47 protein-coding genes and 2 tRNA genes (2 of these 49 running past the window's edge) are annotated in these 57,671 nt (G+C 37.8%); 17 read left to right on the top strand and 32 right to left on the bottom strand.

Annotation, left to right across the window (positions count from 1 at the left end):
* Both RM539_RS12335 and RM539_RS12330 read right to left on the bottom strand, forming a co-directional pair.
* A protein-coding gene (locus RM539_RS12335; protein ID WP_311503706.1) for a PAS domain-containing sensor histidine kinase crosses the window boundary here: on the bottom strand, positions 1-369 show its start. It extends 1,182 nt beyond the left edge of the window; only the first 369 of its 1,551 coding nucleotides appear in the window; its start codon is at positions 367-369; the stop codon falls past the left edge of the window.
* A gap of 87 nt (positions 370-456) precedes the next feature.
* Complete coding sequence (locus RM539_RS12330) at positions 457-3,375, bottom strand: FAD-binding and (Fe-S)-binding domain-containing protein (RefSeq protein ID WP_311503705.1); 2,919 nt, start codon at positions 3,373-3,375, stop codon at positions 457-459.
* A gap of 142 nt (positions 3,376-3,517) precedes the next feature.
* Here RM539_RS12330 and RM539_RS12325 point away from each other — a divergent pair, with 142 nt between their 5' ends.
* Complete coding sequence (locus RM539_RS12325; RefSeq protein ID WP_311503704.1) at positions 3,518-4,024, top strand: hypothetical protein; 507 nt, start codon at positions 3,518-3,520, stop codon at positions 4,022-4,024.
* Between the two features lie 116 nt (positions 4,025-4,140).
* On the opposite strand, the gene bshA is transcribed toward RM539_RS12325, so the two are convergent.
* The 7 genes from bshA to RM539_RS12290 form a co-directional block, all read right to left on the bottom strand.
* On the bottom strand, positions 4,141-5,271 hold the full coding sequence (bshA, locus tag RM539_RS12320; protein ID WP_311503703.1) for an N-acetyl-alpha-D-glucosaminyl L-malate synthase BshA: 1,131 nt from the start codon (positions 5,269-5,271) through the stop codon (positions 4,141-4,143).
* A gap of 51 nt (positions 5,272-5,322) precedes the next feature.
* Positions 5,323-8,256: a serine hydrolase domain-containing protein gene (locus RM539_RS12315; protein WP_311503702.1), complete on the bottom strand. Its 2,934-nt coding sequence runs from the start codon at positions 8,254-8,256 to the stop codon at positions 5,323-5,325.
* Positions 8,257-8,742: an ABC transporter ATPase gene (locus RM539_RS12310; RefSeq protein WP_311503701.1), complete on the bottom strand. Its 486-nt coding sequence runs from the start codon at positions 8,740-8,742 to the stop codon at positions 8,257-8,259. It abuts the gene before it with no gap.
* Between the two features lie 161 nt (positions 8,743-8,903).
* On the bottom strand, positions 8,904-9,695 hold the full coding sequence (locus RM539_RS12305) for a (Fe-S)-binding protein (RefSeq protein WP_311503700.1): 792 nt from the start codon (positions 9,693-9,695) through the stop codon (positions 8,904-8,906).
* A gap of 25 nt (positions 9,696-9,720) precedes the next feature.
* The gene (locus RM539_RS12300; protein WP_311503699.1) at positions 9,721-11,064 is read right to left on the bottom strand and encodes a (Fe-S)-binding protein; all 1,344 of its coding nucleotides are present in this window, start codon (positions 11,062-11,064) and stop codon (positions 9,721-9,723) included.
* Positions 11,065-11,069: 5 nt separating this feature from the next.
* The gene (locus RM539_RS12295) at positions 11,070-12,020 is read right to left on the bottom strand and encodes an MlaD family protein (RefSeq protein WP_311503698.1); all 951 of its coding nucleotides are present in this window, start codon (positions 12,018-12,020) and stop codon (positions 11,070-11,072) included.
* A 54-nt stretch (positions 12,021-12,074) separates the two neighbouring features.
* Positions 12,075-13,184: an N-acetylmuramoyl-L-alanine amidase family protein gene (locus RM539_RS12290; protein WP_311503697.1), complete on the bottom strand. Its 1,110-nt coding sequence runs from the start codon at positions 13,182-13,184 to the stop codon at positions 12,075-12,077.
* Between the two features lie 232 nt (positions 13,185-13,416).
* Here RM539_RS12290 and RM539_RS12285 point away from each other — a divergent pair, with 232 nt between their 5' ends.
* Entirely contained in the window at positions 13,417-16,032 is a 2,616-nt protein-coding gene (locus tag RM539_RS12285) for a putative LPS assembly protein LptD (RefSeq protein ID WP_311503696.1), read from the top strand.
* Between the two features lie 106 nt (positions 16,033-16,138).
* Positions 16,139-16,528: a RidA family protein gene (locus tag RM539_RS12280; RefSeq protein WP_311503695.1), complete on the top strand. Its 390-nt coding sequence runs from the start codon at positions 16,139-16,141 to the stop codon at positions 16,526-16,528.
* A gap of 33 nt (positions 16,529-16,561) precedes the next feature.
* On the opposite strand, the gene RM539_RS12275 is transcribed toward RM539_RS12280, so the two are convergent.
* Positions 16,562-16,927, bottom strand: coding sequence for a methylglyoxal synthase (locus RM539_RS12275; RefSeq protein ID WP_311503694.1), 366 nt, complete (start codon positions 16,925-16,927; stop codon positions 16,562-16,564).
* A 3-nt stretch (positions 16,928-16,930) separates the two neighbouring features.
* A complete protein-coding gene (pfkA, locus tag RM539_RS12270; RefSeq protein WP_311503693.1) occupies positions 16,931-17,917 on the bottom strand; it encodes a 6-phosphofructokinase in 987 nt (328 codons plus the stop codon).
* Positions 17,918-18,267: 350 nt separating this feature from the next.
* Here pfkA and RM539_RS12265 point away from each other — a divergent pair, with 350 nt between their 5' ends.
* Positions 18,268-18,597 (top strand): hypothetical protein, encoded by a 330-nt coding sequence (locus RM539_RS12265; RefSeq protein WP_311503692.1) that lies wholly within the window; start codon positions 18,268-18,270, stop codon positions 18,595-18,597.
* A gap of 122 nt (positions 18,598-18,719) precedes the next feature.
* On the opposite strand, the gene RM539_RS12260 is transcribed toward RM539_RS12265, so the two are convergent.
* Positions 18,720-23,123, bottom strand: a complete 4,404-nt coding sequence (locus RM539_RS12260; RefSeq protein WP_311503691.1) for a translocation/assembly module TamB domain-containing protein — start codon at positions 23,121-23,123, stop codon at positions 18,720-18,722.
* A 94-nt stretch (positions 23,124-23,217) separates the two neighbouring features.
* Between RM539_RS12260 and tsaD the strand changes: the two genes are divergently transcribed.
* From tsaD to RM539_RS12230, 6 genes are read left to right on the top strand one after another with little or no spacing between them, the layout of a single operon-like run.
* Entirely contained in the window at positions 23,218-24,240 is a 1,023-nt protein-coding gene (gene tsaD / locus RM539_RS12255) for a tRNA (adenosine(37)-N6)-threonylcarbamoyltransferase complex transferase subunit TsaD (protein WP_311503690.1), read from the top strand.
* A 3-nt stretch (positions 24,241-24,243) separates the two neighbouring features.
* Entirely contained in the window at positions 24,244-24,951 is a 708-nt protein-coding gene (locus RM539_RS12250; RefSeq protein ID WP_311503689.1) for a 16S rRNA (uracil(1498)-N(3))-methyltransferase, read from the top strand.
* Between the two features lie 48 nt (positions 24,952-24,999).
* Positions 25,000-25,644, top strand: coding sequence for a DUF4159 domain-containing protein (locus RM539_RS12245; protein WP_311503688.1), 645 nt, complete (start codon positions 25,000-25,002; stop codon positions 25,642-25,644).
* Entirely contained in the window at positions 25,641-26,165 is a 525-nt protein-coding gene (locus RM539_RS12240) for a TrmH family RNA methyltransferase (RefSeq protein WP_311503687.1), read from the top strand. The genes RM539_RS12245 and RM539_RS12240 overlap by 4 nt, the downstream gene beginning before the upstream one ends.
* 12 nt (positions 26,166-26,177) lie before the next feature.
* Positions 26,178-27,266, top strand: coding sequence for an AI-2E family transporter (locus RM539_RS12235; protein WP_311503686.1), 1,089 nt, complete (start codon positions 26,178-26,180; stop codon positions 27,264-27,266).
* Positions 27,267-27,276: 10 nt separating this feature from the next.
* Positions 27,277-28,455: a class I SAM-dependent methyltransferase gene (locus tag RM539_RS12230; protein WP_311503685.1), complete on the top strand. Its 1,179-nt coding sequence runs from the start codon at positions 27,277-27,279 to the stop codon at positions 28,453-28,455.
* 215 nt (positions 28,456-28,670) lie between these two features.
* Here RM539_RS12230 and flxY read toward each other — a convergent pair whose 3' ends face one another.
* The 17 genes from flxY to flxA all read right to left on the bottom strand — a co-directional run bounded on the left by flxY (position 28,671) and on the right by flxA (position 46,020).
* The gene (flxY, locus tag RM539_RS12225) at positions 28,671-29,951 is read right to left on the bottom strand and encodes a flexirubin biosynthesis putative acyl-CoA ligase FlxY (protein ID WP_311503684.1); all 1,281 of its coding nucleotides are present in this window, start codon (positions 29,949-29,951) and stop codon (positions 28,671-28,673) included.
* 1 nt (position 29,952) lies between these two features.
* Positions 29,953-31,620, bottom strand: a complete 1,668-nt coding sequence (locus tag RM539_RS12220) for a C45 family autoproteolytic acyltransferase/hydrolase (protein ID WP_311503683.1) — start codon at positions 31,618-31,620, stop codon at positions 29,953-29,955.
* A gap of 3 nt (positions 31,621-31,623) precedes the next feature.
* On the bottom strand, positions 31,624-34,620 hold the full coding sequence (locus tag RM539_RS12215; RefSeq protein WP_311503682.1) for an MMPL family transporter: 2,997 nt from the start codon (positions 34,618-34,620) through the stop codon (positions 31,624-31,626).
* Positions 34,621-35,823: a DUF2062 domain-containing protein gene (locus RM539_RS12210; RefSeq protein WP_311503681.1), complete on the bottom strand. Its 1,203-nt coding sequence runs from the start codon at positions 35,821-35,823 to the stop codon at positions 34,621-34,623. It lies immediately after the preceding gene.
* Positions 35,824-35,901: 78 nt separating this feature from the next.
* Positions 35,902-36,261, bottom strand: a complete 360-nt coding sequence (locus RM539_RS12205) for an ApeI family dehydratase (RefSeq protein WP_311503680.1) — start codon at positions 36,259-36,261, stop codon at positions 35,902-35,904.
* An 88-nt stretch (positions 36,262-36,349) separates the two neighbouring features.
* Complete coding sequence (gene lolA2 / locus RM539_RS12200) at positions 36,350-36,973, bottom strand: flexirubin biosynthesis/transport protein LolA2 (protein WP_311503679.1); 624 nt, start codon at positions 36,971-36,973, stop codon at positions 36,350-36,352.
* Positions 36,960-37,730 (bottom strand): polysaccharide deacetylase family protein, encoded by a 771-nt coding sequence (locus RM539_RS12195; protein ID WP_311503678.1) that lies wholly within the window; start codon positions 37,728-37,730, stop codon positions 36,960-36,962. Before RM539_RS12195 ends, lolA2 begins: the two co-directional genes overlap by 14 nt.
* Positions 37,727-38,791 carry a beta-ketoacyl synthase chain length factor gene (locus tag RM539_RS12190; protein WP_311503677.1) on the bottom strand — a complete coding sequence of 355 codons (1,065 nt, stop codon included), beginning with the start codon at positions 38,789-38,791 and terminating at the stop codon, positions 37,727-37,729. Before RM539_RS12190 ends, RM539_RS12195 begins: the two co-directional genes overlap by 4 nt.
* On the bottom strand, positions 38,781-39,971 hold the full coding sequence (locus RM539_RS12185) for a beta-ketoacyl-[acyl-carrier-protein] synthase family protein (RefSeq protein ID WP_311503676.1): 1,191 nt from the start codon (positions 39,969-39,971) through the stop codon (positions 38,781-38,783). Before RM539_RS12185 ends, RM539_RS12190 begins: the two co-directional genes overlap by 11 nt.
* A 3-nt stretch (positions 39,972-39,974) precedes the next feature.
* Positions 39,975-40,232: a phosphopantetheine-binding protein gene (locus RM539_RS12180; RefSeq protein WP_311503675.1), complete on the bottom strand. Its 258-nt coding sequence runs from the start codon at positions 40,230-40,232 to the stop codon at positions 39,975-39,977.
* Positions 40,225-40,848 (bottom strand): hypothetical protein, encoded by a 624-nt coding sequence (locus RM539_RS12175; RefSeq protein ID WP_311503674.1) that lies wholly within the window; start codon positions 40,846-40,848, stop codon positions 40,225-40,227. Before RM539_RS12175 ends, RM539_RS12180 begins: the two co-directional genes overlap by 8 nt.
* Positions 40,823-41,968 carry a beta-ketoacyl synthase N-terminal-like domain-containing protein gene (locus tag RM539_RS12170; protein WP_311503673.1) on the bottom strand — a complete coding sequence of 382 codons (1,146 nt, stop codon included), beginning with the start codon at positions 41,966-41,968 and terminating at the stop codon, positions 40,823-40,825. Before RM539_RS12170 ends, RM539_RS12175 begins: the two co-directional genes overlap by 26 nt.
* Positions 41,969-42,385: an acyl-CoA thioesterase gene (locus RM539_RS12165; protein WP_311503672.1), complete on the bottom strand. Its 417-nt coding sequence runs from the start codon at positions 42,383-42,385 to the stop codon at positions 41,969-41,971.
* 1 nt (position 42,386) lies between these two features.
* Positions 42,387-42,836 (bottom strand): hotdog family protein, encoded by a 450-nt coding sequence (locus RM539_RS12160; protein ID WP_311503671.1) that lies wholly within the window; start codon positions 42,834-42,836, stop codon positions 42,387-42,389.
* A gap of 9 nt (positions 42,837-42,845) precedes the next feature.
* A complete protein-coding gene (locus tag RM539_RS12155; RefSeq protein ID WP_311503670.1) occupies positions 42,846-43,724 on the bottom strand; it encodes a lysophospholipid acyltransferase family protein in 879 nt (292 codons plus the stop codon).
* A 3-nt stretch (positions 43,725-43,727) separates the two neighbouring features.
* Positions 43,728-44,459, bottom strand: a complete 732-nt coding sequence (gene flxB / locus RM539_RS12150) for a flexirubin biosynthesis SDR family reductase FlxB (protein WP_311503730.1) — start codon at positions 44,457-44,459, stop codon at positions 43,728-43,730.
* Between the two features lie 28 nt (positions 44,460-44,487).
* Positions 44,488-46,020: a flexirubin biosynthesis tyrosine ammonia-lyase FlxA gene (gene flxA, locus RM539_RS12145; RefSeq protein WP_311503669.1), complete on the bottom strand. Its 1,533-nt coding sequence runs from the start codon at positions 46,018-46,020 to the stop codon at positions 44,488-44,490.
* Positions 46,021-46,165: 145 nt separating this feature from the next.
* On the opposite strand from flxA, the gene RM539_RS12140 reads away from it, so the two are divergent.
* The 4 genes from RM539_RS12140 (at position 46,166) to RM539_RS12125 (ending at position 49,226) form a co-directional block, all read left to right on the top strand.
* Positions 46,166-47,404 carry an NAD(P)/FAD-dependent oxidoreductase gene (locus tag RM539_RS12140; RefSeq protein WP_311503668.1) on the top strand — a complete coding sequence of 413 codons (1,239 nt, stop codon included), beginning with the start codon at positions 46,166-46,168 and terminating at the stop codon, positions 47,402-47,404.
* A gap of 166 nt (positions 47,405-47,570) precedes the next feature.
* A tRNA-Ser gene (locus RM539_RS12135) sits at positions 47,571-47,652 on the top strand.
* Between the two features lie 35 nt (positions 47,653-47,687).
* A tRNA-Pro gene (locus RM539_RS12130) sits at positions 47,688-47,762 on the top strand.
* A 216-nt stretch (positions 47,763-47,978) separates the two neighbouring features.
* Positions 47,979-49,226: a site-specific integrase gene (locus tag RM539_RS12125; protein WP_311503667.1), complete on the top strand. Its 1,248-nt coding sequence runs from the start codon at positions 47,979-47,981 to the stop codon at positions 49,224-49,226.
* 573 nt (positions 49,227-49,799) lie between these two features.
* Here the strand turns inward: RM539_RS12125 and RM539_RS12120 are convergent.
* From RM539_RS12120 to RM539_RS12110, 3 genes are all read right to left on the bottom strand, one after another.
* Positions 49,800-50,303 carry a hypothetical protein gene (locus RM539_RS12120; protein ID WP_311503666.1) on the bottom strand — a complete coding sequence of 168 codons (504 nt, stop codon included), beginning with the start codon at positions 50,301-50,303 and terminating at the stop codon, positions 49,800-49,802.
* Positions 50,304-50,325: 22 nt separating this feature from the next.
* Positions 50,326-51,468, bottom strand: a complete 1,143-nt coding sequence (locus RM539_RS12115; protein WP_311503665.1) for a DUF4221 family protein — start codon at positions 51,466-51,468, stop codon at positions 50,326-50,328.
* 155 nt (positions 51,469-51,623) lie between these two features.
* Positions 51,624-52,853: a hypothetical protein gene (locus RM539_RS12110; protein ID WP_311503664.1), complete on the bottom strand. Its 1,230-nt coding sequence runs from the start codon at positions 52,851-52,853 to the stop codon at positions 51,624-51,626.
* Between the two features lie 959 nt (positions 52,854-53,812).
* Between RM539_RS12110 and RM539_RS12105 the strand changes: the two genes are divergently transcribed.
* The 3 genes from RM539_RS12105 to RM539_RS12095 form a co-directional block, all read left to right on the top strand.
* Positions 53,813-55,564, top strand: coding sequence for a restriction endonuclease (locus tag RM539_RS12105; RefSeq protein ID WP_311503663.1), 1,752 nt, complete (start codon positions 53,813-53,815; stop codon positions 55,562-55,564).
* A gap of 853 nt (positions 55,565-56,417) precedes the next feature.
* The gene (locus RM539_RS12100) at positions 56,418-57,488 is read left to right on the top strand and encodes a ComEC/Rec2 family competence protein (RefSeq protein WP_311503662.1); all 1,071 of its coding nucleotides are present in this window, start codon (positions 56,418-56,420) and stop codon (positions 57,486-57,488) included.
* Positions 57,485-57,671 carry the 5' portion of an ABC-three component system protein gene (locus RM539_RS12095; RefSeq protein WP_289021629.1) on the top strand. The gene runs 1,208 nt beyond the window's last position, so only the first 187 of its 1,395 coding nucleotides appear in the window; the start codon lies at positions 57,485-57,487; the stop codon falls past the right edge of the window. The genes RM539_RS12100 and RM539_RS12095 overlap by 4 nt, the downstream gene beginning before the upstream one ends.

The raw sequence follows: 57,671 nt of genomic DNA, 5'->3' as shown, positions 1-57,671 counted from the left end.
TTTCTTTACTCCATTTACTAAATGGGTTCCCGGCATTTCATAAGCCTGTACCACTTCTCCTGTATGATACACCTTCATTAATAATTCATAAAACCCCTGTCCTTCAAGTTCCGGAATAGCTTTCATTAATGGTTTCCCAATTATAGCATCCCCTTTTCCCCAATTATCCAATATGGCTTTATTTGCTATATCAATAACTAGTTCTTCCCCTTTAAGAAAAGCTATTAAAGATGGGGAAGAATGCACAATATCTTTATACCGGTTATTTACTTCCTTTTCATGATCAAGAAGAGAGTGCAGCCTTTTTATTTCAGCCTTTAGATTTTCTGTAGTATCACTTTTATGATCTGTCCTGGAATCGTTTTCCATATAAAGGGGATTACGCTCCAAATATAAAAATAAAATTGTGCCCGTTTTTTTAATGAAGCTAACAATGTTTTGTTAATCTTCGGCTTATTATCTTAAAGCATTTCTTAAGATACTTACAGGGTGCATAGCCTCTCTTTTGGTACCATCTTTTATCTGATGCCTGCAACTGGTACCATTAGCGGCTATAATGGTATCTTCAGGCGCTTTTCTAACGGCAGGAAACAAAGTTTGTTCTCCAATGCTCATGCTCACTTCATAATGCTCTTTTTCATAACCAAAAGAACCTGCCATACCACAACATCCCGAAGGAATAATAGTAACCTTAAAGTTTTCCGGAAAATTAAGAACGGTAAAAGTATATGAGGTATTTGAAAGTGCTTTTTGATGACAATGCCCGTGTATCTTGATTTCTTTTGCTTCTGAAGTGAAAGAAGATGCTTTTATATTTCCCAGCGAAATTTCCTGTTTTAAAAATTCTTCAATGAGAAAACAATTTTTTGCAAGTGCTTCTGCATCTTCTTTATTTTCTGCTAAACGGTGATACTCATCCCGGAAACTTAAAATAGCAGATGGCTCAATTCCAATAAGCGGAGTTTCTAAAGAGATCAGTTTTTTGAAAACATTTATATTATTATTTGCCAAAATTTTAGCCTCTTTCAGAAAGCCTTTGGAAAGATGGCTGCGGCCACTTTCGCCATGTTCCACCAACTCAACCTGGTAACGCAGTTTTGAGAGTAGCTCTAGGGCATCAATCCCAATTGGGGCATCAAGATAATTTGTAAATTCATCATTGAAGAGATAAACGGTCTTTATTGGTTTTTCGACCTTCAGGCGATTCCTGTTATTTTTAAAGTAATTCCATACCGTCTCTTTTGCCAACTGGGGAAGACTCCGCTCACTTGCTATTCCTAAAGTCTTTTTTGCCACTCCGGAAGTAATTTTATTCCGGAAGAAAAAGTTGGTTACACCAGGTGCTTTGGAACCAAGGCGGTTCATTTTGGCATTATTAACGAACATTTTATTTCTACGGGTAAAGCCGTTTTCCTTCTGGTACTGGTATTGAAATTCAGCTTTTAGGGCGGCAACATCTACACTTGAAGGGCATTCACTTTTACAGCCTTTACAACTTATACATAAATCAAAAACTTCTTTTAATTCGTCGTTATTAAAGCGGTTCTTTTTTTCTGAATTGGTCAGAAATTCTCTTAAAGCATTTGCCCTGGCACGGGTGGTGTCTTTTTCATTTTTAGTAGCCCTGTAACTTGGGCACATAGTTCCCCCGGATTCTGAAGATTTTCGGCAATCTCCACTACCATTACATTGTTCAGATAAACGTAAAATACCCTGAGATTCGGAAAAATCCATTAAGGTTTCAATTTCAGGTTCTTTCCTATCTACTTCATATCTAAAAGAAGTATCCATTGGTGCGGCATCTATAATTTTACCGGGATTAAAAATATTTTGCGGATCAAATGTTAACTTCAGCTCCTTCAAAATCTGATAATTTTTTGAGCCAATCATATATTCAATAAACTCAGCCCTTACTCTGCCGTCACCATGCTCTCCACTCATGGAGCCATTGTACTTTTTAACCAGTTTTGCCACATCTTCAGTAATACTGCGAAACAGTTTTACATCTTCAGATTTCTTTAAATCCAGGATGGGCCTTAGATGTAGTTCTCCTGCCCCGGCATGTGCATAATATACCGCATCCTGCTTATACTTACTCATTACCTCTGTAAAATCATTTATATAAGAAGACAGGTAAGGAAGTGCCACAGCCGTATCTTCTATACAGGCTACAGCTTTGCGATCTCCGGCTATATTACCCAAGAGTCCCAATCCTGCTTTACGCAGCTCCAGCGCCAGCTCAATCTGCTCTCCAAAAAGAACAGGGAAAGCATAACCAAGGCCGGAAGATTCCATTGTATTGAGAAGTTCTTTAGTTTGCTTCTGTAATTCTTCTTCACTATTCGCCCTTAGTTCAAGCATTAGAATAGCTTTAGGATCTCCCTCTATAAAAAACCTGTTTTCCTTATATTTCAAATTCTGCTTGGTACAGTCCAGAATGGTCTTATCCATCATTTCACAGGTGAATAAAGGATGTTGCATCGCCGGGACAACAGCCTGCAGGCAAGCTTCAACGGAAGTATAATGTGCAGCAACCATAGAAGCTTTGGGAGGCGGTAAGGTGTCCAGTTGCAAAGTTATTTCTGTTGTAAAGGCCAAGGTACCCTCACTCCCGGCAAGAAATTTCGCCATGTTGAATTCCTCTTCATTATTCACATCAAAAACCTGGGTGTATAAGAGATCATCTATAGCGTATCCGGTATTCCTGCGGTGCATTTCCCGTGGAGGAAACTTTTCTTTTATTTCCTTCTGGTTTTCTTCTGAAGACAGTTTATCTTTTATCTCCCTGTAAATTTTTCCTTCCAGGTTTTGCTGCTGAAGTTTTTCACCAAAGGCCAAATTGGAAATATAATTGAATTCTGCATTGCTGCCATCACTCAGAATAGTTTTCAAGGAGATAACTTTTTCCCGGGTAGTTCCATATTTAATCGAAGTGGTTCCGCTGGAGTTATTTCCAACCATTCCACCAATCATACAGCGATTGGATGTAGAGGTATTAGGACCAAAAAACAAACCGTGCTCCTTTAATATCCTGTTTAAATCATCCCGGATTACTCCCGGCTGTAGCCTTACAGTTTTATTTTCAGTATTTATTTCCAAAATCTTTGTGAAATACCTGGAAACATCTACCACTATCCCAGTTCCCACACATTGCCCGGCCAGTGAAGTGCCGGCGGTTCTGGGTATAAGCGAAGTGCCTTGCTGAGCAGCATAATTGATAAGGATTTTCAGATCCTTTTCATTTTTAGGATAACATACTGCAAGGGGCAATTCACGATAAACAGATGCATCTGTGGCATAAATAGAACGCCACAAATTATCATAAAAAAGTTCTCCTTCTAGGTTCTGGGCCAGGGCCTCTAAATCTTTCATCATAATAAAATTCTAAAATTAAGGATTTCATCTGAATCTGCTTAACACATTTTTAATCATTATTAACAATAGATTGGCGCATATGCACGTTTGCCTTATAATTGATCATTTAAATTTGTCAAACAAACAAGAAAAATTACAGAGAATGAAAAAGTTATTTTTACTCGCAGCCCTAAGTATTGGTGCAGCATTTTTCACTGGAGCAAAAGCACAGGAAATATCAGATAACGCTATTGGTTTGCGCCTTGGAGGCGGTGGCGGATTTGGTGCTGAAGTTTCATACCAGAGAGCATTGGGAATGGAAAATAACCGCCTGGAGGTAGACCTGGGTTGGAGAAACGACAGCGACCAGTTTAGTGCCTTTAAAGTAGTGGGACTTTACCAGTGGGTTTGGAATATTGAAGGTGATTTTAACTGGTATGCCGGAGCAGGTGCAGGTATTGGCGGAGTTTCTGATGAAAGAGATTATGAAGGAGTTGAAGCTGACGAAGGAGCTTTTTTTGCAATAGCCGGTGATGTGGGAATTGAATATAATTTTGATATTCCACTTATGGTTTCCCTGGACCTTCGTCCTGAAATTAGCCTGAGCAGTTATGATTATTTTGATGATTTCACACCGGATATCGCTGTAAGTGTGAGATATCAGTTTTAAGTAAAATAATCAAAAACTTCGGTCAACCCCGAAGAATTAAAACTTAATGAGAGTTGAAAATCAATAAAAAAGTGGGAGTTTTTGCTCCCACTTTTTTATTGTTGAAATATCTGATTTTAAACTTTTTCCAATAGGTTTTGGTATAATGCTTCATATTGTGGAACAACCACACTGATATCAAATTTTTCGGCTTCCTGACGTGCATTATTCTTAAATTGCTGAAGCCGTTCTTTATCTTCAAGTATAAAAATTGCATTTTCAGCCATTTGTTTTACATCACCAACATTATTCAAAAATCCGGAAACTCCATCAATATTAACTTCAGGAAGGCCACCGGTATTGGTGGAAATAACAGGAACTCTGTTAACCATAGCCTCTAGCGCTGCCAAACCAAAACTTTCCTTTTCCGAAGGTAAAAGAAACAAATCTGAAAAACATAGGATTTTATCAATCTCATGGCTTTCTCCAAGGAACAGAACCTTATCCTGAATTTCCAGATCCTTTACCATTTCTTCTGCCATTTCTTTTTCAGGACCTTCCCCCACCATCATTAATCTGGATTTAATTTTCTTCTGAATTTCATAGAAAATCCTCACCACATCATCAATTCGCTTTACTTTCCTGAAATTACTCACATGGGTTATAATCTTTTCATCTTCAGCAGCCATCATTTCACGCTGGCAATCAGTAAAAGATTTTCGCTTGTACTTGCTTACATCTATAAAATTAGGCACCACCTGGATCTCTTTGGTAATATTGAAAGAATCAAGGGTGTCTTCTTTAAGACTTTGTGACACTGATGTTACCACATCACTGCTGTTTATACTGAATTTTACTGCAGGTTTATAAAAAGGATGGCGGCCAACAAGAGTAATATCTGTACCGTGTAAAGTAGTAACCATTGGAATAAAAATGCCTTCTTCTTCCAGCATTTTCTTAGCCATATAACCGGCATAGGCATGAGGAATGGCATAGTGCACATGCAAAAGTTCTATTCCATGCAGCTTTACCATGTTTACCAGTTTACTGCTAAGCGCCAATTCATAAGGCTGATAATGAAAAAGAGGATATTCCGGCACATGCACTTCATGAAAACGTACATTACTGGAGAGCTGATCCAACCTTACCGGTTGTTTATAGGTTATAAAGTGGATTTCATGGCCTCTTCTGGAGAGCGCCAGCCCAAGTTCAGTGGCTACCACCCCACTTCCACCAAAGGTGGGGTAACAAACAATAGCAATTTTCATTTATTCATTTCTTTAAAAGGACCTGAGACCAAAAACTCACTTTTAAGTCATCTAGAAATCTATGGCTTCGTAAATTACTTTCTGTATTTTAGACCTGATGTCTTTCCTTATCAATTCCCTGTTGTTGGAATCGGGATATGTCCTGTTAGACAAAAATACATATATAATTTCTTCCGCCGGGTCAGCCCAGGCAAAAGTTCCCGTAAACCCGCTATGTCCAAAACTGGCAGGGGACGCGCAACCACAGGTAGGCCCCGCATTATGTAATTGGGGTTTGTCGAAACCAACTCCGCGCCTTACATCCTGATCGCAATAATAGCAGGTATTAAATTTTGAGATTGTTTCCGGCTTCAGAAATTCTTCACCACCGTAATTGCCACCATTAAGGTACATCTGCATAATTTTGGCAACATCATTTGAGTTACTAAATAAACCGGCATGACCGCCAATTCCCCCCTGCATGGCAGCTCCCTGATCATGTACATAACCATGAACGGTTTGTGACCTCCAAAGCTTATCTTCTTCAGTAGGAGCTATTTGCTCAATGCTGAAGCGGCTTAAAGGCAGGTAACCGGTATAATTGGCACCCAGGGGGCGATAAAATTTTTCCTGGGTAAGGGCATGCATATTTGTTTTATAGAAATCTTCCAGGTAATACTTCAGAATATAAAAAGGCAAATCACTGTACTTGTATTCTTTCTTCCTTTCCAGGCTACTGTCACGTATAACCGAAAGAATAGTATCCTGGGCATCATCTCTTATATACATATGGTCTGCCACCTGGGTATGAAAAGCTTCAGCAGGAATTTTATTGTAGAAAACGTCTGAAGGTTTCCTGGTCTTTTTATCAAGAGTTGAAACGTAAAAAGGAATCCACACCTTTAGCCGGGCGTAATGCATCAGCATATCCTGCAGCCTGATATTTTCTTTATTGGACCCCCTGAAAATTGGCATCAACTCCCCCAGAGTAGTATCAAAACTTATAATGTCCTTTTCCTCCTGTTCCATTATAAAAGGTAAGGTTGCCAGAATCTTAGTGAGTGATGCCAGGTCATAAACAGTAGTGTCAGTTACCGGTAAATTCTCTTCATATTTTTGATACCCAAAATTGCGCTGATAAATTACTTTTCCTTTACGCGCAACCAGAATCTGGGCACCCGGAGTCATTTTTTCCGCTATTGCATAATTAATAATAGAGTCAATTTTTTCCAGTTTCGCCGAATTCATCCCTACGGTTTCAGGAATACCGTAGCTAAGCCTGTTTAAGTTTCTTGTGCGAAGACCGGTACCTTCGGGAAATTCTTTACCGATACTAACCGGCAATTTTCCTTTTGCCTCCGTAGCTCCAAAAAGCACCTGGGCTACTTTTTGCTGCGCTGTTTCATTATTCTGATATCCCAGCACCACAGCTTCAATATCAGTAAAAGACGGGATGTCAAGTAAGGCATAGGGTCTTGCAAAAATGCTTAATGTGATTTTATTATGCCTTGCTATCTGATAAAGCCATACGATCTCTTTTTCAGAAAATCTATAAGTGGCCCAGGGATTTGGATCTGCTTTGTGGAATCCCACGATTACCTGATCGTAGGCAGCTAATTTCTCCTGTAAATCAGAAAGAGTATTTGCCCTTACCCAATCAATTTTAGTATATTTTTTAAGCTGCTCCAAAAAAGCGCTCCCGTCTCCATCTCCAAAATTCACATAGGCAATTTTCTTTTCTGCAAGCTTCTTTACAGGTAAAATTCCAGTATTATTCTTTAGAACGGTAATAGAATTTTCTGTCAGTTTATCAAATAAGGCCTTATCACGAATATTGTTTAATTCTTCAAATAAATAAGTAGTATCTACCGGCTCATAATTGTTTAAGCCGGACTTGTACTTGGCGTAGAGTATTTTCTTAACCGAATGGCTAAGGCGTTGTTCTGTAATTGTTCCCTCTTTATATGCATCAATAATTTTTCGGGAAGCTTCAGGGACATCTTCAGAAATTAACAGCACATCATTACCCGCCAAAAAAGCGGCAAGATCTATATCTCCCGGTTCGCTATAATTAGAAGCGCCTTTCATGTTCAGGGCATCGGTAAAAATAAGTCCATGGAAGTCAAGTTCATTTTTAAGCAAATCTGTAACAATAGCTTTACTTAGGGACGAAGGAACTCCTTTCTCTTTTTCAAGGGAGGGAACATTTAAATGGGCTACCATTACACTGGATAATCCTTCTTGAATCATCTTTCGGTAAGGATATACCTCCACACTATCTATCCTCCTTTTTGAGAAAGAAATAGTGGGTAAGGTTTTATGGGAATCTGAACTGGTATCCCCGTGGCCCGGAAAATGTTTTGCACTGGAAAGAATCCCTTCCCGCTGCATTCCTTTCATAAAAGCAAGGGCTTTATTAGCAACTTTCTTCTTATTCTCCCCAAAGGAGCGGTTACCAATAATGGGATTCTCTGGATTGGTATTAATATCCACCACCGGGGCAAAGTTGATATGCACTCCAAGCCTTTTGGCATTTCGGGAGATTGCTGCACCTGCCTCTTCAATAAGATCATTATTTTGTACGGCGCCCAATGTCATATTCCATGGAAGTGCAAAAGTGGAATCCAGTCTCATTGCCAGGCCCCATTCCGCATCCATACCAATGAGCAGCGGTACTTCAGTATTTTGCTGAAATTCATTTGTTAATCTCGCCTGTCTCAACGGACCACCTTTAGAAAAGATGACACCACCTATCTTTTCTTCTTCAATCAGTTTCCTCGTTTTATCAATTTCAGCATCAGTTCCACTGGAAAAAACATCAACCATAAACAGCTGCCCTACTTTTTCCTTTAAGGTTAATGTATTATAAAGGCTGTCCACCCACTTTTTCTGAGCGGTAAAATCTTTACTTATTAACGGACTGGTTTGCTGAGCTGTTAGGTTAAAGAATGATAGGAAAAAAAGTACACTGAAAAACAGGATTTTCGGAGCTGCTTTCAAAGTCATTTATTTCAAAAATCGGTTATGCCAGCTTTCAGATGCAGGGACTTCCCAATCTGAAAGATATTCGGCTTTATTGTTTACAAGATTATTAAATACGATGGTTTTAGAAGAAACAGCCTTCTCTTTAGCCATTTTTCTGAAATCAGAAAGATTTTTATATGCAATAAATTCACCCTGCTTATAAGTTACATTCATTTTATCCAGAAGGTCTACCTCATATTGTTTTTCAAGTTGCTGGATAAAATGTACGGAAGCATCTATAGAACAACCTGAAGCAGCATTAGTTTGCTGATCCAAACCTAAAATAATAAAACGCCTGTATTTTATTTCAAATGAAGCCTTAAGTTCGGCACCGTGAGCAGTCCACTGCTGAATAAAATTTTCTAATGTAGGGGTGATTTCCTGAATCTCTTCTTCTGTAAAAGGCCTGTTGGATTGATATATCCAAACCCGGGCGCTATCAGGTAAAGTATTAAAAGGTACTAACATTGTTAAGTTAAAATAGATTTATACAAAGCTAATTGTTTAGGCTGTAGCTTCAAATATAGTACCGATATTTAACTTTTGAACAAAAAGGCTGAATTACCAGATGTAAATAGAATTATAGAAGTTGTTAAGAAGATTTGGGGTGGTATGTTTAAAAAATAAGTTTAGAGGTCATCAGCATTTGCAATCATCTCTGCAACATCCATAACCTCAATATTATCTTCTTTCTCTTTATTTTTAACGCCATCGGTTAGCATGGTGTTGCAAAAAGGACAGCCTGCAGCAACAACATCTGGTTTCACTTCCATAGCCTCTTCAGTACGTTTAATATTTACGTCTTTTGTTCCAGGCTCGGGTTCCTTAAACATTTGGGCCCCGCCTGCACCACAACATAATCCGTTACGCTTGCAATTTCGCATTTCAACCAGTTCCACTTCCAGCTTACGAAGTAAATCCCGTGGAGCCTCATATTCTCCATTACCACGCCCGAGATAACAGGGATCATGAAAAGTAATTCTTTTGCCCTTAAATTTACCTCCTTCTACTTTAAGTCTGCCCTCATTAAGTAGAGCCTTTAGAAACTGGGTGTGGTGCATTACTTCATAATTTCCACCAAGTGCGGGATATTCGTTTTTTATGGTATTGAAGCAGTGCGGGCATGCAGTGACTATTTTCTTAATCTCATAGCCATTCAAAACTTCAATATTTGTAACAGCCTGCATCTGGAATAAAAATTCATTCCCGGCACGTTTGGCCGGATCTCCGGTACAGCTTTCCTCGGTTCCTAAAACTGCAAAATCCACTCCCGCCCTGTTCAAAAGTTTTACAAAAGCCTTGGTGATTTTTTTCGCCCGGTCGTCAAAACTTCCGGAACATCCCACCCAGAACAAAACTTCAGGCTTTTTGCCTTCTGCCATGTATTCGGCCATTGTTGGAACCTTTAATGCTTCTGCCATATCGCTGTTAATCTTTTTTTAAATTTTAAGAATTTTCTTTGGCCCAGTTTAATCTGTCCATTTGGTTGTAAGGCCAGGGAGCACCATTATTTTCAATATTGGTCATAGAAATAGCCAGTTCATTAGGGGCTGCGCTTTGCTCCATTACAAGATATCTCCTCATATCCATAATTATAGACATAGGGTCTATTCCCACAGGGCAGGCTTCCACACAGGCATTACAGGTAGTACAGGCCCAGAGTTCTTCACGAAGAATATAATCATCCAGCAATTGTTTACCGTCTTCTTTAAATTCTCGGTTTTTGCTAATGTTTTCCCCCACTTCCTCCAAACGGTCCCTGGTATCCATCATAATTTTTCGTGGAGAAAGTTTTTTTCCGGTTTGGTTTGCAGGACACTCTGCTGTGCACCTTCCACATTCTGTACAGGTATAGGCATTTAAAAGCTGAACCTGGTTAAGATCCATAACATCTGATGCCCCAAATTTTTCGGGCTCTTCTGTTTCTTCTCCTTCGGCAGGTGCTGCAAAAGGATCCGCATCGGGATCCATCATTAATTTTACTTCATCAGTAACCGACTGTAAATTATCAAATTCACCCTTCGGCCTGAGTTTTGAAAAATAAACATTTGGAAAAGCAAGTAAAATATGAAGGTGTTTGGAATAGTATAAATAATTCAGAAAAAATAAAATTCCTAAAATGTGCAGCCACCACGCTGTTCTTTCAATAATAATTAAGGTACTATTGCTTAATTCATCAAAAAGTGGCAGCATAAACTGACTCACCGGAAAGGAGCCCATAATTCCCGCTTCATTGGCATAATGCGTGACGCCATTTACCTGTAACTGATAATCTGCAGCGTTCATGGAAAGAAAGAGCAGCATTAATACCATCTCGAAATATAAAATGTAGTTGGCATCATTTTTTGGCCAGCCCTTTAGCTCCCTACCTAGAAACCGATAGATATTAGTTAAATTTCTTCTGGTCCAGAAAATAATTACCCCAAGCAATACCAGGAGCGCTATAATTTCAAAAGCTGCAATAAGAAAGTTATAAAAACCTCCCATAAAAGAAAAGATACGATGTGTTCCAAAAACACCGTCTATAATAATTTCAAGAACTTCGATATTAATAATAATAAAGCCCAGATAAACAATTATATGCAGGATACCGGAAACTGGTCTCCGTACCATTTTGCTTTGCCCAAAAGCCACTCTCGCCATTTTGGAAAAGCGCTCTCCTGCCCTATCATTTCTGTAGATTTCCTTACCTAACTTTATATTCCTGAGAAGGAGCCGGATGTTTTTAACAAAAAAACCTATCCCTGCAACAAGGGCTATCAGGAATAATATCTGAGAGATAATTTGCATGAATGTTATCTTAAACTGTCTTCAGGCTCTGTATAACCCTTAGATCTTTTTCCGAATACAGAAAAATGAACATATCGCTTCGGGTTAAGTTTAATATCCTGAAGTAATTCCTCCAATTGTTTTGTAGCACGATCAAGGTTATTATATACAGCATCATCATTAATCAACTTACCGGCTGTCCCCTCTCCATCTGCCAGGCTACTTGAAATTCCTTCAAAATCTGCTATAACATCTTCAAGATTGTTAGTCATCTGGCTCAGGTTAACATTTGCCAGTGTATCAGAAAAGCGATTGAAATTGGTAGACATTTCATCCAGATTCGTTAAAGTGCGGTCAATTTTACCTGCATTTCCCTGAACTATTCCTTCCAAAGACTGTGCAGTACTGCTAAAGGCTCTTGAAGTCTCATTTATATTTTGAAATGTATTTTGAATATTATTTGTGGTACTGTCATTTAATACATTATTAATTGCATTAAGCAGGGAATCTGCACTTACAATTGCATTTTCCACTTTGGCCTGAAGAGGCGTAAGTTTATCATTCACCAACTCCATAATACCTTCTTCTATTTCTCCCCGGAGTGTATCTCCAGATTTGGCAAGATTCCCTTTTTCATAATTAGGAACTATCGCAAGTGACTTACCACCTATTATATTACCACCATAAATATTGGCAACACTGGATTTGGAAAATGGAAAATCATTATCCACAGTAAATTCCACCACCAGCAAACCTGTATTATTTAAAAAGGTGATACTGGAAACCTGGCCTATCTTTAAACCGTTGATGGTAACAGCTGACGAGGGGGACAATCCTTCTACATCATCATACACCGCGTAAAAAATTCTGCTGTCGTCAAGGAGATTTTTGCCTTTGAGGAAACTATAACCAAAGATAAGAATGAGTATAGCAATTATGGCCAGTATGGCGGTTTTTACCTCTTTAGAATACTTCAAAAGCTATTAGTTTAAGATCCGTACAAATTTAGAAATAAAATTAGGAAACTACACCTAATTGAGCTTAGATTTTAACGCCTCATTAACTGTAATCTTTTTATCGTCCCTAAAAGCTACGATATAACTTGATGAGTATCCATTTTTTATGGCTGTCTGATGTAATTGCTGAATTTTAAGATAATCTGAAGTAGCCCCTAGATAGTACTTATACAAAGGCCCTTCTTTGGCACGGGATACATTTTGCAGTCCTTTAAAATTATAAGGTTTCGTTTCAAGTTTTCTAGAACCGGCGGCTAGTTGCACCTTAAATGTGATTCCCTCGTAAAAACTGGAATTTACAGTAGTTGACCCTATGTTTCCTGCTGTGTCCGGAATACTTTCCAGAGTAGAAAGATTTATACTCTGACTATAATTAATAACAGCCTGGGAAATTGCCTGTGCCATTTTATCCTGCCCCCTGTTACTATTAAGATACGCTCCTTCTTCATTATTGGTAAGAAAACCGGTTTCAATAAGAACACTGGGCATTACGGCCTCCCTAAGTACAAGAAATACATCCTGTTTCACTCCACGATTTTTTCGTTTAAGTTCATGGGTAAATTTCTTCTGAATAAAATCTGCCAGCAGAATACTCTGGTTTAAATATTCTTCCTGCATAAGAGCAAGGCCTATATAAGATTCGGGAGAATTCGGATCAAACCCGTTATAGGTAACCTCATAATCTTCCTCCAGATAAATTACAGAGTTTTCACGCTTGGCAATTTCAAGGTTATCATCGCTTCTTCTAAGTCCTAAAACAAAAGTTTCAGTCCCGCTGGCTTGTGAGCTATGGGAATTACAATGTACCGAAACAAACAGATCTGCCCTCGCATCATTTGCAATTTGAGTACGTTTCTGCAATGGAATAAAAACATCGCTCTCGCGTGTATAAATCACTTCTATCCCGTTTTTTTTCAATTCTTTTCCAATTTTCAGAATAATACTAAGGGCAATATTTTTCTCTTTATACCCGTTGCCCATATTTCCGGGATCCTTGCCGCCATGGCCGGCATCCAGCACCACTACAAAGCGGTCTTTTTCGGGCACTTCATTGGCTAGAGCATCAAGCCCAAATGTAAAAACACAAAAAAATAATACGAAAAGTTTAATTAGGTTCGTTCTCATAAACAGTTAACGCTAAAATCAGGGTGATTATTTTAATTACTATTTTTCACTCTTTCACAAAAGTCAGGTGGAAAAATATATGTAATTTTGAATCGCAAAAAGCAAGCCACTCTATACAAAAATAGTACTTAAAGCATTGCAAACAAATATACCTTATATACTTTTTTGCTGTATTTTTATACTGTCATTCCCTTCATTTATAACGGCGCAAGAGATAGACACCTTAAGTGGCATGAAAATAGAAGCGGCACGTGACAGTGTTGTTTCGGTAGGAGAAGGCATTCCCCTTGCCCAGACTATACGTATGCAGGATAGTATCCTGGGTGATACCATTAGGCCACAGGGAAATCAATTACTTACAGATAAGGTACAATATAAAGCTACCGATTATCTTCGCCTTAGCCAGAGAGAGAGCCGAATGTATCTTTATAATGAGGCAGAGGTTATTTATGGAGATCTCACAATTAACGCAGGTCGTATTATAATAGATAATGAAAAAAATGAGGTTTATGCTTACGGAATTGTAGATTCTACAGGCACCTATACTCAGGCACCTGTTTTTAAACAAGGACCTAAAGTTGTAGAGCCAGACTCTATACGCTTCAATTTTGATACTGAACGGGCGCTTATATATAATTCCCGTACCCAGGAAGCCCAGTTTAACGTAAAAGGAGAAGTTACCAAAAGAGAAAACGATTCTGTCTATTTTATGCAGAACGTTCGTTTTACTACTTCCGAAGATGTAGATAACCCCGACTACTATTTCTACGCGCGTAAGATTAAATTTGTGCCGGACAAAAAAATTGTTTCCGGTTTGGTGAATATGTACATTGCAGATGTACCAACCCCCCTCGGTTTACCTTTTGGTTATTTCCCTATGACTGAGGAAGAAACTTCCGGCTTTATTATACCTTCTTTTGGAGATAGTAATGAGCGGGGCTATTACCTGCAGAATGGAGGATATTATTTTGCAATAAGCGATTATGCTGATCTTCTGGCTATTGGAGATTATTACACCAATGGTAGTTACGCCATGAACCTGGAGAGCAATTATGCAAAACGTTACCGGTTTCGGGGAAATGTTAGCTTCAGGTACGAGAAGCTTCTGGAGAGTGAGAGAGGTTTTCCTGATTTTGCTGAAGGTTCAAATTATAATTTAAGGTGGTCCCACAGCCAGGATTCCAAAGCAAGCCCTTCTTCCAGGTTTAGTGCGTCTGTGAATCTGGGAAGTAGCGATTATTATCGGGAATCTATAAACCAGGCTAACACGGGTAACTTTTTAAATAATACCCTTAACTCATCGGTTTCCTATTCTAAAACATTTCAGGGAGAACCGCAGATAACCTTAAATCTGGCAGCAAGACATTCGCAGAACACCAATACGGGAATTGTAAACCTTACCCTCCCCACCCTAACTGCGAGTATGTCCAGAATTTATCCTTTTGAGCCTAAAGTTGGTGCAAAAGAAGGAATTATTGAAAATATCAATTTTCAGTATAATTTAAGGGCTGAAAACAGGATTAATACCTATGATTCGCTTTTCTTTAAACCCCAGATGTTTGAGGACGCCGTTTACGGTGCTCAGCATTCCATTCCCATCTCTACTAACTTCAAGCTTTTTAGATATCTAAGCGTTAGTACCGGTGCCAGTTATGAGGAAAACTGGGTATTTGAAACCTTTGAGCGTTATTATGATGAAGAAACCAATAGTGTCCTGAGGGACACCATCAAAGGTTTTGACAGTTTCAGGACCTATAACTTTAATGCAAGTATTGGGACAACCGTATACGGATTAAAAAGTTTTGGATCAGATAAAAAAATTCAGGCTATAAGGCATGTCATGAGGCCCTCCATTAGTTATAATATTAATCCTGCTTTTGACCAGTATTACGATCAGTTTGAACAGGTAGATCCTGCCGATCCCACACAAATAGATCTTGTAGATTATTCACGCTTTGACGGAACTTTATACGGAGCCCCGGGAAGAACATTTTCAAGTTCCATTGGGTTAAGCATCAGTAATACCCTGGAGGCAAAGGTGCGGAATAAAGATAGTACAGCCACCGAACCTAAAAAAATAACGCTACTTAATAATTTTAGTGCAAGTACTTCTTATAATCTGGCAGGAGATTCCTTAAAGCTCTCCCCTATTGCCCTTCGGGGAAGTATTCCCATTGTAGATAATAAGCTCTCCATAAACTTAGCGAGCCAGCTGGATATTTATGCACTTGATAATAATAATCGCCGAATTGATCAGCTTAATATTAGTAATGGCGGGAGTTTGCTGCGCCTCACCAACGCCAATGTGAGTTTTGGATATTCTTTCTCGAGCAAAGATTTTGAAAAGGATACTGAAAATGAAGATGAAACTGAAAATGACACGTATAGGAACGGCGGCCGCCGGGATGATTTATTTGGAAAGGGTACCGATTTAGATGGTACTTTTTATGAAGATGAAGAAGATCCCTTTGAAGGAGACGAAGAGAGGGAAACCAATAGCGAATGGTATAATTACAAAATCCCCTGGGATTTGCGCCTTTCATACACTATGACCTACAATAACAATTCAAGACAGAGCGAAATTACTTCACATTCCCTCATGTTCTCTGGAAATGTAGATTTGTCTCCAAAATGGTCAATTGGAGCATCTTCCGGATTTGATATTAAAGAGCAGGGATTCACATATACCCAGTTGCGCTTTGCCCGTGATTTGAACAGCTGGAGGCTTAATTTTAGCTGGGTTCCATTTAGTCAGCGGGCATCCTGGAACTTTTTTATTGGTATAAAATCTTCCATTCTTAGCGATATCAAATATGAAAAGCGGCGAACAAGGGACAGAAGCCTGTAAAAATGGAAAATGGACAAAATTTTAGAGCTTATAGACTAAACCTTTACCTCAACTTTAAGGAGGTCCAAAAAAGTTATTTTAAGGCAATCATTTTAAAATTTAAAACATGAAGAAAATAATTAAAACCAATAATGCACCTGCACCAATAGGACCTTATAACCAGGCTGTTTTAAGCGGGAATATGCTTTTTGTTTCCGGACAAATTGCTATTAATCCCGAAACCGGAAAACTTGAAACTGATGATCTTGCCTCGGAGACAAAGCTGGTAATGGAAAACTTAAAAGCTATACTTGCTGAAGCAGGAATGAATTTTGAAAACGTCATTAAAACATCAATTTTTATAAGTGATATGAATAACTTCAATAAAATAAATGAAGTTTACGGAACTTATTTTGATACAGAAACTGCTCCTGCAAGAGAAACTGTAGAGGTGGCCAATCTTCCAAAATTTGTAAATGTTGAAATAAGTGCTATTGCAGTAAAGTCTTCATTTTAGGCCCAGGAAATGATTACTCACTGTTATAAAAGATTATAAACCCTGTATCAGCAATTTTGCTGTTGCAGGGTTAGTGGCCAAAGGGACATCGTGTACATCACACAGGCGCATCAGCATAAAGATATCGGGCTCGTGTGGATGTTTATCTAAAGGATCACGAAAAAATATTACCATATCAATAAGGCCTTCCGCAATTCGGGCAGCAATTTGTGCATCTCCGCCCAGGGGTCCTGAAAGTAATTTTTCCACCGTAAAGCCTGCCAGTTCCGTTTTAGCGCCGGTAGTTCCTGTGGCTATAAGGTTTAATTCTTTAGACTGAAGCGTCTCCCTGTGCTCATTCAGAAATTGAACCATTTCTGCTTTTTTACCATTATGAGCTATTATTGCGATTGTTTTCATGACTTAAGTAGATAAAATATCTGATATTCTCAATAAATCCTTGTTCACTTTATGTTCAGTTTGTAAAGCTTCCATTATGCCGGTAGCCTGAATTTCATTATTAATGATTCCTACCATCATATCCCTTTTCCCATCCTTCAGAAGCTCTACTGCTTTTACACATAAACGGCTGGCCAGTACACGATCAAAACAGGTGGGCCTTCCTCCTCTCTGGATATGCCCCAGGACGGTTACTTTGGCGTCATAGTAAGGAAGGTTTTCTTTTACATATTCAGCTAATTCAAAAACATTTTTCCCAATTTTATCCCCTTCAGAAACCACAACAATACTTGATGTTTTTCCAGATCTTCTACTTCTTTCCAATGAATTCAGCAAGCGCTCCAGTCCTAAGTCTTCTTCAGGAATAAGTATTTCTTCAGCCCCTGCACCAATTCCACTGTTCAAAGCAATAAAACCAGCATCCCGGCCCATCACTTCAACGAAGAATAAACGGTTGTGTGAGCTGGCTGTATCTCTTAATTTATCTATAGCCTCCACTACTGTATTAAGTGCGGTATCATATCCAATAGTATAATTTGTACCAGAAATGTCATTATCAATGGTTCCGGGAACTCCAATACAGGGGATATTATGCTCTTCGCTTAAAGCAAGTCCACCTTTGAAGGTTCCGTCACCGCCAATCAGGATTAATGCGTCTACTTCAGCCTCCTTTAATTTTTCTGCAGCTTTAGCCCTCCCTTCTTTGGTTTTAAATTCTTTTGACCTGGCAGATTGTAGCATAGTCCCTCCATAAGTGATGATATTACGAACACTACGGGCATTTAAAGGCATATAATCACCATCAATAATCCCCTGGAAACCACGATAAAACCCCACACAATCGGTATGATAATAGGCGCATGTTCTCACTACTGCCCTTATTGCTGCATTCATCCCCGGGGCATCGCCTCCGGAAGTTATTACTCCAATTTTTTTAATCCTACTAGTCATAAAATAGTCCTTAATGTATCTGAAAAAGATTAGGTGTAAATCTAAATACAAATAGATTTATGGCAAAATATTCCTAAACCTTAGAAAAAATAACTTTAAAAAAAATTCCATAAAAGTATCTTTTTTATCGATTACAGTAATACCAACTTTCACCTTGTTAACGCGGAAAACACTATGAAATCCATTTTTTAGGAGAAAAAATCGTAAGAAAAATTAGACAATTTTTTTAATTGTTTAAGAATTTATTAATTATAACATCTTGGAATAGTGTTAGTTAAATTTGTATTTACGTCATCTTCTATGGATAATTTTTATTTATTTTACTGGTACATTAACCATTCTAAATTATTATGCAGTATAAACCAACCAAGGGATTCCTGTATGTTCCCAGCCGTCCTAAACCTTCTTTAAAAGGCGCAACAAAAATCGATTTCGATTATTGCTTTTCGGCCCGTTATTTTGAAGAAAACGTTTTACTTGATGTGACTACAAAAATTATTGCTGAGTATGACCAGGTGTACACGCGCATTTCCAACCATCTAATTAAACGAGGTGAAGTTAAAACCTGTATAAAGGAATGTATACTTACTCATCTTTTACGAATGGGTATATCCAGGAAGAGGGCAAATTTTCTCTTGCAGGATTTTAATTTAAGTCCCAGAAAAATCCAGTTTCAGTAAATTCAGAAAAGGCTGATGCACCATAATAAATAATAATACAGGTTAGTTACATTTGGGGAGATGTACTAATCTAAAAAGGGGGTAAAATTTATTTTACTCCCTTTTTTTATAACGCCTCTGCTTTATTCTTCCGGAAATGTAATATAATCTGGCGCTAAAGATTCTTCTGTTGCTTGCTCCTGCTCTTCTTCTTTTTTTGCTTTAGCCAATTCTTTGTCGGCAATTTTGCGAATTAGTTCTTTAAAAGTATCAAAATCTACAGAATAAGCCAGCCCTATCCCCTGAGTAAATCCTATTTCCTCTCCAATAAACTGTATATTGTTCTCCCGATTAAAAACCTTCGCCCTTAGTGATCCATCCTCATTCAGCAGAAAATCAATTTCCACATTACCAATAATCAGTGATTCTGTTACTCCTCCTATGGGAACCCCCACCTGTCCATTTATCAATACCCTGTCACTAATTTGTGTAGATAAGGTAAGCCCGAAGCGATCTACAGTTTGCTGGTCCGGAGTACGGTCGCCCTGTACATAATTAACCCCTACCTGAAATTTGCCATCTTCATCTGCAAAAATATCATTCACTATACTTGATGCCCGTTCTGCCAGAGTTCCGGTTATTGCATTTTGCCTTAACCCAAATTCACTGTAGAAAGCTCCCTGAGTAACAAGAAACAGTGCCTGCAGCTCTTTGCTTGCCCTGTCATCTATACGGTATTCCAATTCTGAACGTACCACAGAGCTGGCACTTGGGAAATCAATATCAAAACCGATATCCGGCTGAACAATCTGGCCCTGAAGGTTGATAACCACTTCCACCGGAATTTTTCTGTTAACAGAAGGATTTTCCAGTAACACCGAAGGATTCGCGTCCAGCTGATAAACCGCACTCACATCAAGCTCTGCCTGTACAGGGTTACCATCCCAGTTAATACTACCACCAGATCTTACCCGGAATACCTTCTGCACAAGTCCCGCATATTTAAAATTATATACACCTTCATATACAATGAAATCCCCCCACATGTTAAATTTTCCATTGGTGTTTATTTCCAGTAAAAGGTTTCCTGCACCACGGCCTCGTAAGGTGCTCCCACTGGTTTTGTCTACCACCACTTCCACTTCAGCTTCATTGGTCACATTGAGATCAAATACCATTTCAATTCCCTTTACTTCAGGAATTATAATTTCCTGACCTGCCATTTTTGCTGCCTTTTCTTCCGGACTTAAAAAATGGATATAAGAATTATCACCTACAGATTCGGTATCGTTTAAAGGAATTTTAAAAACGGTACCACGTTCGGTCGTAGCGTTTACTTCCATTACCAGCTGGTCTGTGGACCCTTCAATGGAAGCATCTCCGCTAATAAAAGCTGTCCCGTAATAAAGCGCATCTTCTTCGGCATCGGTATTTAATACCAGTAACCGATCGGTGGTAATATCCAGGTTAAGAAACCATTCTGAAAAATTCCTGTGAGAAATATTGCCGTTAAGCCTGCCACTGGTATTAAATTCAGTATCGGTAATCCTGATGTTATTAAAATTAAACTGCTGTTCGGTTAGATTTACCTCGGCGGCGTCCTGAAACCTGTAATCCACTTCCAGGTAAGGAATACTTAATCCCGCATCTTCCAGAACAAGCTGACCACTAAACTCGGGGTTTTTATAATTACCAGCCACTTTGGCCGTTCCAGTTGCCCGCCCGCGAATATTGCTAATAGCCTCTCCTCCAAGGGGGCTAAAAGCAGCCATATCCAGTTTTTCCAGATCCAGGTTTAAATCTATGGTGGGTTGTGCGCCACTAACATTAATGTTTCCTACTGCATTCAGGGATTCAAAACCTTTATTTTTTAAATGTGCATTAATGGCATAATTGGTTAGGTTCTCATTGCCCTCTACATCTATATTAAGGTTCCCAAGCAAATTGTTATTAATATCAAGGGAATCTATCCTCAGGGAAGTGTTTGGATAATAGGCGTTGTTTTCCTGGACCAGATCGAGTTTCCCATTTACCCTCCCGGCCAGCTGCAATTTTTCCAATGAGGGGGTAATTTTACCAAGATCTACATTATCAAATTCCATATTAAAATCTTTATAAGTAGTATCCCTCATTACACCACTTAACCTTATTTCTTCATTTTCATGACTCATTACTAAAGAGTCTATCACGATATTGCGAAAATCATCTTCAATAACAATTTTGTTACTTTTATTGCTCTCTTCATTCAGGTACCATACATTGTTCTTAAACTTAAGATCCGATCGCTGTACACCTACAACAGACTGGTTTTCTTCATTTATGGTATGAAACAGATTAATGTTGAAAACATCGGCATTATTTTGCCCACCCTGGAATTCTGAGCGGATGAACAGGGTATCCCGCTGCGTAACATTGATAAAACTGAACTCAGAAAAATTATAAAGATCTGTTGCCACGCTATCGGCTTCAAAATAAGTATTGTAAATTGGATTTGTGTTGTCTACCTGAAGGTTAACCTCTTCAAACATATTTTCAAAAGCTTCAATTTTTGGGGACCTAAAGGCAACCCTGAATTCAGATTCATCAGATTCCACCCTTCCGCGCACAAAGGTATTGGGAGCCAGTGTTATTTCAGGATAAAAAACCTCTACGATTTTATTGTAGATATCGAAATTGAATTCCATATACTGATTGGTGGTAATGGTCCTGGGCTCATAATTTGTATAAATACTCCCCAGGGAATTGAGAAAAAGCGATTCCACTTCCCTAAGCTGAAAGATCCCTTCCACCTGCCCGCTAATTACATCGGGAGAATTTATGGCAATGGTGCGTACGTTTCCTTCAAATGAAGAAACAATGCTGAAATCATCAAAATAATACAGGTCATTTTGATTCCTGTAGGAGGTATTCAGCAGGAGAATATTTCCAAAGGCATTATCTATATTCGTACCTTTCATATTCATGATCACATCCCCTTTAAAGATGGAAGTGCTGTCCCGGGAAATAAAATTAAGGGCACTTAAATTGGCATACCCTACCCCTGCCTCAAAATCATATACGTTAATATCTTCTGAAACATCTACAAGCCCGTTAAATTCCATTTTCAGGTTTGGATCATTGGAAACAAGGTTGCCGTTAAATACGGGATTTCTTAAATTCCCGATTATCCTGATGTTTTTATAGGTATAATTGTTAAAATTAATTTTTGAAATAGCACCACGAAGCTGGGCATTTATATTTTCCTTCTGAAAGCCTTTCCCATCCACGTCAAGATTAAAGCTGGTTTTTCCCAGGTTTTCATTATCCACCAGGCGGCCTACATTAAAATCTTTAAAAATAAGTTTGCCTTTATAAGTGGCGGCATTGGAATTGTCGAAATGTCGAAGTACAAAATCTGCATCGGCAAAGCCCAGCTGGGTGTTTATAAGAATATCGGCAACAAGAGAATTAGCGGTTAGCACAGCCTCTCCGCTCATCCTGATACTTCCAAAATCCCTTATATTTTCCGGCAGGTTTCCCTGCAATGGGCCGGGAAGCAAATTAACAAGATCATAATAATTGGAATTAAACTCTTCAAAATTCCCGGAAATCTGAAAATCTTCAGCTTCCTGGGAAAAAGCTCCCTGCACTTCAAGATTGCCATAAACCGCACTCCTGTCCATACCTTCCAACTCAAGATTTTCAAGATAGAAGTCGTTTAGGGTCCCCGTCATTTGGGTATTAAAATTAATTAGTTCTCCGGTTCCGAAGCCGTCAAAGAATACCTGAAGGTCTGTACTGGAAATTGTTGATTCCCTGAAAGCAGCATTAAGCTGCACCTTATTTTCAAAATCTGAAAACTGTTCGCGCGTATAATCGAAATTAAGATCTCCCTGGACAGTAGATTCAGGAGTTTTAAGAAGCAGGTTCTGCAACTCCATGTGGTTGGGAGTATAAGTAAATTCCGTATTCATATCACTTACCGTAATCCCCCGGCGCTCTTCGGCCCTTAATGAGGTAATATCCACAGTAATAAGCTCTCCGTCCACCAACAGGTTTTCGGCATAGATATTAAGATTATCCATCAGCAATACATTTTCGGTATCCAGATTTTCATCTCTGTAACTATAATGGCTGTTCAGGATTTGCACATCACCTACCCGTAATTCAAAAGGAGAAGGCGGTTTACCGGTGGGGTTTTTCTTCAGTTTAGATATTAGCAGGCTCAAATTGTCCCTGCTTTCCCCCTCATAGCGTTTCATCTTAAGCTTAAGGCTTTCAATAATTGTATTACCAAAATCGGGCTTATTATTTATGAGGTTTCGGATGCCTAAAATAGAAGTTGAAACCTCCCTGGCATAAAGAAGCGTGTCCTCATGGTGGTCTTTAACGTAAACCCCATTCACTTTAATATCTCCAAAATAGGAAAGGCTAACGCTGTCTACATTAATATCAATATTGTTATTTTTTCGAAGGCTATTGGTGAGTCTTTCGGCAACTGAAGTTTGTACTGTGGGAATGGAAAATACAATCAGCAAGAGTATGAAGAACAAAAGGAGCGCAATCATTACTCTTTTTAATATTTTCCAGAATTTTTTGATACGGTTTTATGTTTTAAATTTGTACAAAATTAGCAACTTCTATGCCTTTTTCCCATTCCTGATGACACAACAAAAAATATATATGCTTGCTATTGAATCTTCCTGTGATGATACGGCTGCAGCCGTACTTTGTAACGGCAAAATACTTTCAAATATTGTAGCTACCCAGGAGGTACATCAGCAATATGGAGGTGTGGTGCCGGAACTGGCTTCCAGGGCCCACCAGCAAAATATTGTTCCTGTTATTCACCAGGCTATTGCAGCCGCAAATATCGACAAAAAAGACTTATCTGCAATTGCCTTTACACGTGGGCCCGGCCTTATGGGTTCGCTTCTCGTGGGAACTTCTTTCGCAAAATCTCTGGCCATGGGACTGGATATTCCTCTTATTGAAATTAATCATATGCAGGCGCATATCCTCGCTCATTTTATTGAAGAAGAAGGCTTTAAAAAGCCTGAATTTCCTTTTTTGGCGCTAACCATTAGTGGCGGCCATACCCAAATTGTGAAGGTTTCCGATTATTTTAAGATGGAAATAATCGGGCAGACCACAGATGATGCTGTGGGAGAAGCATTTGATAAAAGTGCCAAAATTATGGGACTCCCTTATCCCGGCGGGCCTTTAATTGACAAATACGCCCGGGAAGGCAATCCAAAAGCATTTCCGTTTCCAAAGCCAAAAGTAGCAGGACTCGATTTTAGTTTTAGCGGACTCAAAACAGCTATTTTATATTTTATTCAGAAGCAGACAAAGGAAAATCCTGGTTTTGTTGAAGAAAACCTGAAGGATATTTGCGCTTCCATTCAATATACAATAATTGCCATTTTAATGGATAAGCTGAAAAAAGCTGTGAAAGAAACCGGAATAAAGCAGGTGGCTATTGGCGGTGGAGTTTCGGCCAACAGCGGAATAAGAAATGCCCTGAAGGAAGCCGAAAAAAAGTATGGCTGGAAATGTTTTATTCCAAAATTTGAATATACTACAGATAATGCCGCTATGATCGCTATTGCCGGCCATTATAAATTTCTGAATAAAGAATTTTCAGATTTTTCCACCACCGCACAGGCGCGGTATAAATTTTAACCTATGCAGTTATTTTATCATCCCGGAATAACCAAAAATGACAAACAAATTATCTTCCCTAAGGATGAAAGCAGGCATATTGCAAAGGTGCTTCGAAAAAAAGAGGGTGACCTTCTGGAAGTGACTAATGGCGAAGGATTATTATTTTCTGTAGAATTAAAACAGGCAGGAAATAAAGCGGTTGCGAAAATTCTTAAAGTAACTAAGGAAAAAACCGCTCCCTACTTTTTACACATGGCAGTGGCACCAACCAAGATGAATGACAGGTTTGAATGGTTTCTTGAAAAAGCGACTGAAATCGGCGTTCATGAAATTACGCCCATTATAAGTGACCACAGTGAACGTAAAGTAGTAAAATTAAACCGGTTTGAAAGAGTGTTGCAAAGTGCCATGAAGCAATCTCTCCATTACCGAATGCCCAAACTTAATGAGCCGAAAAGTTTTGCAGAGTTTGTAAATTCAGCTTCGGAAGAAGAAAAATTTATTGCCCATTGTGAAGAAGACAAAGAACGTTTTCTGTTGAAAAATAAAGCAAAGGCAAAGTCCAGTTCTGTTATGCTTATTGGTCCTGAAGGTGATTTTTCTTCCGGAGAAATAAAACTGGCACTGGAAAATAATTTTCAGCCGGTAAGCCTTGGAAACAGCAGGTTAAGAACGGAAACTGCGGCAATAGCTGCCTGCCACACATTTGCTTTGGCAAACCAGGAGTAGTTTTCTTCAATTAAAATTATCTATTTTTAAAGCATAATAAAGTTTAGAATGAAAAAAGCCCTTCTGTTTCTTGGCATTTTTGTACTGGCTCATGCTGCTATTGCACAAAAAATTGCGGTGCTTAAATATAATGGTGGTGGTGATTGGTACGCCAACCCAACGGCTTTGCCAAATCTTATTAAATATAGCAATGAAAATATAGGCACTGCAATAAACACTAAACCTGAAACCGTAACTCCCGGAACAACCGATATTTTTCAGTACCCATTTGTTCACATGACGGGACACGGAAATGTCTTCTTTAGCAAAGAGGAAGCTGAAAACCTGCGGAATTATCTTCTAAGTGGCGGATTTATTCATATTGATGATAATTACGGAATGAACCAATATCTGCCAAAGGAGCTGAAAAAAGTTTTTCCGGAGAAAGAACTGGAAGAATTGCCTGCCAATCATCCAATTTTCAGCAGCTCTTTTAATTTCCCCAACGGATTGCCTAAAATCCATGAGCATGATAACAACAGGCCACAGGCTTTTGGACTTTTTGAAGATAGCCGCCTGATCTTACTGTTTACTTATGAAAGTGATCTTGGAGACGGCTGGGAAAATCAGGAAATTCATAATGACCCTGAAGAAATTCGCCTCAAAGCTTTAAGAATGGGAGCGAATATTATAAAATATGCTTTTGAAAATTGAAATCACAGCTGTCCCACTACCAATCTAATTTTAAAAAAAGGAATTTTCCGCTTGTCCTTATCCTGGATGAAGTTGCCGGGGATGCAAATATTGGAAGTATTTTTAGGTTAGCCGATGCTTTTGGGGTGGAAAAAATAATATTTTGTGGTACTCCTCCCAACTTCCGCAGCAACCGCTTGAAGAAAACTGCCAGAAATACCCACGAATATGTGGCATTTGAAATGTTTGAGACCACCCTTCAGGCACTGGAATATTACCGGGAACAAAACTACAGCATTTTCGCACTGGAAATTACCCATAATAGTTTAGCTTTGGAAACTGCAAATTTCGGGGAACATAAAGCTATAGCCCTGGTGATTGGAAATGAAGCTTTTGGCATTCAGGAAAACATTCTTTCCCTTTGCCATAAAACACTTCATATTAATATGTTTGGTAACAACAGTAGCATGAATGTCGCACAGGCAGCTGCCATTGCTTTATATGAAATTACCAAAAGCATCAATACTTTAGATGAGAAATAATATATTTACGCCGTGAACGCAAAAGAATTTTCTTTCGGAATATTACGGGCAGCCGGGATAATGGTTGGAATAGTTTTGCTTCTCTATTTTCTATACGAAATACAGTCGGTGTTGGTTTATATAGCCATTTCGGGAGTTATTTCACTTGTAGGGAGGCCCATAGTAATTTTTCTTAAACATACCCTTAAGCTCCCCAACCAGCTTTCAGTAATAATGGTGCTGCTAATGGTACTTTCGCTATTTATAGGCATTATTTATGTTTTTGTACCCATTGTTATAGAACAGAGTCAGTACCTGGGCAGGATAGACATGGATGCCTTCAGGAGTGACCTTAACGATCTTAATACGCAGGTAAACAATTATCTGGGAGTCGAGGAAATCAATATTATTGAAGGGCTCAAGCAGAGCGAATTTGTAAGAAATTTTGATATTACCGCTATTCCTAAATTTCTCAACAACGTTTTCAGCCTGCTTGGCGCTACTTTAGTCGCCATATTTTCAATTATCTTTATTTCATTCTTCCTGTTAAAGGATAGCAAATTGATGATAAACAGTATCCTGGTATTTGCCAATCATGGAGATGAGCTAAAATTCCAGAGGGCATTTAATAAAATTAAAATATTACTTTCCAGATACTTTGTAGGCCTTACCATGCAGGTTACTGTGCTTTTTATTCTTTATACCATTTTGCTGAGTGTTTTTGAAATAAGGAATCCTATAGCCATTGCATTTATTTGTGCTTTCCTGAACCTGGTACCTTACCTGGGACCACTTTTCGCCGGAATTTTAATGGCCCTATTTGTAATTTCCAGCAATCTGGGAGCCGATTTTTCTGCAATAATTTTACCGAGGTTAATCTATGTGATGTTAGGTTACGCCATTTGTCAGCTTATAGATAATTTTATTTCACAACCTATGATTTTTGGAGCGAGCGTGCGTTCGCATCCGCTGGAAATTTTCCTTATTATTCTTATAGCCGGCCTCATGTTTGGTATTGGCGGAATGGTTGTGGCAGTTCCCTTTTATACCGCCCTTAAAGTGATCGCGAAAGAATCTTTGAGCGAATACAAAATTGTAAAAAGGCTTACGAGAGACCTCTAAAACCTCTATTTTGAATAAGCAATTATTACAAAATGATGTTCAGGATTTTATAAGGAAAAATCTAAAATCTGATCTTTCAAAGTTAATCCTGAAAGGCAGCCCTTTTCCTGATGTTTCCATTCAGGAGATCGCCGCTCAAATCGCCGGATTAAAAACTGCGGAAAAAAAGCTGCCCACCTGGTTCCAGACTCCGGGAATCCTTTTTCCTCCACGCCTGAACCTCGAACAGACTTCTTCTGAAATTACCGCGAAATATAAAGCCTCTTTGGTTTCAGGAGAAAAATTGATTGATATTACCGGTGGTTTTGGGGTGGATACTTTCCACTTTTCAAAAAAGGCAGAAAAGGTTCAGTATTGTGAAATAAATCAAGAATTAACTGAAATTTCCGGGCATAATTTTGAAGTTTTAGGAGCAGACAATATTAATACTCATCATACCGACGGACTTCAGTATCTGAAAACATCTTCTGAAAATTTTGACTGGATTTTTGCAGATCCTGCCAGAAGAGATGAACATGGCGGTAAAGTTTTTAGGTTGTCCGATTGCCAGCCGGATATTCCTGCTAATCTGAAGTTACTATTTGAGCGTTCTGAAAATATCTTAATAAAAACTTCTCCCCTGCTCGATCTTAGTGCCGGAATAGAAGAACTGGAATCTGTTGCCAAAATCCATATTGTTGCTGTAGAAAATGAAGTAAAGGAATTGTTATGGCTACTGCCGAAAACTCCTTCGGAAGAAGTAAAAGTGAAAACTATTAATTTTCAGAAGAAAGGTAACCAGGAATTTGAAGCTGTTCTTTCCACTAATACGGCAGAGATTGAATTTTCGTTTCCTGAAAAATATCTTTATGAACCCAATGCAGCCATTATGAAAAGTGGAAGTTTCGCTGCCCTGGCTGAAGTTACCGGAACTAAAAAGCTTCATATTAATTCCCATCTATTTACTTCAGAACAAATAAAAAATTTCCCGGGAAGATGTTTTGAAATTATTGATACAGTGGAATTTAGCAGGAAGCATTTAAAGAAAAGCTTTGGAGGTAAAAAGGCCAATATTACAACCCGGAATTTCCCTGAATCGGTTGCTGAAATACGCAATAAGCTCAAGATAAAAGATGGAGGCAAAGATTATCTTTTCTTTACCACAAATCTGAATGAAGAGAAAATTGTATTGCTCTGCAGGAAAGTGTAAATCCAGTATTTCGCCCTAAGCTATAGGCTTTAAGCTTCTGATGAAATTGAAAATAATGTTTCTTTTTCACTCTTTCACTTTTTCCCTCTCCATAAATTTTTCTCCCGCAAATTACACCGATTACCGCAGAAGATAATTAAATGAAGTTTTACCCTTTCTGGCACGAGTAACCTTTTTTCCTCCTTAACTCTTTCACTCTTCACTATTGATAAAAATTACCTGTAATCAATAAAAATTTGCGGTTTACGGCTTTGTTTCGGAAATTTCAATTCTTCAATAACAGCTTTTTCTGTTTCCTCAATTTGTGGTGTAACCTGCAAGCTGGACTTTAGGTGCTCCTTAATTTCCTGCAGTTCTTGCTCTCCTATCCTGCTGATTTTAATAAACAATTCGTCCGTATCCAATGCTCCCGTTCGCGCTTCTATCACAAAGCTTTCAATCCCGCTGAAAGAATTCAGCGCATTAATAATCTGCTGCGGGTAAACGCTGGTTCCTTTCAGCTTCAGCATTTGTTTCTTTCTGCCAATAACCGGGCTAAGCCTTGGGGTATTTCTGCCACAGGCACAGGGTTCCCGGAAAATTTTTACCATATCTCCCGTCGCATAACGAAGCAAAGGCATGGTGCGTGTTTGCAGCGGAGAAACTACAAGCTCCCCAATTTCTCCATCTTCTACAGGCTCTCCCCTATTATTTAAAACTTCAGTAAAAATAAGGTCAGATAAAATATGATTTCCGTGATGCATTTCACATTCGGTAAAAGCCGTAGCCATTTCAGTGGAAGCATAAGTGGAAAAAAGCTCAAGATTCCAAAGTTTCCTGATTCGGGTGGCGAGCCCGTTTAATTCAAGATGTTCATTTCGCAGCGGTTCACCAATGCAAATTGCCGCCTTAACCGAAGAATTTCTGTAATCTATCCCATTAGCTTCTGCAAATTCGATCATTTTCAACAAAAAAGAAGGTACCGCCACCAGATATTTCGGCTGAAACCTTTCTATGGAATCCCATTGTAATTTGGGTAAGCCGCTGCCTGTTCTTACAATTCCCGCTCCGAGTTTGCAAAGCCCCAGGAAATATGCCATTCCGGCCATAAACCGCCGATCCAGTGTAGTAGTGATTTGCACTACATCCTGTTTTTTTACTCCCGCCATCTGAAACGATTTCATTTCATTTGTGGCCAGCCTTTCTAAATCGGCTTCATTTAGCGCCAGGCTTACAGGATCTCCCAACGTTCCAGAAGTGGTCACAAAATCAATTATCTCTTCTTTGGCAACACTTATAAATTCTGAGTTTTGCTGCTGAAGGTCTTCTTTTGTAGTTAATGAAATTCTTCTGAAATCGTTGTACGAAGCAAGCCGCGACAGATCAATTTTGTGCTTCCTGAAAAGCTCCCGGTAAAAAGGGGAATTTCTGGAGGTGTATAAAAGCTGTTCCCTGAGAAAAGCCCATTGCTTTTTCCGGATTTTTTCAGTGTCCCGGTAATACAGTTCCTTCATCATTTTAAATCTTTCGGTAACTTTGCTTCAACAATTTCTCTACCTCCTCCTCTTCAGGCACAGAACTTATTTCCCGGCGCTTAGCCTGTTTCAGGTCAATAATTGCCTTTTTGTAATCCTTTTGCTGAAAATAATAAGCCCCGGCAAGATAATAAGCCTTCCAGAAATGCGGATTCAGCTGTTTTAAATGCTGAATTTTATCTTCTGAAATAGTTTCTTCAGCTGAAATTGCATTGAAAACTTCATAACTCAATTTTCTGAATTCTTCATATTTTTTGAAGTTTTCAGAATGGACAAATTCGTCTTCAGGAATGGTTTTTTCAGCATTTGCCACACTTTTCTCCACGTTTCCCTGTTCAAACCTGGCAAACACTTCATCTAAATCATAAGCTACAAAAGCTCCTAATTGATAAGGGTTGGCAGAAATCCAGACCTGGTTTTCTTCAGGCTTAAAAATAATGCCGTGATGCGCCAGTAACTGGTTTATAGCTTTTTCATTGCCATAGCCAATATTCTCCCCGTGTAAACCATTTTTATTCCGAAGAACGGCCGCAGCTTTTTCAGGAGTAAGTTTATTTTTCTCCTCCAACAATTCCTGCATTCTTTCGTAGCGATAAGCAGAATGGCTTTCCTCTATGGTTTTTAAATTCCTCTGGTCTTCAGCATAAGCTTCACTTTGAAAATGGTTGCTGCATACCAGTTCATCCTGATTTTCCACTTCATAAACCCCGAAATTTTTAGGCGAAACTTCAATGAGAATGGCTTTGCGCTCTTCCGCACTTCCAACCATAATAGCTTCAGATACAAAAACTTCCCTTTTTTTGGCAATTTCAATGGCCTCGTTAGTGTTGGCAGCATACTGTAAGATTTCGCGCGCCACAAGTGTAACCGGAGTTTTAGCGATAAGCGGGATTTTAGATTTTCCGGCATTAATGGTCACGCTAACACCTTTTTCATTCATGCCGCTTACCACGCCAATCATTCCGCCCCAGGAGTAGGACATGAATTTATAGCCACTATCCGGATTCACAAAAGAGACAATCTTTTCCTCCGAAAATTCATCGCCGGCATAAAAATCAAAATTTCGTCCTAAAAGAAGTTCTCCATCGGCAGTTTTTTTATCCCATGCAGCAAAGGACGTACAGCCCACCAACATCAGGTCCTTTAAAGCGTGGCCAATGTCATGTGCACCATGAAAATAAAGCATCCTCACATAAGCCGGGGCAAATTCATCATATTTTTTAAGTCCAAAACGGGAAACGCCATAAATCTCCTCCTTGTATTCTTCAGTTACATGTAAATACATTTTTCGGTTAAACCAGGAGATCATTTTCTTCAGGAAACTTTGATAAGTTTGAGAGGGTACCAATTCATCAATTTTGCCCATAAAGGCATTTTCCTGTTTATGGATAAGGTCCTGCGTAAGGCTGCCGTTAGCCAGCCCTCTTTCCAACGCATTCCCTTCAATATAAAGCTCCCAAATCCCATACTTGTTCTTGATGAGATTGTTGTTTCCCAGGGAAAAATGAGTGGAATCATGAGCTGTACGTACAGTATCAATGGTTTCTATTCCTGAAATATCAGGACGGTCTGCCATAGATTTTTTTACTCCACAACCAACCAGTTGGAGCAGGGAAACAAAAAGAAAAATATTTTTTATGAAATTGGCCATTTTTCAGGAAAGCTTGCTGAGTTCAATAATATTGTTTTGACGGTAATGGATTTCAAAATTTAAATCCAGGATCCAGCGGTAAGAATATTCAGGATCAAGAATAATTACTTTTTTGGCCGTTTTTGAAATCATTTTCTCAAGGTCATTACGAAGATTGGTATTTGCAGTTTTCCCAATGATGAAGATTTCGGCGGTTTCCATTTCAGCAAGCTCATTTGTAAAATTAAGCAGGTTATGGCCATTGCGAAAGGTATTTTTCGCTATTCTTAACCTGGAATCTTCTGTTTCAAAACCAATAATCTTGTTTTCAGGATGTTTATAACTAAGATAAATAGCCAGCATCCCGTAGCCGGAATTATAAACCGCCACTTTTTCATTATTTCCTATAAATCCTGAAATTTTTAAATAGCGCTCCCTTTCTTCAGAAAAAGTTTTGCGCATTTCAGCATAAACCGATTTAAAGCGGTAATTATCCAATACCAGCTTTTTAAAATATAGCTGATTTTTAAAGGAGCCTTTCTTTTTAGGATTAGAAATAAGATTCCTTATCCTGAAGGGTGCCAGGCCTTTCCTCGTCCTTTTGTGGAACAGAAGGTCAAAAAGAAACGCCTGGAATACAAAAGCAACGACAACCGCAGTGAGCACTCCAATAACTGAAACTATGGAAACCGATCTTAATGCAGGATGTTGGGCGAAAATTAGTGCACCTATTCCCAGCAAGGTGGTAATAACTGAAATAAGTATCGAAGTACGATAGGTTTTTAAGGCAGGTCTGCCTTCTTCATATTCTTTTAAAGCACCATTGGTGATAAAAATACTATAATCCAGGCCGAGGCCAAAAATAAAAGTGGAAATGATAATGTTCAAAATATTAAACTCAATACCAAACACGCTCATAATTCCAAGAGCGATTACCCAGGTAATTGCAATGGGCAGCATGGTAAGAAAGCTTAGTTCCAGGTTCTTGTAAAACAGAAGAAGAATCAGAAAAACGGCAAATATCGAAATACCAATCAGCTGATTGAAATCATTTTTAAGATTCCCCAAAAAGCTCTGGTTGATCTGTTTCCGGTCTATCACCACAACACCTTCTGTATTCTCCAGTTCTGCTGAAAAGTCCAGCGAACTACCTTCCGGGAGGTTTACAGTAGTGGTGACCGTAGAAAAATCGGGGCTAACAGAAATAAAATCATTAAGATATAAATTTCCTGTATTGCGATAAGCGTCCAGTAAAATTGGATCAAAATCTTTTTCAAGCTGACGATAAAAAGTATTAAAACTCTCTTTTTTAAACCCGAAATTATCCGACTTCTCTATCAGATCTTGTTTCAATTGTTCTTTTTTCCCGCCATTCCAAAATTCCTCCCAATTCGTTATTCTGGTGGTTTGGGTATTGGTAGACAGCACTACTCCCCCAATACTGCTGAAATTTTCAATTTTGCCCTGCTCATGCAAGTCACCAAGCCTGGTGTAAAGATTGTAATTATGAAGCAAAGCCTCGTCTACATTATTCCCGTAGCTCACCAGGAAAATTGTTTTGCCCGACCTTCCGGCAATTTCCAGAATCTTCTCTTCAGCATTTTTTATTTCCTGTGGCTCATAATTTAAGCTGGCAATGTTACTGTTGAACCGGACATTGGTAAAAAACAGCAGTCCGCCTAAAAAAAGGAATATAACAATAATTACCAGGCTTTTCTTTTTATGTAGGTCTATGGAGGCAAATTTATCCAGAAAAGTAGGTTTCTCCTTTTCAAGCGATGCAGGGATTTTGTAAAGCAACGGAACCAGGATAAGTGCAAAAGCAGAAGCAAATACAACGCTTACGGCAGCAAATATCCCCAAGTCATTCAAAGCTTTGCTCTGCACAAATATCAGGCATAAAAAAGCAACCGCCGTGGTAAGGCTGCTCATTAAAACCGGCCGGGTTACTTCCCTGTAAAGTTGTTTGATATCATTATTATTCCTGTAGTGTGTAAGAATATGTAAGGCATAATCTAAACTTATTCCAAGAAGAATTGCTCCAATTCCCAGGGAGATAGCCGAAATTGTTCCCTTGAAAAAATAAAGGAATGCTACGGCCACCAAAGCGCCTAGAATACTCGGAATAAAAAGAATAAACGGTATATAAATTCGCCTGTAAAAAAATACAAGCAACAGCAGCAGTACTGCCACGGCAATGGAAATAGTGATTCTTATATCAGATTTTATCCTGTTTGCATTGGCCAGCGAATACAGCACTCCACCAAAAAAGTCCCCTTCTACATCTTCATATTTTTCATCAAGAGAAGATTGAACTTCTTTTAACTTGCTGATAAAAGTTTTGTTGTTATTGGTTTCTGAAGCCGGTAAAGACGGGGTGAGAAACAATAACAAATGCTGATGGTCTTTTGTAAGTAAAAAGTTATTGTAAAGCTCATATTGATTGCCCACCTGTAACTCCCGAAGTTTGTTCAGGCCAAGAGTGGTGATGGAAAGCGGATCTTTAAAAATGAATTCCTTGGTCACAAGGCCGGTGGGAGAAATAAGATTGCGGTAATCTTTCTTTAAATAATATTCAATGCTGTCTTCGGTTATACGCGAATTTATTTTCTGGTAATCTTCAGCATTTAAAAATAAGGGCAAATGATTATAAACAAAATCATATACTTCCAGCACCCCTTCTTCAGATAATTCTCCTTCAACTTCTTCTATATACTCGGGCAGTTTTTCATGAAGCGAATCAACAAACTCTTCAGCATAACGGGTAAGACGATCTGGATGTGTTTCTTCGGAAGAAGCCGAAATAGTTACAATGATTTTATCTGAAAAGTCAGTTTCATCTAAAACACGGCGCAGCACATCCTGTTTTTCTCCTGAAGGGATTAATTGGGTAATATCTTCTTCCAGATTAATTTTGGAAGCAAAAAAAGCCAGGACAGCCGCCAGAATAATAAGTATGGAAAACCCGGCCAGCTTCTGCCGTTTAAAGAAATAATGAATTTTCAGAAAAAAATTATACATCTAGGGCTTTATAACCTGTTTAGGGTTGATAACCGAAAATAAGAAATAAAACACAATCCATATAAGTAATGCAGCAAAACCTGCAAGGGCAAAACTTCCCAACACATAATGCCAAAGGCCCTGGAAAACTTCAGCTGAACTATCAAAGTTATCAGGGTCTATTTCCCAGTTAAAGCCTTTGCCAGACAGCAGGGAGCCTACCTGATAACTTCCGTAGACAATAAAAGGAATAAGCGGCGGGATGCTGATATTGGAAAATAAAAAAGCAATGACTTTATTCAAGTTGAAAATTGCTGCAAAAACAAAAACCAGCAGGGTATGCAGTCCCCAAAACGGAGAAATACCCACAAATACGCCCAATGCAATGGCTGCAGCTTTTTTATGAGGCGGCTCCTGACTTTTAACAATATCCTCTTTCCAAAACCTGCCAAAACCCTTTCTCCTGAAATCCTGATATTTATTGCGCGGATGAATGTAGAAAAAACTTACCAGCACAAACCACATATACAAGAGCGTAATACGGGTAATATCCCAGAATGGCCTGAAATGAGTCACACGATTTTCAGCATAAATAACTTTTATGGGAATATTCTTTACTTCTACTTTTCGCCATGCAGCTTTTACGATAATTTCGATTTCGAATTCAAATTTTCGTGTAAAAATCTTTATATCATTCACCACTTTAAGCGGGTAAAGCCTGTAACCACTTTGCGTGTCGAATAACTGTGTACCGGTAACTACTAAATACCAGAAGTTTGAAAATTTATTTCCGGTAGAACTTTTTCCTGGAATTCCTTCCCGCCCCATGTTACGGTCTCCAACTAAAAGTAATTCGGGATCTCCCGGTTTCCGGCTTTCCAGTTCTTTTAGAAAAACATCAAGATCATCGGGATAATGCTGCCCGTCACTATCTATGGTAACTGCATAAGAATAGCCTAATTCTTCAGCAAATTCAAAACCCCTGTTGAGCGCCACACCCTTTCCGCAGTTTTTATCAAAATGCAAAACTTCTAAGTCCGGGAACTGTTTTAGGACTTCCTTTGTAGCATCTGTAGAACCATCATTAACAACTATAAGATTACTGGTATACAGCAGAAGATCCTGAAGAACGCTGGCAAGCGTACCCTCGTTATTGTAAGTGGGAATTAAGACACAACAATTGAAATTGTTGAACCTGGATTGGTATATTGGCGAATTACTCAATATTTTTGGCTTTAAATGCAAAAATATCATTTAAATCCAAAATGCCATATACTTTACAAAAATATGAATAATACCCTCCTAATTATAAGAGGCATTTATTTTTAAAGCGACACATCCATTATGTTTAGCTATTCCTTTTAAATTCAAGGCATTAAAGTTTTCTTCGGTTTCCAGTTCGAGGATAAGAACATCATCTACATTTGGATCTACCACAGCCATAAATTTCACATTTGAAGCTTTGGAAAATTGAAGTTTTCTTCCGGTTTGCCGCTCCATTTCTTCTTTAAACAAATGCATTAAAACAACTCCCGGCGTAACAGGACGATCTGGAAAATGGCCTTTATAAAGGACATGGTCTTTATTGATCCTTATCTGTGTGATAATTTTCCCCTCTTCTTTCGTAGATTGAATTACTGAATAGAAATCCTTTAGCAACATCGGCCTTTTGTTTAATTTATTCTACTAAAATAGGCAGAATTTTCAGATAAGACTTTAGAAAGGCATATTGACAGGAAAAACAATTAGGTTAATGCTGAAATACAGAACCATCCAGTGGCTGGTTCAGTTGAACATTTTTCAGGCGGATCTCTGTAGAATCTCCCCCTTCGTCAATTAATTTGACCGATTGTACCAGGTGTTCATTATTGAAACGTATTAAAATTTCACTGAACATTTGAGCAATATCCTCATCTTTAGGGTGCAGGCTGGTACAAATCTGAGTTTTTTCCCAAAAGTAAATCACTTCAAAATTCTCTGTTTTTTCCAGCAGTTTGCCATTCATAGTTTCAGAAATCATATTTATTATTTTTCCGAAGAGCTTATTGCCGGAAGCCTCTGTAATACTTTTTTCACCTCCATCATTAATATATAATTTACCATCCCTGTAAAGAATAGTATATTGAAAAGGTTCGGAATACTGCCACTTGATAATATTTGGAGAACGGAAGAAAATTTGCCCTTTACTTTGGGCATCTTTGGTGATCATTTCCATATGCTTGGTCTGCACAAAATCTGCCTGCAGGGTTTGCAGATCTTTGGCCTGTGCAGCCACCTGCCGCTGAAATTTTTCTTTTTCAGCTTCATTAAGTTTGTTTTCCTGTGCTGCCAAGTTCAGGGCTACGAAAAACACCAAAAAATTAAGTATACGCATCTATATCAAATAAATTATCTGCCCGCACAACCTGGAAATTGTGCTTCTGCAGATATATCAACAATTGTTCCAACACTTCTGCCGTTACCGGCTTATTATCATGCAAAAGAACCACATCTCCGGATTTAAGCTTCTTTTTTATCCTTTTCAGAATAATTTCTTCAGAATTTAAGATAGCATCATAAGATCTTACACGCCAGCCAATTACTTTATGCCCCGTAATTTTTAAGGCCCGTTTTGTTTTTGGATTTATTACCCCAAACGGCGGCCGGAACAAATTCATTTTAAGTCCTGTTACCCGATGCACTATTTCATCACATGAGCGAATCTCTTCTAATACCTGGCCTGCCTTTAGAAACCCCATTTTCCGGGTATGGGTATAGCTATGATTGCCAATTATATGGCCACGCGCAATTATTTCCTGTAAGATTTCAGGATGCTTTTTTACGTTTTTACCAATACAGAAAAAAATTGTTTTAACCTGAAATTTATCCAGAATATCCAGAATCCTTAGGGTATTCTCTACCGGCCCGTCATCAAAACTCAGAGCGATTTTTTTCTCTGAAACCACCGGATTATTATGATGTGCCTTTACAAAAAAATTAAAACGGATATTCGTGGAAACCACCAGCAAAAATAGGATGTAAATAATGGCAAAAGCCACAACCGGCGCCACAGAAAGATCATTGAAAAGTAAAACAACCGCTACGATTAGCAGAAGTAGAATTATTACGGTATTTATAATCCTGAAGGTCAAATTTTGCTTACCAAAATAAAACTGTGATTGCTCCCAAGGTACTGATTGTATATTAAAATATGCTTCGGAAGAGTGGCCTTAACGGCATTCAGCTTTAAAATTTCAGGAATTTGTCCACCTTTAAGAATTTTCGCCGCAAGTGATACCGCATACCCTGAAACCGTATTATAATCACCTGTTAAATGTTTATAGCCCAGCTGAATGGTTTCTTTAAATAATCCTAACTGCAAATTCTGATAAAAACCGTCAAACCTCGAATCTCCGTTGTTGCCGAAAATCAACATATCAATATCTGAAGGATTAAGCAGATTGCTTTTGAGAAAATCACTCACTTCAGAAGTCAGACATTCTTCTGAAACAGAATGGATAATTTTAAGGTCCCGGAGGACCGCATAAGATTTTTCTAAAAGCTTATTAGACAGTGCAAAAAAATGAGCTCCTTCCGAAGTTATCGTTCCGGGAGAATCAGATGCTAGCAGTGCCAGATTGGAAATATTTTCATTTTTAAGCTGCCCGTCCAGGTAATAAAAAGGTGTCGATTTTTTGGCAATTTCCTCTACCCCTCCTACCAATATATGCTTTTCCTGGTTGGTTTCAGCAAAATAAAGAAGGGCATCCAAAAAAGCCGATTCCAGGGAAGCCGAATTTTGTGTATACGTTACATTATATCCCGTACATTTTAAATTCAAAGCAATCTGGCCGCCCACCGTATTATGGGTGGATTGGATAAAAGCTGTAGGTGAAAGTAGCTCCTCGTCCTGATCCAGCATATTTTGTAAAAATTTTTCGGTATCCTGTTTACAGCCTTCTCCCGTTCCGGTAATAATGGCGTCAGGAATTTCTACATTTGCCTCTTTTAAGGCGCGCTTAGCTGCAACCAGTCCCATTTTTACTGCTTTAGACATTCGGCGCAGCATTATTGGCGGGATGTATTCTTTATAATTCGGAGCCAGGGCAGTAATAATACTATCATGATATTCTAAAGGAGCTTCGGAAAAAGGTGCATTTTCAGGCTGGGCCGAAATACTGCAAATCCCATTGATGTAGATATTATTTTCCATTCCTGCTGAAAATTAAAGAAGTACAATTTCCGCCGAAACCAAAAGAATTGGAAAGCACATGCTGAAGTTCTTTTTCTGAAGTTTTCTGTACCGGCACTAAAGCTGTTTCCTCCATAGAATGTTCAAAATTGGCATTTTTAAACATCATATTATTTTGAAGGGAAAGCAAACTATAGACGGCTTCAAGCGCTCCCGCAGCGGCCAGAGTATGTCCTGTAAAAGCCTTGGTGGAACTAAAATCGGGTATATTGTCTTTGAAAATCCTTTTAAGCGCACGGCTTTCTGAAAGGTCATTATTGATTGTGGCCGTGCCGTGGGCATTGATATAAGAGATAGCTTCAGGAGACAATCCGGCTACTTCAAGTGCTTTTTTCATTGCAAGAAAAGCGCCCTCCCCGGTTTCAGAAGAAGCAGTTTGATGAAAAGCATCATTGGCATTGCCGTAGCCACTCACCCGCCCCAGTACCGGTTTTTCAGCTAATATATCATCAGCTTCGAGAATAAGATAAGCAGCACCTTCTCCCAAATTAAGTCCGTTACGCCTGTTATCAAAAGGCCTGCAAACTTCCGAAGAAAGAATTTTCAAGGAATTAAAGCCATTCAGTGTAAATTTAGAAAGACAGTCGCTTCCACCAACAATAACCCTTTTTAAACGCCCCGATTTTATCATTCTCGCGCCGAGCATAATTGCATTAGCTCCCGAGGAACAGGCCGTACTTATTGTAGTGACAAAATTCTTTATTACGAAATAATCTGCTATCTGGCCTGTGGTAAAACCCGGATGCTGCGCTTGTATATAACGCAGGTTTTCGGAATTTTCACCGTACTCATTGAAAAATTTTTCAGTCATGTCTATCCCGCCAACACTGGTACCGGAAATCAGGCCAATTTCATGTTCATTCGGATTTAATCCTGCGCCGGAAAGTGCTTCTTTAATGGCTAAAACTGCCAGTAATGCCGCTCTTGTATAGCTGTTGTTATGCGGAAGGCTGAGCATTTCATATAACTGGGTATTAGAAATTTTTATTTCTCCAACAGGAATGCCTTTATGAAGAGTTTCCAGTATTTCGGGTTTGGAAATTCCGCAATTCCCGTTAATCAAATTTTGATAATTCCCGCCAACATCTCTGCCAATGGAAGAAATTATTCCGATTCCGGTAACGGCTACCCCTGCATCCATTTGCTACATTGTGCGATTTTCTTCTATAAATTCTGCCATTCGGTTTACCGAAGCAAAAATTTCCTTTCCCTGTTGTGGTTCGGTAAGTTTAATGCCGTAGTCCTTCTCAAGTAGTACTATTAGTTCAAGGGCATCTATGGAATCGAGTCCCAGCCCGTCACCAAAAAGAGGCTCATCATCTGCAATATCCTGAACCTTTACATCTTCAAGATTCAGTTGCTCAATTATGTTTATTTTTAACTCAGTGCGCAAATCACTCATTGTCAAAATAGTAGGTTTTTTGAAGATTTTCTTCGGTAAAAGGAATTTTTCCATTTTCCGAAATCAAGATCAAAAATACATCATATTCTTTATTTTTCAAGTCCAGCCAGCCACAAACCGCTGCGGGAGACATCTCATTTTTCAATAATCCGGTTGTATAAGTGTGGATTAAATGCGGATTAAATTTTTCTGATACAAAAAATGCATTCTCACTTTGCAACCGGTGCCTGATGCTTATTTCCCCCAGGACAATATTTGGCAGCGTATAAACAAATAAAGAAGGCGATGGAAAATCCTCCATAGAAGCCCTGTACTGGCGATCCGTTTCCATACTGGACGCGGAATTTGAGAAAATAAGAGCAGTATCCGGAGAAACATATTTATCCTTCAGGAGCACTTCCGAAGCCAGAAATCCGAGCTTACTCAGGACGTCCATTTTGTGAAATTTCGGATATTTTACTTTCAGGTTTTTGAAGAATTCTTTTATAAAAGCATCAGGTTCCTGTATATGGTCCCTTCTGAAAATTTCTTCGCCATTCCTGTAAACCACGTTGCTTTTAATTGCTACTAAAGCTTCTATAAAAAACGGCTTATCTCCCATTTTTCTCTTTTTCAAAAATTAAAGATAGATTGCATCCTCCAAAGCCCGAAGCAGTTTTAAGGGCAAAACTCAGTTCTTCTTTTTCATATTGACGGATGATATTGAGAGGTTTGGAAACTCCAGATTCTTCAAAATTAAGAGAGCAGTATAGTTCATTATTAAGAAGGGAGTGCTTGGTGATAATGCTTTCCACTAAAGCTGATGCCCCAAGAGTATGCCCGTAATACCCTTTAAGGCTATTTACCGGCACATGGCTTAACCCGGACCGAGATAAGGCAATGGCTTCCATCTCATCATTATAAGGAGTTGCTGTTCCATGAGCAGAAATATAATCTAAATCTTCAGGTTGCAGACCAGATTGCTTTAATACTTTTTGAATAGTTTTAAAAAGCCCTTCTCCCGTGCGGGATGGCCCGGAAATATGATTGGCATCATTAGCCGAACTTCCTGCAATAAGTGCGATGTTATCCTTTTCTTTTCTTTCTGAATTCAGCAGGACAGCCGCCGCTGCTTCTCCCAGGCTTATTCCGCTCCTGCTTTTTGAAAAAGGTTTGCAGGGAACTGCGCTCACGGCCTGGAATGAACTAAAACCGGAAAGCACAAATTTTGAAAGTAAATCCCCCCCAACTACTATCACTCTTTGAAATTGCCCTGAAGTAATCAAATTTTTTCCCACGATAAGGGCAAGACCACCAGAAATACACGCATTGGAGACAACAACGGGTTCTGCTTTAAATCCAAAATACTCACCTATGCTCTTAGCTAATTCAGTTAGAAAAACTTTTTTGTTCAGCAGTCCTTCCGCTTCAAGTAAATCTATATTCCCTTTAGTGGTAGAAATTACGAGTCCGCAATTGTTAAAATTCAGATCAGGATTTTTTTTCAGGATTTCATGTACTGCAAGAATCATCATTTTTTCAAGCCGGGTAAAATCAGAATTATCAGCTATTTTATCAAATGAGTTTTCCAGTTTTTTTTCTTCTATAATCCCTCCATAAAATTCTTTGGCTGACAAACTATTTTTTTGATGAAGCTTAAGTCCCGAATATTCTTCTTTTATGGCCTGCAGATTTTCAGCAGTAGAAAATCCCAGCGGGGAAATAATAGCATCGTCATGCAGGTAAACCTTCTTCATTTATATCAAATCCATTTTCTTTTTCCAATCCTGGAAGAATGGCGGATTTACAAGAACCAATTTCCCGTTCTGCGTAAAAACCTGAATGGTTTTCCCGGTACAGATGAGTTCATTGCTTTTTATAATCCGGTACTCAAATATTATTTTAGCCGCCCGGGAAGGTACAAAAGTAGTTTCCACCGTAAAAACATCGCCATACTTCAACGGTAAAAAATGTTCACATTCTGTTTTAACTATAGGCGTGGCATATCCTTTCTCTTTTACGTCTAGATAAGAAAATCTGTGTTTCCGGCTAAAATCCTCTCTTCCTTCTTCAAAATATTTAAAATAATTGCCATGCCAGACAATTTGTAAGGGGTCGCATTCATGGAACCTTACGCTTAAATCTATTTTAGATTGCAATATTTGCTGCGGCATCTTAATCTACGGTTACCGTTTTCATTTCGGAAGTGGCAATAATATTACCATTTTCATCCTCTGTACGCGCTGTGACCAGGGTAACTTTCATAATTTCGTGGAGAATTTCGACATAAGTGGTAAGTTGGCTGCCTGCTTCTGGCAATTCCAATACTTCCACAGTTTTTATGGCTCCAATAAAACCAGTTTTTGGTTTGTCCAAACCTGATATAAATCCCTGATAACCACGGTGAAGCGACATACTTTGTGCCATATGTTCAATAACTCCGGGTTCTGAAAAAATGCCATTTTCAACCAAAAGGTTATCGGTTGGGATGCTAAAACCCATCTTTCCCGTAACCGCAGTATATTCATATAAACTGTCCACCATAACAAAAGGCGGCTTCTGCGGGATTAACTTTAGTATTTGTTCCTTTTCAAGGATAGGTTCTTTAAGTAAATTTTCTGCCATAGATCAAGTTTAACTGAAATCATTCCAATAATCATAATAATTGAACCACTGCTGTGGGTATTTTCTCACCATTTTTTCCAGATTCTCAAGATAACATTTTAGTAGTTCCCGTGGAGCGTTTTTTTCAGATTTAAAAGGCCTGGCATAGAAATGATAATGAAATTTTTTTTCTCTCATCAAATGAACAAATAAAACGGGAATTTTGTTGCGAATAGCTAGTTTAAAAGGCCCCCGTGGAAATTGCACTTCTCCTCCCATGAACATTTCAGAATAGGTTTTTGTATGTGCCATATATCTGTCTGCCGCAAACACCAACAGTTCATTGTTCTTCAGGGCATTATTTATTTTAATAATATGGGAAAGGTCATCCTGCATCACAATAATATTTACAGCAGCTTTTCCGGTAACAGAATCCACATAACTTTTAATTTCCCGATGCTCGAGATCTGAAATTACAAGGTTCACCACGGCTTCAGTATGCTTTTCATCAAAAAAATGCCTGGCAAGATTAAAATTACCAATATGGGCAGTGAGCAAAATTCCTCCTTTTTTCTGCTTAAGCAGGCTTTCTATATATTCAATTCCATCAAATTCAAAAGTGTATTTTTTCTTTAAACCGATTGTAATTGCAAGGCGGTCCAGCTGTACCCTTCCAAAGGTAAAATAACTGCGATACACGTTAAAAGCGGAATTTAGCGCGGAATAATTCAGTCTTCTTCGGAAGAAATAATAAACACTTTTGGTTGAATTATAAGCAAAAAACACAAAATAGGCGGCTACGAAAAGTAGCACAAAATAGGCAGGATAAAGACCGAAAGTTTTAATTATAAAAACATAGATCCTGAAGCCCAGAAGTGTGCCGCGCGATTTCCCTTGCCAGGCTGTCATAAATTAAGAATATAATCCTCCGTTAATATTAATCACCTCTCCTGTAATATAGGAAGCTTTTTTTGAAGCTAAAAAACTCACCAGATTGGCCACTTCTTCTGCTTCCCCAAAACGCTTAAGCGGAATAAGTTTTTTAAATTCATTTTGATCAAAATCTTCCGTCATTTCCGAATTTATAAAGCCGGGGGCCACTGCATTTACAGTTACTTTCCTCTTCCCAATTTCCTGGGCAAGCGCTTTTGTTGCAGCAATTAATCCGCCTTTGGCCGCTGAATAATTTACCTGCCCGGCATTGCCCTTAAGTCCGGAAAGCGAAACAATATTTATAATACGCCCATAGCGCTTACGCAGCATATCCTTCAGTAAAGGCTGCGTCACATTATAAAATCCATTTAAAGAAGTGTCTATAACAGTATTCCAATCTTCTGGTTTCATCCACATAAAAAGTCCGTCTCGAGTAATACCGGCATTGTTTACAATTACTTCTATTATTGCTTCGGGATTTGCTTTTTTCCAGTTCTCAAAAGCGGCAGTTGTAGCTTCGGCTTTTCCCACATCAAATTGTAAAATATGACAATTTACTCCATTCGCTTCTATAAGAAGTTTGGTTTCTTCAGCGGCCTTATGATTCTTATTAAAATTCAGCAGAATATTGTATTGCAGTTCCTTCGCCAGTTGTAGCGCAATGGCCCTTCCTATTCCGCGGGAACCTCCTGTTACCAATGCATATTTCATACTTATATTATTCATTATTTCTAAAACTTCAATAGGCGTCCCACTTTTTAATGTGCTCCTTTACTTTGGAAATAACAGGATACATAACCACGTCCTCTTTTAATGGCGGGATGATCCCGGATAAAATTTCGAATTGTTCCCGGGTTTTACCGGATAATTTATCTCTAAAATCGAGATATCTTAAAGCCTGGACAATAGTGATTAATTCAACCGAAACTACTTCAAAAGCATTTTCTATAACCGTTTTAGTGATGTTGGCAGCATTTGTTCCCATGCTTACAACATCCTGATTATCATTATTATTTGGAATGCTATGAATATACATGGGATTGGATAGCGTCTGATTTTCAGCAGTAGTAGAAACTGCCGTAAACTGGGAGCCCTGCATTCCAAAATTAAGTCCCAGTTTTCCTAAATTAACAAACGGAGGCAAAATATCATTCAGCTTATTATTTAGCAGATAATTAAGCTGGCGCTCTGCGAGCATAGATAATTTTGTAATTACAAGTTTAAGTTTATCCATTTCCAGCGCCACATAATCCCCATGGAAATTGCCGCCGTGATAAACCTGCTTTTGCTTAAAATCGATTATTGGATTGTCATTGGCCGAATTTACTTCCTCAATTAAAATTTTTCCAGAATTTTCAATGGTGTCATACACCGGGCCCAGAATTTGAGGAACACAGCGCAGACTGTAATATTCCTGCACCTTTTCACTGAAATAAGTGTTTTTATCGGCAGCTTCAGTATATAAATGTTCAGTCCTGTTGCGGGTAAGCTTACTGTCTTTTAAATGTTCCCGCATTTTTTTCGCAATTTCCCGCTGCCCCTTATGCTGTTTTGCAGCGTTTAATTCTTCTGAAAAATGATCGTCATAAGCCTGCACGATTTCATTTATTGCTGAAGAACAAAAAATTGACCAGTCCAACAAGCGCTGTGCATAAATAATGTTTACAATGCCAATTCCCGTCATGGCTGAAGTTCCATTAATAAGAGCCAGGCCTTCGCGTAATTCAATATTAACAGGTTCAATATTTAATTCTTTAAAAACATGAGCTGTAGAACACCTTTCATTTTTATAAAAAACCTCTCCTTCCCCTATCAGTACAAGAGCGAGGTGCGCGAGTTGCACCAGATCTCCCGATGCCCCTACTCCCCCATGTTCAAAAATAAGTGGCGTGATATTATTATTTATAAGAGATTCCATAGTTTTTGCCACGGAAGTATGTACCCCGGATTTTCCCAGCGAAAGGGTATTTAACCTTGCCAGCATCAAAGCTTTTACAGAAAGCGGTTCAAGCGGTTTTCCTGTTCCTGAAGAATGACTCCTTATTAAATTATATTGTAGCTGAATTTGATCTTTATCGTCAATTTTATACTGTGCCATAGGGCCGAAACCGGTATTAACGCCATAAATTATTTTGTTCTTTGAAAATTCCCTAAGAAACTGAAAACTCTTCTGCATCTCCTGAAGTTTTTCGGGAGCAAGTTCTACGGAATCATTTTCAAACAGTATCTTGAAAAAATCGTGAAGTTGAAGTGCTTCTTTTATCTGGAGCATAAAGAAAGATGGCTACTGGGTTTAAATAAGGGGTGTTAAAGCATTTAACAAATGTAGTATATTTGATGCGCATTTAAAACCAGGATTGGCAGAACATACCTACAAAAATTAACTAAAATAATTCTCTTTCACATAATCATGAAATATGGAGCGCGAAAAAACTGATGTTCTGATAATTGGTGCCGGGCCGGCAGGAATAATTTCAGCTGCATTTCTTCATACAAACGGAATTAAAGTAAAGGTTGTGGAAAAATCCCAATTTCCACGCTTTACTATTGGCGAAAGCCTGATCCCCAGGGTGATGGATAATTTTGAAGAAGCGGGCCTACTTGAGGTATTAAAGAATGTCGGATTTCAGAAAAAACATGGAGCGCGTTTTATCAAAGATGAAAAGGTGGCAGAATTTGACTTCAGCAAAAAGTTTGGGAAAGGCTGGGATTGGACATGGCAGGTACCCAGAGCCGATTTTGACTTTATTTTAGCCGAAGCGGCACAGCGAAACGGAGTGGAAATCCTTTTTAAAACCACAGTTAAAGAAGTTGCTTTCCACGGAAAAAAATCTCTTACCAAAATCCAAGGTAAAAACGATGATTTATCTGAAATTGAAGCGGATTTTATTATAGATTCCAGCGGATATGGCAGGGTGCTTGCCGAAAAGCTGAATTTAGAAGCTCCGCCGCAAATTGCTTCCCATTCATCTGTTTTTACGCATGTTAATGAAATAAACCGACCGGCAGGAAAGGAAGGGGAACAGATTACATTTGAAATTTTAGACACACAGGTATGGTTCTGGTATATCCCCTTCTCCAACGGCAATACAAGCCTGGGTTTTGTGGCACCTAAAAAATGGTTTGATAAATTCAGCAATGATCAAAAAATTGCTTTTCAGGAAATGTTGCAGTTAACTGAATATTATCATGGAAGGTTTGATGATACAGACTTTCTTTTTGAACCCGTAAAGGTTGAAAACATTTCCAAAAACGTCACCCGCCTATATGGAGATGGCTTTGTGCTTACCGGCAATAGTGCAGAATTTCTGGATCCCGTATTCTCTTCAGGAGTCGCTTTTGCCACAGAATCGGGCTTACTGGCAGCAAAGCTAATTCTAAGGGAATTTAAAGGAGAGAATATTGACTGGCAAAAAGAATATGCCGACTACATGAAAAAAGGAGTTGCTGTTTTCCATACTTACGTAAAAGAGTGGTATTCAGGTAATCTTCAAAAAATCATGTTCCATTCTGCACCAAACGAGAAGATAAAGGAAAAGATATGCGCTGTATTGGCCGGTTATGTCTGGAATCAGGAAAATCCTTTTGTAAAAAAACATGAAAGGATTTTACAAAATTTGGCAAAGCTGATTGAAATGGAAGGTTCGGGAAATTAATTTGAAAAATGCCCACACCCTAATATTCTGAAGTAAAAGTGTTTAAATAATACTACAGCTTTTGTTTACTTATTTGTAGCTGAAAAATGAATAGAAAGTTTGGAAGGTAAATAAGTAAAACCTACATTTGCATCCGCAAAAACATTTGCATAGTTCATTATATAACGGAGAGGTGGCAGAGTGGTAATGCAGCAGCCTGCTAAGCTGTCATCCTTCGGGATGCCCGGGTTCGAATCCCGGTCTCTCCGCAGTATCGCGTTCCAGTCGCGATTAATAAATTACTCGGGGTGTAGCGTAGCCCGGTTATCGCGCCTGCTTTGGGAGCAGGAGGCCGCAGGTTCGAATCCTGCCACCCCGACGAACCTTCTTTAAAAGGATATAAAAACACTGTTAATCTATTGATTTTCAGTGTTTTTTTGTTTTTACGATATCATTTGATATGGTTTGATATCACCCTATCCAGTGAATGATTCGGTGAATACTTTCTTTCCAGCATTTCACTATCTTAGAATGATCATTAGATTGATTTGACTTTCGTCTTTAACACTTATTGTTTAACTTAAAGACATTCGAAATGCCTGATTTTACTACATTCTCCGTACTTTTCTTCACAAGAAAACTCAACCGGAACAAAAAAGAATTATCTATTTACGCCCGTATTACGGTAAATGGAAAATGCGCTGAAATGAGCCTAAAAAGGAAAACTTCAGTTAATGAATGGGATAGTTCTAAAGGACGACTTAAAGGAACTTCCCCCAGGATTAAAACATTAAACAGTTATTTAGACCAGGTTTATTCCAAATTACTCGACACCCAAAAGAGAATTCTGGATAAAGATACCTTAATCACTGCCGATAAAGTCAAAGCTTCCTATCTTGGGTTAGATGAAGAGCATAAAACCCTCAAGGATATTATTAAGTATCATAGCCAGACAATGAAAGGAGTCCTTAAATGGGGTACGCTTAAAAACTATAATACCACTGCCAAATACCTGGACGAGTTTCTAAAAAAGAAAAAGAAAACCAACGATGTATACCTAAAGCAGATCGACTACCAATTCATTACCGAATTTGAAATGTTTCTCAGGAATTACCGTGCTAAAAAAGCAAGGAAGACCTGTGGCACCAACGGGACTATGAAACACTTGGAGCGCTTTAAAAAAATGATCAACCTGGCCATTAAATTAGAATGGCTGGAAAAGAACCCTTTTCAGAATTATAAAATGAAGTTTGAGAAGAACGAACGTCAATTCTTATCGGAACGGGAATTAAAAATGGTCGAAGAAACGTTTTTTAAGAGTGAATCCCTGGAACGGGTTAAAGATATGTTCCTATTCTCCTGTTATACCGGGCTTACTTATGGTGAGCTTAAGGAGCTCACCAAAGATCATATCGTTAAAGGAATGGACGGTAAAAACTGGATATCTACTAGACGCGAAAAAACTAATGAACCTGTAAAAGCTCCACTACTCCATAAAGCGGATATTATTTTAAAAAAATACCAGGATAAACGGTTTCACCTTGTTAGTGAGTATTTGTTTCCTGTGAGATCCAATCAAAAGATGAATGAATATGTAAAAAAAGTAATGAAAGCTTCAAAAGTGAGAAAACATATTACTTTTCATTCCGCGCGGCATACCTTTGCCACCACCGTAACCTTATCTAACGGAGTTCCCATTGAAACGGTATCCAAGCTTTTAGGACATACAAAATTATCTACCACTCAGATTTATGCACGGGTAATGGAAAATAAAATTAGCAGTGATATGAGCAATTTAGAAAAAAGAATGGCTAAGAAGGATAAAAAAATGTCGAAATCTTAATAGAAGTAGCTAATCAGGCTTAGCCAACGCTTATGTAGTGTCTAGTCAAATTAATGACCTCATTTATAAATTTCTTAAATTATAATTCAACTTTAAATAGGGAAAATTCAATCTTTAATTTGAAAGAAAATAATTGGTGATTGTTGAAATTAAAGCCCCAGCAATTATCTCCTTTTTTTATACCCTAACCAAAAATTTCTAGGTTGGAAATTTCATCATTTTGTAGTAATAAATCATACCGAAAGGAATTAGTAAATCCCTAAACTTAAATTTTTAGTAAAAAAATAATCTAAACTATAATTTATAGACCAGAATTTTGAAAACATCCAAAGACTGGAGGAGTTATTGGCCGGCTACCAGAAGGAGTAACGTATTTGCACGTACGGATACTGAAAAAATATAAGAATGATAAGTAAAATTAAGGTCAAGGACTGTTTCATGTTTTTTGCTTTCAGCTTGCAGGGTAACGTCTCGTATAATACTGTGCGAACGGGCGAGCGTGATTGTCCGCAGGACAATCCGCTAAACCAGCGAGTAAGGTGTTTCGATTCAATAACAAATTAAACATTGATTTTATACACTGTTGGCAGTTGCTTTTTTCGAATTCTCTTTCTCTGTCTTTAGAAAATGGTCGACATCTTCTTTCATTTGCTGTAAATCTATTTCAGGATATTCTTTTACTTCTATCTCTCCTGAACTAGAAATTATATAAATAGTAGGAGTTAACGGTTTGACGAGATTGTAATTATAGGCTTTTCCAGAAGTGTCAAATTGCAATTGGTTTTTGGCGATAAAGTCTTTTGATATAATATCTAATTTTCTTTTTGACCTACCAATAAGGACTAATGAAATCCTCTTTTCGTCTTTCATAGAATTGAAGTATGGAGTTAAGGCTCCTACCAATCCGGAACAGGCATCATCAGGTAGAAAAAAGTACAAATGTGATTCAGAAACTTCGTGAGTCTCTATATTCTTCTCTAGATATTTTGTCAATTTTTGATATCCTTCATTTGGCTGTTGGCAGCTATTCAAAAAAAGAATAGCCAAAATTAAATAAGTCTGTTTTAAATTTCCCATTTTTAAAATTTTAAGACACCAATCAGGTATCAAATTCAAATAAAGCATAAGATAATGTATTCTCATTGAAGAAATCGGAACCCTCGTTATTCGTCGAAATCCACAAACCACTTTCGGTTATGAAAAAGTCATTTGGATCATAGGTTTTATTTGGTAGCCTTTTCTCCATAATTTTATTTAGATTTTCGTCCAATACCATTATGGAAAGCGGCGCCAAAATATCATGGTTTCTTTGTCCATCACGGTTTTCTTCGGTTGGCAATGAAACCAATCTATAATAAATGTTCCTGTATTCGTCATAGATTATGCTTCGATACCTCGCAGTGCTTTTTAAGTATTTGAAGTATTTCGTCACATCTTGGAAATCACAATCTTTATAAGGTATAATTTCAGAAACGTGACTACTTTCGGCTGTATTTCTTTTCTCAATTACGGAATCTTTAGCTACATCATAAATATACAACGGAGAACCTGTTTGAAATGAAAATACGAGCTGGTTCTTACTGTTTTTGGTGAATGAAGGAGGAAATTGATGCTCAGACCAACAGTTTTGTGTGAAATATTCTGGGTAATGGATATTTAGAGTTCTGGTTTCGGTAGTCTCTAGGTTGTAAGAAGCAATCAAAGGTCTATTCCGAAATTCCGGATCACTTTGTCTGCTGTTTGGGGGGACGTACATAAATATTTCATTTTCAATTTTGACGGGCTTGAATGGATTTTTTGCGTAGAATCGTAGCTGCTGTAGTTCTTTTTCTGGCTCTGTAGAACAAAGAAGTGAATCACGAAGAGCAAGAATTATTTCTCCCCCTAAGGTGCCTATTAGAATAGAATCCCCAGCAAGAGGTAAAACCGGGCTGCCACCAAACCTTTCAACCCCTTGAAAGCTCAAGGATTCTTCCTTGACTTTTGAGTTCCAATTATATACGTCGACAGTTTTGTTTAGTCCGTTTTCTCTATATAAGTAGGTTGAATCTCCCCTTTTTACTATATGATTCTGTAAGCTCGCATAATATTCTTTCATACCAAGGGGAATATTAACAGTGTCTACGATATTCAATAAAGCATCATTTTCTGCAGATGATGTCATTAACACCTGATCGTTGCTATTATCATTTTTACAGGAAATAGTTAAACTAATAAGAATTAAAAAAATAACTTTTTTCATTTAATAAATTTTTGAGTTACTGACAACGTTCCGTATAAAAACTGTGCGGCGATTGCAGTAGATGATTTTCCACGGGAAAACACCCGTAGCAAAAACGCAATGAATTTCGATTTAAAACAGGTTTTAATATTGTTTTTATAGGCTGTTGGTAAGAGTTATTTTACTTTTCGTTCAAATTTAAACGACTCTTTTGCATTTGTGACTACAATTTCATAGACCCCCTCTTTCAAACCTAGATTACAGTCTTCTGTTTTATTCTCAATTTCTGTTATATCAACCGGAATTGCTTTGTTTATATCCTCTCCTTTTTTAAAAGCTAATACCATAATAGGATATTCTATCTCAATATTGTTCAAATTAATTGAAACATTTTTATTCTCATTTTCAAATAACCAACCTGGTCGCTCATCAATGTATTCTGTGTTTGGATGCAAAACAACCAGATCCGTCCAGGCTTCACCACGTTCGTATTTAAGGGGGCTGTTATTTTCGTCTATTAAAATTGTGGATTCTTGAATATTGAACGCCTTTAAAATTGGATGGTTGAATTTGGGTTGACTTCTTTCGCTATAAATTACTTGATTAACCGTCAAAGGATTTATACCGGTATATTCGGTTAATCTTCCGGCCATTGCCTTTTCCCACGATTTATGATTTCCTTCAAGAGCGTGGTCATAGCCACTATGAATTAGAAACTTTTCATTTGGTTTAGTCTTGATTTGATTTTGAATGTTCTTCGCTTGTGCAATTTCTCTTTGTTTACCATTTCTGCTATCCATATTGTCATAAGCGAATATTGTATAACCAATCTCCAAAGCCTCTCTGACTAGATTGCCAAATTGCGGATCTTTTATATAATGGCCAGTTTTAGCAACTGGATATTTGCGACTATTAAGTGTTGAATCTAAATTCTTCCCATTTCCCAAAGCTTCAAGGCCTAAATTTTTATATCCATGGTTGAATAGTTTTTTAAGGAGTGATTTAGTGAATACTCTATGAAATGAATTATGATGTGCTTCATTTATTATAACTACCTGATGGTTTTTTGCTTGATTGGTAATGTAATCGGTCGCTCTAGTTTTTGAATATTTTTGATGCAAAGAATCTATTTGTTCGTCCTTGAGATTTTTTTCACGTGTTCCCATTGCCATGTCCCAATGAAGCAAAGCATTTTGATAATCCCCTTTTGTGGCATAATCCGCGGCAGATAATTGATACTTCCAGGAAACCGTGTCTTGAGCAACTTTCTCTTCTATTTCATAGGAAAATTTATATTCTGGTGCAAAATCAATTTTTTCTATCTTATTTTTCGATTCCTCACAACTAGAAAATCCGATTAATATAAGGCTGACAAAAAGTATTTTTAATGTATTTTTTGAATTCATGAAAATTATTTTATTAAAGGATGAATTCAAAAATAACTAAATCATTAGTTTAAACTAATGATTTAGGTTAAAATTTTTTAATAATTATTGCCAACGTACGTACAAATGCACTGGTACATTTATATCATTTAAAAACCAAATTTAGGTTTTATTAAGAACACCTTAACAATGCCAAATAGTACAATTTGTAAGGTTTGTAAGGTTTGTAAGAATAGTTTGATTTTTTATACTATTCAAATTTACCATATACATTCAGCAATAAACCCTTAAAATTCAAAAGATTAGAATAAGTTGAAATATCAAAAATCCCATTCAGCACATTCCCCTTTCGTACCTCCAGAGTAAAGATCTTCGTTCAACAACAAACGGACACAAGTAAAAAACCGCCACCTTCCATTTCGCTTATTCCACAGAAAAAGCGGAAACGCTTCATTCCCGGTTCTGGTTTCTCACTTAAGTCCTCAAATTGAATTTCATAATTAATTTAATTCCCCTTCTTGCTACATCGGTATTCTATCTTTTTTGTAACAAAATTATTTTAAGTTTTTTCAGACTTTTTGATGAGCGAGTCTTATCAAGAATATTACATCATATAATTTGTAATACTTATTAGACTAGTTCTTATAGCTGCCATTTTTAGTAGTGAAGCGAATAAAAATGAGTAGCAAGAGGGTAACGGGCAGAGCCCCGTTACATTTTTATAACACATTCATTTTCAGTAACTTATATTCTAATTCAACTTAATTATTAGGCGAATTTGCGACAAATGGCTTGGGGAGCCGCATAAATAGGCTCGAATTTGCGACAAAAAGATAATGCTTCACTAAAGAGGAGTTAGAGTTTTTAGACAAGTGATAATTTAACCCCCAGGGTTGAGTTGTAATATTTTCTTACTTTTATCCTTACCAGAAGTGCCCTACTATTTCTGTACAATAAATTAGTATTTATTAAAATTATATATGGCACAAAACGAATTTGGTTATTTGCATTCCGAAAATTACTACGAAGAATTCACCAGGAGTTATGATGTACGCTTTGTAGCCGAGATTATGCATTTAGGGCTGAAAAAAGTCAGGACTTTAAAAGACTCCTCTTCCTATATTTTAGAAAATAAGGTAAAGCAACAATTTGAAACCTGGGACTCTCAGTATAATAGAGTGTTGCAGAAAGAAGATAAAGAAAAGAATGAAATAAATGCAATTCAATTAACAGAGGAGGCTAAAACTATTCAGGAATCCATAGAGTCCATACTTCACCATACTTTAGAAATTGATGATGCTGTAGAATGGAATTCTTTAAAAGATTTCTCAAATTTTGAAGAGATTCCACCTTCTAAACCCGAAGAACCACGTAAACCCGATCAATCAGAATACAAGTCTAAAATTGATCCTCCATCAAAAGGTCTTTTTAAACCCAAATTATCTCTGTTTGAGAAAATAATTCCTTCGTTAAAAGCAAAAAAAATACAAAAAGCTGAAGAAACCTATAATTTTTCATTAGAGAAATGGAAATCTGAAAATGATGATATCGAATACTATAATAGTATTATTGAACGCAGATATAATAACCAATTAGAGGAGTACCGTAAAAGACTTGAAGATTGGGACAAAGAGGTCAAGGCTTTTGCAAGCAGAAAAAAAGAATTTTATCAAAATCAGAAAGAGAATAATCAGGTGGTAGACGAACTTAAAGAAAAGTTTCACCAAAAGGATATTAATGCTATTAATGAGTACTTTGAGATCGTTTTAAATAATTCGGACTATTCAGCTTTTAACTTTCCAAAGGATTTTGAAGTAGAATATTTAGCAGATTCTAATACGTTAATAGTCGAATATTATTTACCAGATATCGAAGATGTCCCTACTCTTAAAGAAGTAAAATATATTGCTTCCCGAAAGGAACTTAAGGATGTTCATTTATCAAAAACTCAAAAATTAAAATTATACGATAGTGTTATTTATCAAATAATTATAAGGTCTATTCACGAACTATTCGAGGCAGACGTTATAAATTCAGTAGATTATATAACCTTTAATGGTTGGGTAGAATCAATTGATAAAGCTAAAGGTCAGAAAACAAACTGTTGTATAGCATCCATCCACGTTTCTAAAGAGGAATTTCTTAAAATTGATCTACAACACGTAGATCCCAAACTTTGTTTCAAAGGTTTAAAGGGAGTAGCAAGTACAAAAATTTATACACACACAGCTATAAAACCGATTCAAAATATTGATAAATCTGATAAACGCTTTATACATTCGAAGGATGTATCCGGTAATATTGAGGAAGGAGATAATTTAGCCACAATGGATTGGGAAGATTTCGAACACCTTGTTAGGGAATTATTCCATAAAGAATTTAGCTCTAATGGCGGCGAAGTTAAGGTTACCCAGTCAAGTAGAGATGGAGGCGTTGATGCCATTGCTTTTAATCCTGACCCTATTATGGGGGGTAAAATTGTAATACAGGCTAAGAGATATACTAATACTGTAGGAGTAAGTGCTATTAGGGATTTGTGGGGAACAACAATGAATGAAGGTGCTTCTAAAGGAATTATTGTTACGACCTCTAACTATGGACCCGAAGCCTACAATTTTGCAAAGGATAAACCTTTGAGTCTCATAAATGGTAGCAACCTCCTGTATTTAATGGAGAAACATGGTTATAATGTAAAAATTGATTTGAAAGCTGCTAAAGAAGCGGCGAATTAATTAGTTAAAAATTAAAGGGGAAATGACAGCAAGAGGATAACACGCTGCGCGATGTTGGGTCGTCATTTTCGGAAAATATAGGTCGTTATGAGTTTAAATGAGATTGAATTATTTTAGTTCTAAAAATTTGAAAATAATTTTTCACGGAAAAATCTTCCGAAGCCAGTAATAGCGGTAATTTTTTCACGGAAAAATAGATTAATCCAGTCATTCACCACTTTTACTTCCCTTGCGTAAAAACTCTAGTTCAGTAAAAGGGGTTCATTACAAGTTATCTTGGACACGAGCCAAAAAGCTTTAAAGATTAATGGTACATAGGATTATTCCGAAAGCTTTTTGACTTAAGTCAGCCTGTCAGCAACTAAAATTCTCCGATCAGGATTTCGGAGTTTCTTCTAAAAACCTTTTTATTTCACTTTGGTCTTCTGCTGTTAAAAGAAAAACCTTTGAGTTTAGCTTAATAATACATTTATATATTTAATCTCTGGAAATGGCAGAAATTTAAAACTATACCTATAACATAAACAATTTAGTTTTTAGGATTTGGGGAGTATTATATCTGTAAAACAAGACCCAACAAATGCTTTCAATAAATCAGCAATTTTCTATAGTTAAATAATGATTACATAGCTATAAATTAGTAGCTTTCTTATGGATAAACAAGAGGTTACATTTATTTTTTGATACTTACTAGAATTGAAGTTTATAAATTTATAATTCTTAAGGTTGATTAATTGTTATTTAATAATGAAATTTGAATAAATTTGAAATAAATTATAATAATCCCCTACGATTATAATATTATTTAGTTTTCAATCATAAAACGTATTGGAAAGAATCAGAATTCAATGGAATGAAAATTAAATTTTTAAAAGCAGGTAACGGGGACAGCATATGGATATCATATACTGATGAAGAAGGGAATTCTAGAAATATTCTTATAGATGGTGGGGTTTCAGAAACTTATTTCGATCCAAAGCTCAACAGGTACGGGGATCTATATACTACTATTCAGGAGATAAAGTCCCGTAAGGAAAAGATTGATCTTCTCATTTTATCACATATTGATAACGACCATATTGAAGGGCTTTTGCAATGGTTCGAAATGGATGAACAGGCCCACATGCTCGTTGAAAAAGTGTGGTTTAATTCCGGCAAAGCCATCGCTGGTTTTTATAAGGAAGAGATGAACGACGGCCTGAAGTTTTATCTTAGAAAAAAGTCTGTAGAAACTGGAGTTCCGGAAGCATTGATATTCGAGGACTATCTTCTTAAGCATAAGCTGTGGGATAAAAAACTGGTTGTGCAGGGTGATACGCTGGACCTGGGTGGGTGTGTCATTAAGGTCTTAACTCCTACTCACGATCAGTTAAAAAAGCTATTAAAAGAGTATAAAAATAAAACTAAGGATCCAATTTACACTGGGGCGAAAATTAGTGACTGGAGCCTTGATCTCAAGAAGCTCATTCTAGCAGAGGAGAGACCTGATTTCAAATTCAGACAGGATAACAGCGTAAAAAACGGGAGTTCCATCTCCTGTATTATAGAATATAAAGAGCGGAAATTTTTATTCCTTGCAGATTCTCATCCTAAAGCGGTAATCAAAGCCTTGATTGGTGAAGGCTATACTAAAACCAATCCCCTGAAAGTTGATTTTTTTCAGATCGCTCATCATGGCAGCAAAGCCAATAATAATAGAAAACTTTTAGAAATAGTCCGTACCAATAATTATGTGATAAGTACGGATAGTAGCACCCACCATCATCCACATAAAAGTCTTCTTGGAAGGATCATTGCCGTAAATCAATCGGCCACACTCCATTTTAATTATGACAGGGTGCGTAAGGGTGTATTTACCAAAAATGATTTTGAAGATTATAAAGAGTTTAAAACAAGACTGATCTCAGAATACGATGGCTTATGAATGAAGATGACCTGAAAAGATACACCGTGAAAGTAAGAAATGGAAGTGGTTGTATTTTTCAACCCATGGATAATGACTTTACTTATATCCTTACCGCGAAACATCTATTTCTTGAAACTTCTGAAGACGATAGAGGGATTGAAGTCAAAACCATGCTAAATGATGGTAATTCCATTGAAATTT

Source organism: Autumnicola musiva (assembly GCF_031846585.1).
GTDB lineage: Bacteria > Bacteroidota > Bacteroidia > Flavobacteriales > Flavobacteriaceae > Autumnicola > Autumnicola musiva.
Note: the sequence above shows the minus strand (reverse complement) of the source record. Positions and strands in the feature narration are given on the sequence as shown.

Excerpts from the sequence above, each read along its gene's own strand:
- RM539_RS12330 (WP_311503705.1), bottom strand. The coding sequence starts at position 3,375 with ATGATGAAAGATTTAGAGGCCCTGGCCCAGAACCTAGAAGGAGAACTT.
- RM539_RS12325 (WP_311503704.1), top strand. The coding sequence starts at position 3,518 with ATGAAAAAGTTATTTTTACTCGCAGCCCTAAGTATTGGTGCAGCATTT.
- bshA (WP_311503703.1), bottom strand. The coding sequence starts at position 5,271 with ATGAAAATTGCTATTGTTTGTTACCCCACCTTTGGTGGAAGTGGGGTG.
- RM539_RS12315 (WP_311503702.1), bottom strand. The coding sequence starts at position 8,256 with ATGACTTTGAAAGCAGCTCCGAAAATCCTGTTTTTCAGTGTACTTTTT.
- RM539_RS12310 (WP_311503701.1), bottom strand. The coding sequence starts at position 8,742 with ATGTTAGTACCTTTTAATACTTTACCTGATAGCGCCCGGGTTTGGATA.
- RM539_RS12305 (WP_311503700.1), bottom strand. The coding sequence starts at position 9,695 with ATGGCAGAAGCATTAAAGGTTCCAACAATGGCCGAATACATGGCAGAA.
- RM539_RS12300 (WP_311503699.1), bottom strand. The coding sequence starts at position 11,064 with ATGCAAATTATCTCTCAGATATTATTCCTGATAGCCCTTGTTGCAGGG.
- RM539_RS12290 (WP_311503697.1), bottom strand. The coding sequence starts at position 13,184 with ATGAGAACGAACCTAATTAAACTTTTCGTATTATTTTTTTGTGTTTTT.
- RM539_RS12285 (WP_311503696.1), top strand. The coding sequence starts at position 13,417 with ATGAAAATAGAAGCGGCACGTGACAGTGTTGTTTCGGTAGGAGAAGGC.
- RM539_RS12280 (WP_311503695.1), top strand. The coding sequence starts at position 16,139 with ATGAAGAAAATAATTAAAACCAATAATGCACCTGCACCAATAGGACCT.
- RM539_RS12275 (WP_311503694.1), bottom strand. The coding sequence starts at position 16,927 with ATGAAAACAATCGCAATAATAGCTCATAATGGTAAAAAAGCAGAAATG.
- pfkA (WP_311503693.1), bottom strand. The coding sequence starts at position 17,917 with ATGACTAGTAGGATTAAAAAAATTGGAGTAATAACTTCCGGAGGCGAT.
- RM539_RS12265 (WP_311503692.1), top strand. The coding sequence starts at position 18,268 with ATGCAGTATAAACCAACCAAGGGATTCCTGTATGTTCCCAGCCGTCCT.
- RM539_RS12260 (WP_311503691.1), bottom strand. The coding sequence starts at position 23,123 with ATGATTGCGCTCCTTTTGTTCTTCATACTCTTGCTGATTGTATTTTCC.
- tsaD (WP_311503690.1), top strand. The coding sequence starts at position 23,218 with ATGACACAACAAAAAATATATATGCTTGCTATTGAATCTTCCTGTGAT.
- RM539_RS12250 (WP_311503689.1), top strand. The coding sequence starts at position 24,244 with ATGCAGTTATTTTATCATCCCGGAATAACCAAAAATGACAAACAAATT.
- RM539_RS12245 (WP_311503688.1), top strand. The coding sequence starts at position 25,000 with ATGAAAAAAGCCCTTCTGTTTCTTGGCATTTTTGTACTGGCTCATGCT.
- flxY (WP_311503684.1), bottom strand. The coding sequence starts at position 29,951 with ATGATGAAGGAACTGTATTACCGGGACACTGAAAAAATCCGGAAAAAG.
- RM539_RS12220 (WP_311503683.1), bottom strand. The coding sequence starts at position 31,620 with ATGGCCAATTTCATAAAAAATATTTTTCTTTTTGTTTCCCTGCTCCAA.
- RM539_RS12215 (WP_311503682.1), bottom strand. The coding sequence starts at position 34,620 with ATGTATAATTTTTTTCTGAAAATTCATTATTTCTTTAAACGGCAGAAG.
- RM539_RS12205 (WP_311503680.1), bottom strand. The coding sequence starts at position 36,261 with ATGTTGCTAAAGGATTTCTATTCAGTAATTCAATCTACGAAAGAAGAG.
- lolA2 (WP_311503679.1), bottom strand. The coding sequence starts at position 36,973 with ATGCGTATACTTAATTTTTTGGTGTTTTTCGTAGCCCTGAACTTGGCA.
- RM539_RS12190 (WP_311503677.1), bottom strand. The coding sequence starts at position 38,791 with ATGGAAAATAATATCTACATCAATGGGATTTGCAGTATTTCGGCCCAG.
- RM539_RS12185 (WP_311503676.1), bottom strand. The coding sequence starts at position 39,971 with ATGGATGCAGGGGTAGCCGTTACCGGAATCGGAATAATTTCTTCCATT.
- RM539_RS12180 (WP_311503675.1), bottom strand. The coding sequence starts at position 40,232 with ATGAGTGATTTGCGCACTGAGTTAAAAATAAACATAATTGAGCAACTG.
- RM539_RS12170 (WP_311503673.1), bottom strand. The coding sequence starts at position 41,968 with ATGAAGAAGGTTTACCTGCATGACGATGCTATTATTTCCCCGCTGGGA.
- RM539_RS12165 (WP_311503672.1), bottom strand. The coding sequence starts at position 42,385 with ATGCCGCAGCAAATATTGCAATCTAAAATAGATTTAAGCGTAAGGTTC.
- RM539_RS12160 (WP_311503671.1), bottom strand. The coding sequence starts at position 42,836 with ATGGCAGAAAATTTACTTAAAGAACCTATCCTTGAAAAGGAACAAATA.
- RM539_RS12155 (WP_311503670.1), bottom strand. The coding sequence starts at position 43,724 with ATGACAGCCTGGCAAGGGAAATCGCGCGGCACACTTCTGGGCTTCAGG.
- flxB (WP_311503730.1), bottom strand. The coding sequence starts at position 44,459 with ATGAAATATGCATTGGTAACAGGAGGTTCCCGCGGAATAGGAAGGGCC.
- flxA (WP_311503669.1), bottom strand. The coding sequence starts at position 46,020 with ATGCTCCAGATAAAAGAAGCACTTCAACTTCACGATTTTTTCAAGATA.
- RM539_RS12140 (WP_311503668.1), top strand. The coding sequence starts at position 46,166 with ATGGAGCGCGAAAAAACTGATGTTCTGATAATTGGTGCCGGGCCGGCA.
- RM539_RS12125 (WP_311503667.1), top strand. The coding sequence starts at position 47,979 with ATGCCTGATTTTACTACATTCTCCGTACTTTTCTTCACAAGAAAACTC.
- RM539_RS12120 (WP_311503666.1), bottom strand. The coding sequence starts at position 50,303 with ATGGGAAATTTAAAACAGACTTATTTAATTTTGGCTATTCTTTTTTTG.
- RM539_RS12115 (WP_311503665.1), bottom strand. The coding sequence starts at position 51,468 with ATGAAAAAAGTTATTTTTTTAATTCTTATTAGTTTAACTATTTCCTGT.
- RM539_RS12110 (WP_311503664.1), bottom strand. The coding sequence starts at position 52,853 with ATGAATTCAAAAAATACATTAAAAATACTTTTTGTCAGCCTTATATTA.
- RM539_RS12105 (WP_311503663.1), top strand. The coding sequence starts at position 53,813 with ATGGCACAAAACGAATTTGGTTATTTGCATTCCGAAAATTACTACGAA.
- RM539_RS12100 (WP_311503662.1), top strand. The coding sequence starts at position 56,418 with ATGAAAATTAAATTTTTAAAAGCAGGTAACGGGGACAGCATATGGATA.